Origin of the sequence: Pseudomonas chlororaphis subsp. piscium (assembly GCF_003850345.1) — a bacterium.
Lineage (GTDB): Bacteria > Pseudomonadota > Gammaproteobacteria > Pseudomonadales > Pseudomonadaceae > Aquipseudomonas > Aquipseudomonas piscium.
The window spans coordinates 6,790,081-6,846,603 of record NZ_CP027707.1 but is presented as its reverse complement, the minus strand read 5'-3'; the positions used below and the strand labels follow the sequence as shown (position 1 = coordinate 6,846,603).

The window sequence follows — 56,523 nt, the reverse complement described above, 5'->3', positions numbered from 1 at the left end:
CATGTCGCGGGCGCTGACCACGTCGATGCGGGTCACGCGATCCGGGGTCGGCAGGTGCACCGGGCCGGTGATCAGGGTCACCCGGGCGCCGGCTTCGACCGCGGCTTCGGCCAGGGCAAAGCCCATTTTCCCGGAACTGTGGTTGGTGATGTAGCGCACCGGGTCGATGTTTTCCTGGGTCGGGCCGGCGGTAATCAGCACGTGTTTGCCGGTCAGTGCCAGGTGCTGGAAGCAGTCGGCGGCGCACAGCGCCAGATCGTTGGCTTCGAGCATGCGGCCGAGGCCGACGTCGCCGCAGGCCTGGCTGCCGGACGCCGGACCGAAGACTTTCAGGCCGCGGCTTTGCAGCAACTGGGTGTTGGCCTGGGTGGCAGGGTCGCGCCACATGGCCTGGTTCATCGCCGGGGCGATGGCGACGGTGGCATCGGTGGCCAGGACCAGGGTGGTCAGCAGGTCGTCGGCGATGCCTTGGGCCAGGCGGGCGATCAGGTCGGCCGTGGCCGGGGCGATTAGCACCAGGTCGGCCCATTTGGCCAGTTCGATATGGCCCATGGCGGCTTCGGCCGCGGGGTCGAGCAGGTCCAGGTGGACCGGGTGCCCGGACAGGGCCTGCATGGTCAGTGGGGTGATGAATTCACTGCCGCCACGGGTCATGACCACCCGCACTTCCGCGCCGTGGTCGAGGAGTCGGCGAACCAGCTCGGCGCTCTTATAGGCAGCGATGCCGCCGCCGACGCCGAGAACGATGCGTTTCCGATACAGCCGCTGCATAGGCCTGCCTTTCAGTTCAATGATTGCTGCGTGTAACACCCCCTCCCCAGGGGAAAATCCACGCAAAAAGATGGGCTAAGATAGCACAGCGACCGCTATGGAACAGCGGCGCCCACACACATGGAGGTGCTATGAGCATTCGCGACTGGCCTGCGGCGGAGCGTCCGCGGGAGAAGCTTCTCGAGCAGGGCGCGCTGGCCCTTTCCGACGCCGAATTGCTGGCGATCTTCCTGCGCACCGGGGTCGCCGGAAAAAGCGCGGTCGACCTGGCGCGACACCTGTTGCATCAGTTCGGCAGCCTGCGTGGCCTGCTCGAGGCGGACCAATTGACCTTCAGCCGACAGCTGGGCCTGGGCCCGGCCAAGTTCGTGCAATTGCAGGCGGTGCTGGAAATGGCGCGGCGGCACCTGGCGGAAAAGCTCAGTCGCAATTCGGTGCTGGAAAGCCCGGTGGCGGTTCGCGACTACCTCAAGGCGATGCTGCGGCATGAACCGCATGAGGTCTTCGGTTGTCTGTTCCTTGACTCCAAGCACCGGGTGCTGGCGTTCGAGGCGCTGTTCCAGGGTTCGATCAACACCACCAGCGTCTATCCGCGGCAGGTGGTCAAGCGTGCCCTGGCGCACAACGCGGCGGCCTTGATCCTGTGCCACAACCATCCTTCGGGCGTGTCCGAGCCGAGCCAGGCGGATCGGGTGCTGACCCGCAGGCTCACGGAGGCACTGGACCTGGTGGATGTGCGCGTACTCGACCATTTCATTGTCGGCGAGGGCGAGCCACTGTCGATGGCCGAGTACGGCTGGATATAGCCCTCGGTCAGGGTTTGAGGCTGACCTTCGAGTAATCCTGGCGACCGAACGGGCTGACCTGATAACCCTGGACTTCCTTGCGCGTCAGGGCGAAGGCGGTCGGATGGGCTAGCGGCAGCCACAGGGCCTGCTGCTGGATCTGGGTTTGCGCCTGCTGGTAGAGCTTGCTGCGCACACCCTGCTCGGTGGTGGTCTTGCCGGCGGTGATCAGCTTGTCCAGGCCCGGGTCGCAGTAGCGGGCGAAGTTGGTCCCGGACTTCACCGCCGCGCAGGTGAACTGCGGGGTGAGGAAGTTATCCGGGTCGCCGTTGTCGCCGGCCCAGCCCATGAACAGCAGGTCGTGTTCACCGGCCTTGGCTCGACGGATCAGTTCGCCCCATTCGATCACGCGGATCTCCGCCTGGATCCCGACTTCCGCCAGGTCCGCTTGCAGTTGTTGCGCGCCCAGGCTCGGGTTGGGGTTCAGCAAGCTGCCGGAAGGGCGGGTCCAGATCGTGGTCTGGAAACCGTCTTTCAGGCCGGCCTTGGCCAGCAGTTGGCGCGCTTTTGCTGGGTCGTGAGCGTAGCCCGGCAGCTCCTTGGCGTAGCTCCAGGTGTTGGGCGGGAAGGGGCCGTTGGCGGGTTCCGCGGTGTTTTCGAAGACCGCTTTCAGGTAGTTGGCCTTGTCGAAGGCGAGGTTGATGGCCTGGCGCACTTCAGGTTTGTCCAGCGGCGGGTGCTGGCTGTTGATGGCGACGAACGCGGTCATGAAGGCCGCGGTTTTCTCGACCTTGAGCGCCGGCTCTTCAAGCGCGGCGGTCACGTCCAGCGGCTTGGGCGACAGGGCGATCTGGCATTCGTTGCGGCGCAGCTTCTGCAGGCGCACGTTGGCGTCCGGGGTGATGGCGAAGATCAGCGAGTCCACTGCCGGCTTGCCGGCAAAGTAGTCGGGGTTGGCCTTGTAGCGGATCGAGGCGTCTTTCTGGAAGCGGCCGAAAACGAAGGGCCCGGTGCCGATCGGCTGACTGTTGAGCTTGTCCTGGGTGCCGGCCTTGAGCAGTTGGTCGGCGTATTCGGCGGAGTAGATCGACGCAAACCCCATGCTCAGGGTGGCGAGGAAGGTCGAATCGGCATGGTCGAGGGTGAAGCGCAGGGTCAGCGGATCCAGAGCGTCGATCTTCTTGATCAGCGCCGGCAGCTGCAACGACTGGGCATGGGGATAACCGCTCTGCGCCACTTTATGCCAGGGGTTGGCCGGGTCGAGCATGCGGTCGAAGCTGAACTTCACGTCTTCGGCGGTCAGCTCGCGGCTCGGGTTGAAGTACGGGGTGCGGTGAAACTTCACTTTCGGGTGCAGCTTGAACACATAGGTCAGGCCGTCGGCTGAGACTTCCCAGCTGTCGGCCAGGCTCGGTACCACCTTGCCGCTGCTGGCGTCGAAGTCCACCAGGCGATTCATCAGCACGTCGGCCGAGGCGTTGGTGGTGGTCAGCGAGTTGTACTGCACCACGTCGAAACCTTCCGGGCTGGCCTCGGTGCACACGCTTAACGCAGCGGCGTGGGCCAGCGGGCTCAGAAGAAGAGGGGCGAACAGGAGCGGGAGGGCAGCGAGGCGCATGTTTGGCTTCCTTTGCAGATCGAAGGCCCATCTGCGAGTGCAGTCTGGAAAAGGCTTACCCTAGTGGCCTCGCTGGAAAATGACTATCCCCTTTTTTGGCCTGCGGGCTGGAAAGCTTTGCGCTTATTGCTGTGCCAAGCCTCTCTGCGGCCGGCTGCCATGGTCACATCAGGCATAAATTGACAGAGGCTTTTTCCATATAATTGACCTGGAGTGACCGTCACAGTGGTTGTTCATGCCGGTTTTGCCGCCTGATTCGCCCGCGGAAAATTTATTCTGCGACGAGCGGTCAGCCATGGCGCCAGCCTTTGGTGCAGGCATCCGGAGCCAGAAAACAGGGACTTTTCGAAATCCAAAGCACACCGGCTGTTGTTGCTACGGGGTCTTTCTGGTATAAAGCAGCGCTCTTTTCTAGGGGCCCGGTTCCTTCGCTTGTAGGTGTAGCCGGTAAGACCCTAAAGAAACGCGGCGCCTGGCGCCAAATGACTGAGAGATTAAGCGGCCAACCCATGCCGGGTTGGGCATGTGGTTTTAGAGGGCTGAGGCATGTCGAGAGTCTGTCAAGTTACCGGTAAGGGTCCGGTGACTGGGAATAACATTTCCCACGCAAACAACAAAACCCGTCGTCGTTTCCTGCCGAACCTGCAGCATCACCGCTTCTGGGTTGAGTCCGAGAAACGTTTTGTGCGTCTGCGCGTATCTGCCAAAGGCATGCGTATCATCGACAAGCGTGGCATTGATGTCGTGCTGGCCGAACTTCGTCGCGATGGCAAGGTTTAAGGGAGCTAATCATGCGTGAATTGATTCGTTTGATTTCGAGCGCCGGTACTGGTCACTTCTACACTACCGACAAGAACAAGCGCACTACTCCGGACAAAATCGAGATCAAGAAATATGATCCGGTTGTTCGTAAGCACGTGATCTACAAGGAAGGCAAAATCAAGTAATTGATTTTTCTTCTGACAAAAAAACCCGCCTTCAAGCGGGTTTTTTTGTGCCTGGGGTTCAGGCTTTCGGTTCGAAGATCACATAGATCTTGCGGCACGGCTCCAGCACCTCCCAGGTGCCCTTGAAGCCAGCGGGAATGACGAAGCGATCGCCGGCGCGCAAGGTCTTGGCATTGCCTTCGCCGTCACGCAGGACCGAAACCCCCTGCACGATCTCGCAGTACTCGTGCTCGGTGTAGCTCACCGTCCACTGGCCGACCGCGCCTTCCCAGACCCCGGCGTTCATCTGGCCGCACGGGCTGTTGTAGTGGTTGAAGACGGTTTGTTCAGGGTCGCCCTTGAGGACTTTTTCCTGGGCGGGGCGGTACCGCTCGGGCGCAGTGTTGGCCTGATTGAAGTCGACGATGTCCTGGATGTTCATGCTGGTATTCCCCCCTGATTGCGCTGCGAGTGGCTGGAAAGCCCAAAGTCTATGTTTATTAAAATGAACATAGCAATGGCGTTTGCCCGGCCCCTGTCAAATATATTGAAACTTCGGGTGCCGCTGGTTTAGGGTGGCGAATGCCATGGGCCGAAGCAGGCTGGCCGGGCAGAATTCCTGAAGGTGCCGGCATCGATCGCGTGGCGCCTGTATCCAACAAGAGGAGGACACTCGCATGACCACCCTGACTCGAGCCGATTGGGAACAACGCGCCCGCGAGCTGAAAATCGAAGGCCGCGCCTACATCAATGGTGAATACACCGCCGCCGTTTCCAACGAAACCTTCGAATGCATCAGCCCGGTCGATGGCCGTCTGCTGGCCAGTATTGCCAGCTGTGACGCCGCCGACGCGCAACGTGCCGTGGAAAACGCCCGCGCCACCTTCAACTCCGGCGTCTGGTCGCGCCTGGCGCCGACCAAGCGCAAAGCCACCATGATTCGTTTTGCCGGCCTGCTGAAGAAGCACGCCGAAGAGCTGGCCCTGCTTGAAACCCTGGACATGGGCAAGCCGATCAGCGACTCCCTGGGCATCGACGTTCCGGGCGCGGCGCAAGCGCTGAGCTGGAGCGGCGAAGCCATCGACAAGATCTACGACGAAGTTGCCGCCACTCCTCACGACCAGCTGGGCCTGGTGACTCGCGAGCCAGTGGGCGTGGTCGGCGCCATCGTGCCGTGGAACTTCCCGTTGATGATGGCCTGCTGGAAACTCGGTCCGGCGCTGTCCACCGGTAACTCGGTGATCCTCAAGCCGTCGGAAAAATCGCCGCTGACCGCTATCCGTATCGCTGCCCTGGCCGTCGAGGCCGGGATCCCGGCCGGCGTGCTCAACGTGCTGCCAGGTTATGGCCACACCGTGGGCAAGGCCCTGGCCCTGCACATGGACGTCGATACCCTGGTGTTCACCGGTTCGACCAAGATCGCCAAGCAACTGATGGTCTACTCCGGCGAGTCGAACATGAAGCGCGTCTGGCTGGAGGCGGGCGGCAAGAGCCCGAACATCGTGTTCGCCGATGCCCCGGACCTGCAGGCCGCGGCCGAATCCGCGGCCAGCGCCATTGCCTTCAACCAGGGCGAAGTCTGCACCGCCGGTTCGCGCCTGCTGGTGGAGCGCTCGATCAAGGATAAATTCCTGCCGCTGGTGATCGAGGCCCTCAAGGCCTGGAAACCGGGCAACCCGCTGGACCCGGCCACCAACGTCGGCGCGCTGGTGGATACCCAGCAGATGAACACCGTGCTGTCGTACATCGAGTCCGGCCATGCCGACGGCGCCAAACTGGTGGTGGGCGGCAAGCGCACCCTGCAGGAAACCGGCGGGACTTATGTTGAGCCGACCATCTTCGACGGCGTCAGCAACGCGATGAAGATTGCTCAGGAAGAGATCTTCGGCCCGGTGCTTTCGGTCATCGCCTTCGACACGGTGGAAGAAGCCATCCAGATCGCCAACGACACGCCTTATGGCCTGGCCGCGGCGGTATGGACGGCCAATATCTCCAAGGCCCACCTGACCGCCAAGGCGCTGCGTGCCGGCAGCGTCTGGATCAACCAGTATGACGGCGGCGACATGACCGCACCGTTCGGCGGCTTCAAGCAGTCGGGCAACGGTCGCGACAAGTCGCTGCACGCGTTCGACAAGTACACCGAGCTGAAGGCGACCTGGATCAAGCTGTAATTCAAGGGGCGCGGATATCGGGCGTCTGAACAGACGCCATCCCGCGCACCGTTACCCGATCCATATCGCAGCCGGACTTTCCGCAAGGGAGGTCCGGCTGCGTTGTCTCTGTCATGAAAAAAACCATCCACAGGAGCGTGGAAATGCGCTGGGCAACTTACTTCGCCGTTTTGGCGGCTGTCCTGAGTGTGGGCCTGGCCCTGGGCGTGAGCATGCCGCTGGTGTCGTTTCGCCTGGAGAGCTGGGGTTATGGACCCTTTGCAATCGGGGTGATGGCCTCGATGCCGGCGATTGGCGTCTTGCTCGGGGCGAAGGTTTCCAGCCGTCTGGCGGCGCGCTTCGGCACGGCGGGACTGATGCGCCTGTGCCTGTGGGGCGGGGCGATCTCCATTGGCCTGCTGGCGCTGTTGCCGAGTTATCCCCTGTGGCTGGTACTGCGGCTGATGATTGGTGTGGTGCTGACCATCGTCTTCATTCTCGGCGAAAGCTGGATCAACCAACTGGTTGTGGAGCAGTGGCGCGGTCGCCTGGTGGCGCTGTACGGCAGCAGCTACGCCCTGAGCCAGTTGGCTGGCCCGCTGCTGCTGGGAGCCTTGGGCACCGAGCATGACTACGGTTTCTGGGTGGGCGTCGTGCTGCTGGTGGTGTCGCCCCTACTGCTGATGGGCCGCAGCGGTGCGCCGAGCAGCGAGTCCTGCAGCGTGACCTTCGGCGATCTGTGGCGGTTCTGCCGTGGCCTGCCGGCCATTGGCTGGGCGGTGGCGCTGTTCGCCGCGTTTGAAGCGATGATCCTGACCCTGCTGCCGGTCTATTGCCTGCGCCAGGGGTTTACCGAGGACATCGCCCTGGCGATGGTCAGCACCGTGGTGGTGGGCGATGCCTTGTTGCAGCTGCCGATTGGCGCCTTGGCCGACCGCGTATCGCGGCGTGCCTTGTTTGCTGGCTGTGCGGTGATCCTGCTGCTGTCGAGCCTGGCCATTCCGTTGCTGCTCGACACCCTGCTGATCTGGCCGCTGTGGGTGCTGTTCGGCGCCAGCGCCGGCGGCCTGTTCACCTTGTCGTTGATTCTGATCGGCGAACGCTACCGTGACGATGCGCTGGTACGCGCCAATGCCCACGTCGCCCAGCTGTGGGGTATCGGTTGCCTGATCGGGCCGCTGGTGGCGGGGGCGGGCAGCCAGTGGATCAGCGGGCATGCCTTGCTGTTGCTGATGGCGGCCGGGGCCCTGGGGCTGATTGTGCTGTTGTTGCGTGAAGGCGCGTTTGGCGCGGCCCAGCCACAAACCTTGTAGGAGCGAGGCTTGCCCGCGATGAGGGACTGACAGGCAACATCCTGGTTGAATGTGATTCCGCTATCGCGAGCAAGCTCGCTCCTACAGGAGAAGGGGTCAGAGCATCCGTTCAAAGCCGATGGTATTGCTCATCCAGGCATTGAAGCGCCGCCACCAGCTGCCCGGCTCGCGGCTCAGGGTGTGCAGTTGCTGGTTGTCTTCGGTGACCCAGACCAGCTTGCCGTCCTGCAGCTTCGCTTCGTAGCTCAGGGCAGGCGCCATGCCTTGCAGCGCCAGGCTGCGAACGCGCTCGGCCAGCTCGGGGCTGTCCACCAGCACCCCGACTTCGGTGTTCCACAGCACCGAGCGCGGGTCGAAATTGAAGGAGCCGATAAAGGACTTCTGACGGTCGAAAATCATCGCCTTGCTGTGCAGGCTGGAGTCCGAGCCGCGATACGAGCCACTGTGAAACAGATGGGGGCCGCTGCCGCCGCCGTTACCGGGTTGGCGCCTGAGTTCGTAGAGTTTCACGCCGTGTTGCAGCAGCGCCTTGCGATAGGGCGCGTAGCCACCGTGGACCGCCGGTACGTCGGTGGCTTCCAGGGAGTTGGTCAGCAGGCTCACCGCAACCCCGGCGTCGGCGCGCCCGGTGAGGTAGACCAGGCCTGGTTGGCCGGGGACGAAGTAGGCCGAAACCATCATCAGCTCTTTGCTGACACCTTGCAGCTCTGGCGCCAGCTGGGTGGTCAGCAGCAGGCGCGGGTCGGGCTCGCCGTTGGACAGGACCTTGCTCGGGGCATCCCACAGCGCCTGGTTCCAGGCCCAGACCAGCTCTTTGCGCCAGGCGTTCATGCGTGGCTGGGTCCGATAGGTCTTGAGCTCCTGAAACAACGCATGGTTCTGTTGCTGCGCCTCGCCCAGCGATTGCTCCAGGCGCAGCCGGGTGTTGGCCAGTTCCCTGGCCGATGGCAGGCGTGACAGAAACTCGCCGATGGGTTTGCTCAGGGCACTGTTCCAGTACTGGTCGAAGCTGTGCCCGAGCTGTTCGGCCACCGGGCCGACGCCGAGGATGTCGATGTCGGTGAAGTTCAGGTTGGGTTCAGCATCGAAGTACTCGTCCCCCAGGTTGCGCCCGCCGACGATAGCCGCGCTGTTGTCCGCCAGCCACAGCTTGTTGTGCATCCGTCGATGTTGCCGCGACAGGTTGAACAGGCGCCCCATGGTACGGGTCACGCCGGTGCTGCGTCCCAGGTGCAGGGGGTTGAACAGGCGGATCTGTACCTGCGGATGGGCGGCGAGGGTGGCGATGATCTGGTCCAGGCCGTCGCTGGTGGTGTCGTCCAGCAGAATACGGATGCGCACGCCGCGGTCGGCGGCCTTGAGCAGTTCGTCCACCAGCATCCGGGTGCTGATGCCGTCATGGACGATGTAGTACTGCAGGTCGAGGCTGCTTTGGGCATTGCGGATCAGTTCGGCGCGGGCCATGAAGGCTTCGCTGCTGTCGGACAGCAGACGAAAGCCGGAGCGACCCTGGTAGGGGGCGGCCTGGGCCTGGATCGAGCGACCGAAGGCCGAGTCGGCGGCCGGCAGCGCCTGGCTGGGCTCACGAGGCACATTCAGGCTGACGCAGCCGCTCAGGCACAGTGCGATCAGCATAAGGGAAGCCAGGGCTTGTCTGGATCTCAAGTCAGCTCATCTCGAATCGCAGCGGTGGTCTAGCCGTGACGCCGGTTTCACAGGAAAAAGTCAGTCCGTTGCGCGCTCTTCAGCCAGCAGCTTGATGGCAGCGGCCCCCACTTTGCGCACGGCTTCCTCGATCTGTGGGGTTGGCTTGGCAGCGTAGTTCATCCGCAGGCAATTGCGGTACTTGCCCGAGGCCGAAAAGATGCTGCCCACCGCAATCTGTACGCCCTGGCCGAGCAGCGCACGGTTCAGGCGCAGGGTGTCGAAGCCTTCCGGCAGCTCGACCCACAGCATGAACCCGCCCTGTGGCCGGCTGGCGCGGGTACCGGTGGGGAAGTAGCGGCTGACCCAGTCGATCATCAGGTCGCGGTTGCGTTGGTACTGGGTGCGCATGCGCCGCAGGTGGGGCTCGAAATTGCCGCTCTTGAGGAATTCGGCGATGGCGATCTGCGGTTGCGGAGCGGTGGAGCCGGTGCTGATGTATTTCATGTGCAGCACCCGTTCCAGGTAGCGCCCGGGCGCGACCCAGCCGATGCGCAGCCCCGGCGCCAGGGTTTTGGAGAAGGAGCTGCAGAGCAGCACCCGGCCATCGTCGTCGAACGACTTGATGGTCCGCGGGCGTGGGTAGGTGTAGGACAGCTCGCCATACACATCGTCTTCGATGATCGCCACATCGAAGCGCTGGGCCAGGGTCAGCAGGGCCCGTTTGCGCGACTCCGGCATGATATAGCCCAGCGGATTGTTGCAGTTGGGGGTCAACTGTATGGCCTTGATCGGCCATTGCTCCAGGGCCAGTTCCAGGGCGTCGAGGCTGATGCCGGTGAGCGGGTCGGTGGGGATTTCCAGGGCCTTCATGCCCAGGCCCTTGAGGGTCTGCATGGCGCCGTGGAAGCTCGGCGAGTCGACGGCGACGATGTCCCCGGGCTCGCAGGTGGCACGGATGCTGGTGGACAGGGCTTCATGGCAGCCGGTGGTGATCACCAGGTCGTTGGCGCCGAGCTGGCAGCCGGAGTCGAGCATCAGCCGCGCCAGCTGTTCGCGCAGTTCATGCACGCCGTAGATGGTGTCGTAATACAGACCGGGCATGTCCTGGCGCCGGCTGATGCGGGCCAGCCCGCGCAGCAGGGGCTTGAGGGTCGGGCTGGTGACGTCGGGCATGCCGCGACCCAGCTGGACGATGTCCTTGCGCGGCACGCTGCGGATCAGTTCCAGCACCTGGTCCCACTGCGAAATCTCCACCGGCCGCTGCGCCGGCCGGCCCACCGCGGGCAATGCCGGCAGCTCGCGGCTGACCGGCACGAAGTAACCGGACTTGGGCTTGGGCGTCGCCAGGCCGCTGTCCTCCAGCACCCGATAAGCCTGCTGCACGGTACTCAGGCTGACCCCGTGTTCGACACTCAAGGCCCGTACCGACGGCAGCCGGTCGCCGGGGCGATAGAAGCCTTGTTCGATACGTGTGCCCAGCAGTTCGGCGAGATTGACGTACAGGGTCATGGCGCAGCCTCGGGGTGATTTAATCGGGTAACCAGTACAGATGGTGCAAAATTACAGGATTCAGCCCAGATAGGGGGAATTCTGTATGGGGATAATAGCGGATCTTTGAATCTGTAATGGTTTTTGGTTCCCGCGCATGATGTCTGCTCATAGCGACCCAAGTAAACAGGAGCAGCAAAAATGAATGGCTTGAGCGATGTGCGTCTGTCGTTACACAGTCAGGAACTGGCGGCTGGGCAGGAGCGGGCAGCAGGGGCGACGTCCGTCCACAATGCGCCGTCCGGCCTCGGTCTCTGGGGCTTGTACTGGCATCGACTGCGTACACGCAAGGCGCTGCTTGAGCTGACCCCCGAACAGTTGCGCGATATCGGCCTGAGTCGCGAACAGGCGCGGCAGGAAGGGCTCAAGCCGTTCTGGCGGCTTTGAACATTCGCTGACAGGTCGTTGCTGGCGCAACGACCACAAAAAGGCCGCATCCGACTTCACCGGATGCGGCCTTTTTCATGTCTGTCGCGTGGCGACTACAGCTATCAGACCAGCTCTTTCAACCGATGCCAGAGCATCCCCAGCACCAGCAGGGGCGAGCGCAGGTGCTTGCCGCCCGGGAAGGTGATGTGCGGGACCTGGGCGAACAGGTCGAATCCGCCGCTCTGCTGGCCACTGATGGCTTCGGCCAGCAGCTTGCCGGCCAGGTGCGTGGCATTCACGCCGTGGCCCGAATAGGCCTGGGCGTAATACACATTGGGCTGGTCCTTGAGCCGGCCGATCTGCGGCAGGCGGTTGGCGCCGATGCCGATCATGCCGCCCCATTGATAGTCGATCTTCACGGCCGCCAGCTGCGGGAACACCTGCAGCATCTTCGGCCGCATATAAGCAGCAATGTCCTGCGGGTCGCGGCCGGAATAATGGCAGGCGCCGCCGAACAGCAAGCGGCGGTCGGCCGAAAGGCGGTAGTAGTCCAGGGCCACCCGCTGGTCGCAGACCGCCATGTTCTGTGGCAACAGGGCATGGGCCAGCTCTTCGCTCAAGGGCTCGGTGGCGATGATGTAGCTGCCGGCTGGCAGCACCTTGCCACCCAGTTGCGGGTTGAGATCGTTGAGGTAGGCGTTGCACCCCAGCACCAGGCTGTTGGCGCGCACCGATCCCTGGGCGGTATGGACTTTGACCAGCGGCCCGTAATCGATACGGGTCACGGCCGAGTGTTCGAACAGGCGCACACCCAGTTGCTGCGCCACCGCGGCTTCGCCCAGGGCCAGGTTCAGCGGGTGCAGGTGCCCCGAGCCCATGTCGATCAGGCCGCCGACGTAACGGTCGGAACCCACCACGCTGTGCATCTCATGGGCTTGCAGCAGGCGGGTTTCATGGCGATAGCCCAGGTCGCGCAGCTCTTGGGCATCTTCGGCGAAACCTTCGAGGTCGCGCGGTTTGTTGGCCAGGTCGCAATAACCCCAGGTCAGGTCGCAAGGGATCTGGAAGCGTTCGATGCGCTGGCGGACGATTTCCACCGCTTCCAGGCCCATCAGTTTCATCTGGCGTACGCCGTCTTCGCCGATTATTGGGGCGAACTGCTCGAGGCCGTGACCCACCCCGCGAATCAGTTGCCCGCCGTTGCGCCCGCTGGCGCCCCAGCCGATCTTGCGCGCTTCCAGCAGAATGACGCTGAGCCCGCGCTCGGCCAGCTCGATCGCGGTGTTGAGCCCGGAGAAGCCGCCGCCGACCACGCAGACATCCGCCACCTGCTCGCCGGCCAGCGCCGGATATTCGGGCTGGGGCAGGCTGCTGGCGGCGTAGTAGGAGGCGGGGTGCGAATGGCCTGGCCCCGACGGCTGAACACGGGTGCTCATGTGGATCATCCTGATTCGTGTGTTTGGAAAATTTGACGGAGCATAAGCCGGACCTTTCCGGCGCGGCAACATTGGTCGGCCAGTGCTGTCTGGAACAGGGCTTTTAGGGCAAAATCGCCGCCTCTCCATACTCCCGGTAAGCGCTTCGATGAGCTGCAACAGCCAGAAAGTCCGCATGCTCCGACAGCAGATCCCCTCGTTCGAGTGCGTGCCCGGCTGTCATGACTGCTGCGGTCCGGTCACTACCTCGACCGAAGAGATGTCGCGCCTGCCGCGCAAGACCCGGGCCGAGCAGGACGCGGCGATGGAAGAGCTGAACTGTGTGCACCTGGGGCCCAACGGCTGCACGGTGTATGACGAGCGGCCGCTGATCTGTCGCCTGTTCGGGACCACGCCGAGCCTGCCATGCCCCAATGGCCGGCGCCCGGTGGAGCTGATCCACCCCCGGGTGGAGAAGCAGATCCATGAATACATGGCGAGCACCCGGCAGGTGCTGGTCTGATCCAAAGCCATCGCGGGCAAGCCTCGCTCCTACGGGGGTCGCCTAACCTGTAGGTGCGAGGCTTGCCCGCGATAGCGATTACCCTGACGACACAGGTCCCGGCCGGCTGCAATCAATCCGGAATCGGCAGGCTCAGGCTCTCTTTCACCTCTTCCATCACGATATAGCTCTTGGATTCGCGCACGTGGGGCAGTTTGAGCAGGATGTCGCCCAGCAGTTTGCGGTACGAGGCCATTTCGGAAATCCGCGCTTTCACCAGATAGTCGAAGTCCCCCGACACCAGGTGGCATTCCAGTACGTGCGGCAGTTTCAGCACCGCGCGCCGGAACTCCTCGAAGGTGTCGCCGGACTTGTAGTCCAGGCTGATTTCGACGAACACCAGCAGGCTACCCTTGAGGTGCTGCGGGTTGAGGCGGGCGTTGTAGCCCATGATGATGCCTTCGCGCTCCAGGCGGCGGACCCGCTCGGTGCACGGTGTGGTCGACAGCCCGACCTTTTCCCCCAGCTCGGTAAAGGAGATGCGTCCATCGGCCTGCAGGATGCGCAGGATATTGCGATCGATCTTGTCTAGCTCGCGCTTTGTCTGATGGTTGGTACGCATAGGGGATGCGCCTCCGTGAAAAGGGTTTTTGCCGAGAATTCTCGCCAAATATAGGCGTTTATATAGTGAAAAGCACTGGCCGTTGCTTTTTATACTGCGCGCATCTTCGCTCTGAATAACAAACGTCAGCGGTTATCCGCGATGAGGGATATGAAAATGCGCGTTCTGGTCTTGGGTAGCGGCGTGATCGGTACCACCAGTGCCTACTATCTGGCCCGTGCCGGTTTCGAAGTGACCGTTGTCGACCGTCAGCCGGCCGTTGCCATGGAAACCAGCTTCGCCAACGCCGGCCAGGTTTCGCCGGGTTATGCCTCGCCCTGGGCCGCGCCGGGCGTACCGCTCAAGGCCATCAAGTGGCTGCTGCAGCGCCATGCGCCGCTGGCGATCAAGGCCACCGCCGACATCGATCAATACCTGTGGATGGCGCAGATGCTGCGCAACTGCACCGCTGCCCGCTACGCGGTGAACAAGGAGCGCATGGTCCGCCTGTCCGAGTACAGCCGCGACTGCCTCGACGAACTGCGCTTGGAAACCGGCATCGCTTATGAAGGCCGCAGCCTGGGGACCACCCAGCTGTTCCGCACCCAGGCGCAACTGGATGGAGCGGCCAAGGATATCGCCGTGCTCAAGGAGTCCGGCGTGCCTTTCGAGCTGCTGGACCGTGAAGGCATCGCCCGCGTCGAACCGGCCCTGGCCAGCGTCACCGACATCCTGGCCGGCGCCCTGCGCCTGCCGAACGACCAGACCGGCGACTGCCAGATGTTCACCACGCGCCTGGCGCAAATGTGCTCCAAGCTGGGTGTGGAATTCCGCTTCGACCAGGACATCCAGCGCCTGGACTTCGCCGGCGACCGCATCAATGGCGTCTGGATCGACGGCAAGCTGGAAACCGCCGACCGCTACGTGCTGGCCCTCGGCAGCTACTCGCCGCAACTGCTCAAGCCGCTGGGCATCAAGGCTCCGGTGTATCCGCTCAAGGGTTACTCGCTGACCGTGCCGATCACCAACCCGGCCATGGCCCCGACTTCGACCATCCTCGACGAAACCTACAAGGTGGCGATCACCCGTTTCGACAACCGTATTCGCGTTGGCGGCATGGCTGAAATCGCCGGTTTTGACCTCTCGCTGAACCCACGCCGGCGCGAAACGCTGGAGATGATCGTCAACGATCTTTATCCTCAGGGCGGTGATCTGTCCCAGGCCAGTTTCTGGACCGGCCTGCGTCCTACCACCCCGGACGGCACGCCGATCGTCGGCGCCACGCCCATGCGCAACCTGTTCTTGAACACGGGGCATGGCACGCTTGGCTGGACCATGGCCTGTGGTTCCGGTCGTCTGCTGGCTGACCTGATGGCGAAGAAAAAGCCGCAGATCAGCGCCGAAGGTCTCGATATTTCTCGTTACGGTAATCCTCAGGAGCCTGCAAAACATGTCAATCCAGCGCCAGCTCACCAATGAGCGCATGAGCCAGATCGTCGTTCACAACGGCACCGTGTATCTGGCCGGGCAAGTCGGCGACGACATGAACGCCGGGATTGAGCAGCAGACCCGTGAAACCCTCGCCAATATCGAGCGTTTGCTGGATCTGGCCGGTACCGACAAGTCGCGCCTGTTGTCGGTGACCATCTACCTGAAGGACATCGATGCGCACTTCGCCGGGATGAACAGCGTATGGGACCAGTGGATGCCAAAAGGCGTCGCGCCAGCCCGCGCAACCGTCGAAGCCAAGCTTTGCGAGCCGGAAATCCTGGTCGAGCTGTCCGTCGTGGCCGCTCTGCCTTAAGCAAGATCCCTCTCCCGGCGCTACCGATAGTTAACCCTGTCGGCCGGCGCCGGTTTTTTCTTCCCACATGACCGCCTAGAAGTCTGCCGCCATGCGTCCTGCCCGTGCCCTGATCGATCTTCAAGCCCTGCGTCACAACTACCAACTGGCCCGCGAAGCGTCGCCGGGCGCCCGTGCGCTCGCGGTGATCAAGGCCGATGCCTATGGCCATGGCGCGGTGCGCTGCGCCCAGGCGCTGGAAGCCGAGGCCGATGGCTTTGCCGTGGCCTGCATCGAAGAGGCCCTGGAGCTGCGGGCGGCGGGGATTCGCGCGCCGATATTGCTGCTCGAAGGTTTTTTCGAGGCCGACGAGCTGGACCTGATCGTCGAGCATGATTTCTGGTGCGTGGTGCATTCGTTGTGGCAGCTGGAAGCCATCGAGCAAGCCACCGTCGCCAAGCCGCTGACGGTATGGCTCAAGCTGGATTCGGGCATGCACCGCGTCGGCCTGCATCCCAAGGATTATCAGCCGGCCTATCAACGGCTGCTGGCCAGCGGCAAGGTGGCGAAGATCGTGCTGATGAGCCACTTTGCCCGCGCCGACGAGCTCAGTTGCAGTCGCAGCGACGAGCAGGTCGCGGTGTTCGAGGCGGCGCGCCAGGGCTTGTCCGCCGAGATCAGCCTGCGCAACTCGCCAGCCGTGCTCGGTTGGCCGCACATCCCCAGCGACTGGGTGCGCCCCGGCATCATGTTGTATGGCTCTACCCCGTTCGAAGAGCCGCATCCGCTGGCCGCGCGCCTGCAACCGGTGATGACCCTGGAGTCGAAGGTGATCTGCGTGCGCGAACTGCCGGCCGGCGAGCCGGTGGGGTATGGCGCCAAATTCGTCACGCCGCGGCCGATGCGTATCGGCGTGGTGGCCATGGGGTACGCCGACGGTTATCCGCGGCATGCGCCGACCGGTGCGCCGGTGCTGGTGGCGGGGCAGCGGACCCAGCTGCTCGGCCGGGTATCCATGGACATGCTGTGCATCGACCTGACCGACGTGCCAGAGGCCGGGCTGGGTTCTACCGTCGAGCTGTGGGGCAAGAACATTCTCGCCAGCGAGCTGGCGGCCGCCGCCGATACCATCCCTTACCAGCTGTTCTGCAACCTGCGCCGGGTGCCACGCGTCTATTCCGGGGACTGAGCAGCGCCGCGCACTGCCGAAAGTCGCCTTGCCTCCTGGGATTGGGGCCCAAGTGTTGTAAATACTGAACGCTATCGCCATGATAACGCTCAACTAGAACAACGCCTGATCCCTAGGAGGCTGCCGCATTGGACGTCGGTGAACGACTGCAATCCATCCGTAAACTCAAAGGCCTTTCCCAGCGTGAACTCGCCAAGCGCGCGGGCGTCACCAACAGCACCATTTCGATGATCGAGAAGAATAGCGTCAGCCCCTCGATCAGTTCGCTGAGAAAGGTTCTTGGCGGTATTCCCATGTCGATGGTCGAGTTTTTCTCGGAAGAAATCCTCCAGGAAAAACCCACCCAGATCGTCTACAAAGCCAACGAGTTGATCGATATTTCCGATGGCGCGGTGACCATGAAACTGGTGGGCCGGGCGCATCCGAGCCGGGCGATCGCTTTTCTCAACGAGATCTATCCACCGGGCGCCGATACCGGGGAAGAGATGCTCACCCATGAAGGCGAGGAAACCGGGATTCTCGTGGAAGGACGCCTGGAGCTGGTGGTGGGCCTTGAGACATTCGTGCTCGAAGCCGGTGACAGCTACTATTTCGAAAGCACCAAGCCACACCGTTTCCGTAATCCTTTCGATGCACCCGCGCGACTAATCAGCGCAGCCACGCCCGCGAACTTCTAATAGAAGAGGCGTCCTGCAAGGATTGCAGCGGTGCCCGAAGCAGCATTTCGCCTCTCTCTAATCCCCCTTTGAATCTAGGGTTGTTTCAGAGTGGCGGGCTAACCGCTATACTTGCGCCCGCCCGCGAAACCGTGGCCGTGGGCGTGACTAGCCACCATTGAGGGTGTACGCGTGAACCTAATTATGAAAATGCTGGCTGCACCAGCAACCGTATTGGCCCTCTGGGCTGTCAGCGCTCAAGCTGCGACCAACGACGACATTGCCAAGCGCCTCGAGCCGGTTGGCCAGGTCTGCGTCCAAGGTCAGGAATGCAAGGGCATGGAAGTCGCTGTTGCCGCCGGTGGCGGTGGTGCGAAGACTCCAGACGAAGTGATTGCCAAGCATTGCAATGCTTGCCACGGCTCCGGCCTGCTGGGTGCGCCGAAAATCGGCGACGCCGCAGCCTGGAAAGACCGTGCGGATCACCAGGGCGGTCTCGACGGTCTGCTGGCCAAGGCCATCACTGGCTTGAACGCAATGCCGCCTAAAGGCACCTGCGCCGACTGCTCCGATGACGAGCTCAAAGGCGCGATCCAGAAAATGTCCGGTTTGAAATAAGCCCGCATCTTCCGCAAAAAAGCCGCTTACGAGCGGCTTTTTTCATGCCTGCGATTCGACCGGGACTGTTCATTGCAGCAAAGACCCGGCAATCTCGGTCCAACCTCAATTCATGGAAGGTTCTGGAGGATCGGATGGTGCAGTCATGTTCTATCGAGCTGGCGGTCGATGAGGTCCTGGCACGCTTGCCGGCGCATATTCACATGGGCATGCCCCTGGGGCTGGGCAAACCCAACCGCTTCGCCAATGCCCTGTATCGTCGGGTCGCGCAGCTGCCCGAGCGTCAGTTGACCATTTACACCGCCCTGAGCCTGGGCCGCCCGCCATTGGGCGATGGCCTGCAACGGCGCTTCCTCGAACCCTTTATCGAACAGGTCTTCGGCGACTACCCCGAGCTGGAATTCCTTGCCGACCTGCACCGCAACCAGGTGCCGGCCAATATCCATATCGAACAGTTCTTCATGCAGCCCGGCAGCCTGCTCAACAGCGCGACGGCGCAGCAGGATTACGTCTGCAGCAACTACAGCCACGCCGCGCGCGACATCAATGCCGCCGGCCTGAACCTGGTCGCCCAACTGGTGGCCCGGGACCCGCAACAGGCCGACCGCCTGAGCCTGAGTTGCAACCCGGACATCACCCTCGACCTGTTGCCGATGATCGCCGAGCGCCGCGCCGCCGGTGAAACCATTCTGCTGCTGGGCCAGGTGCATCGCGACCTGCCCTACATGCCGGGGGACGCCGAGCTCGACGCCGCCACCTTCGACCTGCTGATCGACGAAGAGGAGGGCAGCACGCTGTTTTCCACGCCGAACATGCCGGTGGGTTTCCAGGATCACTTTATCGGTTTGCACGCCAGCACCCTGGTGCGCGATGGCGGCACCTTGCAGATTGGCATCGGCTCCATGGGCGATGCACTGACAGCGGCATTGCTGGCGCGCCAGGCGGACAACGACGGCTATCGGGCGCTGCTGGCGGACCTGGAGATCCAGTGCTGGAAGCCGCTGATCGAGCGCGAAGGCGGGGTGGAGCCTTTCGCCAAGGGCCTTTATGGCTGCAGCGAGATGTTCGTCAACGGCCTGCTGGCCCTGGCCGATGCCGGCATCGTACGGCGCAAGGTCTATCCCTCGGTGGCCCTGCAGCAGCAGGCCAACGCCGGGACGCTGGATGAAGACCAGGCGCTGGGCGGGGTGTCGGTGCATGGCGGCTTTTTCCTCGGGCCGCGCAGCTTCTACCAGCGCCTCAGGGATCTGCCCAAGAGCAAGCTCGGCGAGTTCAACATGACCGCCATCAGCTACATCAACGAGCTGTACGGCAACGAAGAACTCAAGCGCCTGCAGCGCCTGGATGCGCGCTTTATCAACAGCTCGATCATAGTCACCCTGCTCGGCGCCGGGGTGGCGGATCAGCTGGAAGACGGCCGGGTGCTCAGTGGCGTCGGCGGGCAATACAACTTCGTTGCCCAGGGCCATGCGCTGCGAGGCGCGCGCTCGATCCTGATTCTGCGCAGCTGGCGCGAATCCGCGGGCCTGGTCAGCTCCAACATTGTCTGGGAGTACGGCCATTGCACCATCCCGCGGCACCTGCGGGACATCGTGGTCACCGAGTACGGCATCGCCGATCTGCGCGGCAAGACCGATGCGAAGGTGATCGAGGCGCTGCTCAATATCAGCGACTCGCGGTTCCAGCCGGGCCTGATCGAACAGGCGCAGAAGGCCGGCAAGTTGCCCAAGGATTTCCACCTCGATTCGCGTTTCAGCGACAACCACCCGCAACGCCTGCTAGCGATCCAGGCGCAGCATCGGCATCTGTTCCCGGAGTATCCGTTGGGCAGCGACTTCAGCGCGGAGGAGCGGGATTTGCTGCGGGCGCTGAACTGGCTGAAGAGCAAGTTCAAGCTCAGCGAGATTCTCGAATTGGGCAAGGCGGCGCTGGACGCTCCACCGCCCGAGGCCTTCCCGGCGCATCTGCAGCGGATGCAACTGGTGAAGCCCGATGGTTGGCGCGAGGAGATCTATCAGCGTTTACTGCTGGCCGCATTACGCGAGACGGCGCAGGCATAAGGTAGACGCCTGGCAGCGTCATCGCGGGCAAGCCTCGCTCCTACAGATGCGGGTGGCGTCTGTAGGTGCGAGGCTTGCTTGCGCTTGAAGAGGCGAAGCCTCTTTAGATAAAGGTCACCACGCCACCGGCCAGGGACTTGACCCGGGCCAGGGATTCCACGCGATAGCCTTGCGCGTCCAGTTCGGCGCGGCCGCCCTGGAACGACTTCTCGATCACGATGCCCAGGCCGGCCACGGTAGCGCCCGCTTGCTTGATGATCGAGATCAGTGCCTGGGACGCCTTACCGTTGGCCAGGAAGTCATCGATGATCAGCACGCGGTCGCTGCTGGTCAGGTGACGCGGGGAAATCGCCACGGTGCTTTCGGTCTGCTTGGTGAACGAGTACACGGTCGCCGACAGCAGGTTCTCGGTCAGGGTCAGGGACTGGTGCTTGCGCGCGAAGATCACCGGTACGCCCAGGTTCAGGCCGGTCATGATCGCCGGAGCGATGCCCGAGGCTTCGATGGTGACGATCTTGGTGATGCCCGAATCCTTGAACAGCGTGGCGAATTCGTCGCCGATCAGCTTCATCAAGGTCGGGTCGATCTGGTGGTTCAGAAAGGCGTCGACTTTCAGGACCTGGTCGGAAAGCACTATGCCTTCTTCGCGAATTTTCTTGTGCAGTGCTTCCATGAAGCTTTCCTCTGTTGGCGCCTTGGGCGCCTGAGCTCTGATAAAAGGTGTTCGGTTAAAAATGCTGCGGCTAAAAAGTGTTCGATTCTAGCGTTTTAACATCGCCCGTATATCCGCCAGCGCGTTATTGCCGCGAACAGCTTTGACTTCGGTCGGGGTGTCGTCGTTGCCTTCCCACGCCAGGTCGTCCGGCGGCAGTTCGTCGAGGAAGCGGCTGGGGGCGCAGTCGATGACTTCACCGTACTGCTTGCGCTTGGCGGCGAAGGTGAAGGCCAGGGTCTGGCGCGCGCGGGTGATGCCCACGTAGGCCAGGCGGCGTTCTTCCTCGATGGTATCGGCTTCGATACTGGAGCGGTGGGGGAGGATTTCCTCCTCCATGCCCATGATGAATACATAGGGGAATTCCAGGCCCTTGGACGCATGCAGGGTCATCATCTGCACGCCCTCGGCGCCGTCTTCCTCTTCCTGCTGACGCTCCAGCATGTCGCGCAACACCAGCTTGCCGATGGCGTCTTCGACGGTCATTTCGCCGTCTTCGTCTTTTTCCAGGGTGTTCTTCAGCGCCTCGATCAGGAACCACACGTTACCCATGCGGTAGTCGGCGGCCTTGTCGCTGGAGCTGTTGGTGCGCAGCCAGTTCTCGTAGTCGATGTCCATGACCATGCTGCGCAGGGCGGAGATCGGGTCTTCGCCGGCGCACTGCTCGCGCACCTTGTCCATGAAGCGCTTGAAGCGCGCCAGGCGGTCGGTGAAGCGGCTGTCCAGGTGTTCGCCCAGGCCGATTTCGTCGGTGGCGGCGTACATCGAGATCTTGCGTTCGGTGGCGTAGTTGCCGAGCTTTTCCAGGGTGGTGGAGCCGATTTCCCGGCGCGGCACGTTGATCACCCGCAGGAAGGCGTTGTCGTCGTCCGGGTTCACGATCAGGCGGAAGTAGGCCATCAGGTCCTTCACTTCCTGGCGGCCGAAGAAGCTGTTGCCGCCGGACAGGCGATAGGGAATCTGGTGATGCTGCAGCTTCAGCTCGATCAGCTTGGCCTGGTAGTTACCGCGATAGAGGATCGCGAAATCGCTGTAGGGCCGGTCGGTGCGCAGGTGCAGGCTGAGGATTTCCATGGCCACCCGCTCGGCCTCGGCGTCCTCGTTGCGGCAGCGGATCACGCGGATCTCGTCGCCGTGGCCCATCTCGCTCCACAGCTGTTTCTCGAACTCGTGGGGGTTGTTGGAGATCAGCACGTTGGCGCAGCGCAGGATGCGGCTGGTGGAGCGGTAGTTCTGCTCGAGCATCACCACCTTCAAGGACGGGTAGTCCTCCTTGAGCAGCATCAGGTTTTCCGGGCGGGCGCCGCGCCAGGCGTAGATCGACTGGTCGTCGTCGCCCACCACGGTGAACTGGTTGCGCTTGCCGATAAGCATTTTCACCAGCAGGTACTGGCTGGCGTTGGTGTCCTGGTATTCGTCCACCAGCAGGTAGCGCACCTTGTTCTGCCACTTCTCCAGGATGTCAGCGTGCTCCTCGAACAGCTTCACCGGCAGCAGGATCAGGTCGTCGAAGTCCACCGCGTTGAACGCCTTGAGCGTGCGCTGGTAGTGGGTGTAGACGATGGCCGCGGTCTGTTCCTTGGGATTGCGCGAGTTTTCCAGGGCCTGGGCCGGCAGGATCAGGTCGTTCTTCCAGGCGCCGATCATGTTCTTGATCTCGTCGACGCCGTCGTCGCCCGAGTATTCCTTTTGCATGATGTCGGTCATCAGGGCCTTGACGTCGGTCTCGTCGAAGATCGAGAAGCCCGGCTTGTAGCCCAGCCGCACATGCTCCTTGCGGATGATGTTCAGCCCCAGGTTGTGGAAGGTCGACACGGTCAGGCCGCGGCCCTCGCCACTGCGCAGCAGGGTGCCGACCCGTTCCTTCATCTCCCGCGCGGCCTTGTTGGTGAAGGTCATGGCGACGATGTACTGCGCGCGAATGCCGCAGTTCTGGATCAGGTGGGCGATCTTGCGCGTGATTACACTGGTCTTGCCGGAGCCAGCACCGGCGAGCACCAAAAGAGGGCCGCCGACATAGTTCACGGCTTCTTGCTGCCGGGGATTGAGTCGGGACATGACGAAAAAAGGGGTCTGTAACGAAATGGGCGGGCATTTTAACAGGATGAACGGATTCTGCTGCTCTCTCCGACTTGTGACGCAGCACGCTATCTAAATTTGCCGGTTTTGATACTTTCCCTCAGGATGCGCGCTGAATATGCGTCTAATGTTCGAGTTAGAGCGGTACAAGAAATTGCGTTTGATAATCAATATCATTTGTCATTGTTTATCTACGCGTCATAATGCCCGCCGCCAACTTCTATTACAGAGTCTAGGGAGCTAGCTTGTCTAAGCCTGTCGAACCCTTGCGCTTGCTGCTGCTGGCCGAAGAGCCGGCGTGGGCAGCGTTGTTGCGCGAGTGTCTCGCTCCGTTGGGAGACTCGGTGGTGCTGATCAGTGCGCCGACCTGGGAATCTGTCAGCCGTCTGTTCGACGAAGATCGCTCTGCGATTCTGTTAACCGTTCCCCAACTGCAACCGGCACCCGGTCGTTGCAGCCTGCCCACGGTATTGCTGCTGGAGCAGGAGCCGCTGAATACGCCAGCCGGCGCCAGCGACTGGCTGGTGAATAAAAATCTCAGCGCCGATACAGTGCGCCGTTGCCTGCGCCATGTGCGCGAGCGCGGGGTGCTGGAAAGCACCCTGTTGCGCCTGGCCGAGCAGGACCCTTTGACCGGCATCGCCAACCGCCAAGGTTTCCAGACCCTGCTGGCGGCGCGCCTGGCGGAAAACGAAGGGCGCGGACTGGCGCTGGGGCACCTGGACCTGGACAACTTCCGGCATGCCAACGATGCGTTGGGCCACCAGGCCGGCGACCGGTTGATCCTGCAAGTGGTCTCGCGGCTCAAGAGCCAGCTTGAGGCCGGGGACCAGCTGGCGCGCCTGGGTAGCGACGAATTCGCCCTGCTGATCGATACCCGCCGGGCGCCGCAACGCGCCGAGTGGATGGCCGAACGCATCGCCGAAGTCATGGCCGAGCCGTACTGGATCGACGGTGAAAGCCTGTTGATCGGCTGCAGCCTGGGCATCGCCCACGCCAGGGCGAATGCCGGCGCCGACCCGCTGATGTGGCACGCGCACATCGCCATGCAGCAGGCCAAAAGTACCCAGGGCTGTACCTTTCATATCTTCAACGAACGCATCAACCGCAATGCCCGCAGCCTCGCCGACCTGGAAAGCGAACTGCGCCGGGCCTTGCGCCGCGACGAGCTGGAGCTGCACTACCAGCCGCGCCTGAACCTGCATGACGGGCAGATCGTCGGCCTCGAAGCCCTGGTGCGCTGGCGCCATGGCGAGCGCGGGTTGTTGCCGCCGAGCGAGTTCGTGCCGCTGGCCGAGCAGAGCGGCCTGATCGTGCCGCTGGGCTACTGGGTGATTTCCCGGGCGCTGCGCGACATGCAGGCCCTGCGCGAACGCGGCCTGGCGCCGCTGCACATGGCGGTCAACCTGTCGTTCCGCCAGTTCCAGGACAGCCAGCTGCTGTCGACCCTCAGCCGGCTGATTGCCGAGCGTGGTGTCGAGGCGCAATGGCTGGAGTTCGAGCTGACCGAAACCGCGGTGATGCGCCGCAGCGACCTGGTCAAGCAGACCATGGATGCGCTGGGCAGGCTGGGGGTGCGGTTTTCCCTGGACGACTTCGGCACCGGGTTCTCGTCTTTCGTGCACCTCAACAGCCTGCCGATTGCCCTGCTCAAGATCGACAAGAGCTTCGTCGGCGGCATGGAGCAGCGCGAAGAGAACCGCAAGCTGGTGCACGCCATGATCAACCTGGCCCACAACCTCCATCTCGAGGTGGTGGCCGAAGGCGTGGAAACCCCCGAACAGTTGGCGTTGCTGCGCAGCTTCGGTTGCGATCAGGCGCAGGGCTACCTGATCAGCAAGCCGCTGCCGCTGGCGGAACTGGTGGAATACCTGACGTTTGGCAGAAGCCAGCAGGCCCTGGCCGGCGAGGTCATCTGACGGCACCCCGCCATAGCTGCAGGCGCAATCGGGCTCCTGCAGCTACAGCGAATCCTGGGCGGTCTGGAAGTTATCCCGTGGCGCGGGTTCCGCGCCTTCCCGGCGAATCATCCGTTGCATCTTCCATTCGAAGGCCAGGGTCAGGCTGATGGCGGCGCACGCCAGCCCTGATGCCAGGCCCCACCACACGCCGGTCGCCCCCCAGCCCAGGGTGAAGGCCATCAACCAGGCCGCCGGTGCACCGATCAGCCAATAGCAGCCCAGGCCCACGAGGAAGGTGGTCTTGGCGTCCTTGAGCCCGCGAATCGCACCCATGGCGATGGTCTGCGTGCCGTCGAACAGCTCGAACCAGGCCGCGACCGCCAGCAAGCTGACCGCGAGGTTGATCACATCGCGAAAGGCCGGGTCGTTATGGTCGAGGAACAGCCCGATCAACTGGTTCGGCAGCAGCCAGAACACCATGGCGAAGCCCAGCATGGCCGCGCCGCCAAAGGCGATCCCGACTCGCCCGGCCATACGCGCGTGCAACAGCTGCCCGGCGCCGTAGTGCTGGCCGATGCGCATGGTGATCGCGTAGGAGATCCCGGCCGGCACCATGAAGGCCACGGAGACGATCTGCAGGGCGATCTGGTGCGCCGCCAGCTGAGTGCTGCCCATGGTGCCCATGCACAGTGCGGCGAAGGCGAACAGCCCGACTTCCACCGCATAGGTGCCGCCGATGGGCAGGCCCAGGCGCCAGAGTTCCCGCAGGTAGTGGCGATTGGGCCGCGCCAGGCCCTGGCGCAGCGGGTAGGCGGCGTAGGCCGGGTGGCGCTTGATGTGCCAGGCCAGCGCCAGGGCCATGCAGTTGGCGACGATCGCGGTGACCAGGCCGATCCCCACCAGCCCCAGTTTCGGCAGGCCGAACATGCCGGTGATCAAGGCGTAATTGAGCAGGAAGTTGGCCAGGGTGCCGGCCAAGCTGATGACCATCACCGGCGTGGCGCGGCCGATGGCGCTGGTGAAGCCGCGCAGGGCCATGAAGCTCAGGTAGCCGGGCAGGGCGAACGGCAGGATCAGCAGGAACTGGCCGGCGGACTGCACGTTGGTTTCGGTCTGGCCGAACAGCAGCAATACCGGCTTGAGGTTCCACAGCAGCAGGCCGGCGACCAGCGCCATCAGCCACGCCAGCCAGAGCCCGGCCTGGGTCAGGCGGGTGGCGCCTTCGATGTCGCCGGCGCCCTGGCGAATCGCGACCAGGGTACCGACCGCCGCGATCACGCCGATGCAGAAGATCGACACGAACGAATAGGTGGCTGCGCCGAGACCGCCGCCGGCCAGGGCTTCCGGGCTGAGGCGGGCCATCATCAGGGTGTCGGTCAGCACCATCAGCATGTGCGCCAACTGTGAGGCGATCAGCGGCCCGGCCAGCCGCAGGATGGCCCAGAGTTCGGTGCGTGCTGGATGCTGCATGGTCATCGGTCTCGATACGGGGGAGGGAGTTAAGAGGGTTGATTCTCGGCGCTCGCGGCGAGTTGCACAAAGGGATAAAAACGATTGGTAGCATGATTAAAACTCATGCCTGGCGGATTCTGGTAACTTGGCGCCATTGCGCCTGTGGAGTGCTGCCATGCCCCGTCGTCTTCCGCCCCTGTATGCCTTGCGCGCCTTCGAAGCCGCGGCGCGACACAGCTCGTTCACCCGCGCGGCCGAGGAACTGTCGATCACCCAGAGCGCGGTCAGCCGGCATATCCGCACCCTGGAAGACCACTTCGCCTGCCGGCTGTTCCAGCGCAGCGGGCGCAACCTGCAACTGACCGAAGCTGCGCGCCTGCTGCTGCCAGGCATCCGCGAAGGTTTTACCGCCCTCGAGCGCGCCTGCAATACCTTGCGCGCTGAAGACGACATCCTGCGCATGAAGGCGCCCTCGACCCTGACCATGCGCTGGCTGCTGGCGCGCCTGAGTCGGTTCCGCCATCTGCAGCCGGGCAACGAGGTGCAACTGACCAGCGCCTGGATGGACGTCGATTCGGTGGACTTCAACCAGGAGCCCTTCGACTGCGCGGTGCTGCTGAGCAACGGCCACTTTCCGCCGGACTGGGAGGCCAGCTACCTGTTTCCGGAATTGCTGATCCCGGTGGGCGCGCCCAACCTGCTCAACGACCAGCCGTGGGATGTGGCACGACTGGCTGCCACCGAGCTGCTGCACCCGACCCCGGATCGCCGCGACTGGCGCAACTGGCTGGAGCGCATGGGCCTGTCCGAGCAGGTCTCGCTCAAGGGCGGGCAGGTGTTCGACACTCTGGAGTTGGGCATGATCGCCGCGGCCCGGGGCTACGGGGTTTCCATGGGCGATCTGCTGATGGTGGCCGAGGATGTGGCCCAGGGGCGCCTGAGCCTGCCCTGGCCGACGGCGGTGGCCAGTGGCGAGAATTACTACCTGGTCTGGCCCAAGACCCGGCCTGGAGGCGAACGTTTGCGCCGCCTCAGCGACTTTCTCCAGAACGAGGTCCGGGCCATGCAATTGCCTGATGTAGAGCGTCTCGGCTGAAACGATGAAGACCCCATGACAAGGGGCCTGCGCGATACCCGTCCGATGCACTCAAGTATTGATCGGTGCCGCCGAATCCTTGGAAGTGGAACCTTCGTTCTGATCGGTTCCGACATCTCATTCTTTTAGAACCATTGCCGAGCGTGTGACGAGATCAGGACGATCCGGTCTCTCGGCCAGGAGCTGTCATGCCTCAACCTCGTGCCCGGATCGCCTCGCAGCTTGGTCTCGCACTCGCCGTGGTACTGGCGATCGTGATCAGCGGCAGTACCGTCTTCGCCCTGCGCTCGCTGGACGCCGCCAACCTCGCCACCCGGGAAGAACACCTGGCCAGTGAGGCACGGCTGCTGGCCGACCAGCTCAATACCTTCCACAGCACCCTGCGCGAAAGTACCCAACGCCTGAGCGGGCTGTTCGAAAAGCGTTTCAGCAGCGGCCTGAGCCTGCACCCGGACCAGCCGGTGACCGTGGCCGGTACCCAGACCCCGGGCCTGCACCTGGGTGACGTGGTGCTGAACAACAACTTCGAGGAAGTCGACGAGTTCAAGCAGATGACCGCCGGCGTGGCGACGGTGTTCGTGCGCAGCGGCGACGATTTCATCCGCATCAGCACCTCGCTGAGCAAGCAGGATGGCAGCCGCGCCATCGGCACCCTGCTGGACCACGCGCACCCGGCCTACCAGAAACTCATGGCGGGGCAGAGCTATGTCGGCCGCGCGCTGCTCTTCGAGCGGCTGTACATGACCCAGTACACGCCGGTGCGGGACAGCGCCGGCCAGGTGATCGCGGTGCTGTTCGTCGGCTTCGACTACACCGACGCGCAGAACGCCCAGTTCGACAACCTCAAGCGCTTCCGCATCGGCCAGACCGGTTCCCTGGCGTTGCTCGACGAGCAGCATAAATGGCTGGTCCCGCCGGCTGGCGTGCAGGCCCTGGAGCAGTCGGCAACGACCATTACTGAACTGGCCAAGCAGCCGGGCAAGGGCCGCTTCTGGAGCGACAAGAGCGAGGACTTCTACAGCGTCGCCGTCCCCTTCGAAGGCGGGCCCTGGTCGGTGGTGGCGAACATGCCGAAAGCCGAAATCCGTGCGGTGACCTGGAGCGTCGGTACGCGCCTGGTCATCGGCAGCCTGTTGGCGATGCTGCTGGCGGTGGGCGCCACGGTCTGGCTGCTGCGCAGCAAGCTCGCGCCCCTGGGCGACCTGGTGCGCCAGGCCGACGCCTTGGGCAAGGGCGATCTGAGCGCGCGCCTGAATGTCTCCAGCCAGGATGAAATCGGCCAGCTGGCGAGCAGCTTCAACCAGATGGGCCAGGCCCTGTCGACCATGGTCGAGCACATCCGCAAGGCCGCCGAGGAGGTCAATGGCCGGGCCCAGGCGCTGTCCGGGCTGTCGGGCGGGGCGTACGAGGGCATGGAGCAGCAGTCGGGCGAGATCAGCAGCATGGCCGGGGCGGTGGAGGAGTTCAGCGCCACCTCGCTGAACATCGCCGACAACATGGGCAACACCGAACGCCTGGCCCAGGAAAATGCCCAGCAGACCCGGATCGGCCGCACCTCGATGGAAGAAGCTTCGGCTTCGCTGGAGCAGATCGCCGGCGCCTTGAACAGCACCGCCACCGTGATCAATACCCTGGGCCAGCGCTCCGAGGAAATCGGCGGCATCGTCGGGGTGATCACCGCGATTGCCGACCAGACCAACCTGCTGGCGCTCAACGCCGCCATCGAAGCCGCGCGTGCCGGTGAGCAGGGCCGCGGCTTTGCCGTGGTCGCCGATGAAGTGCGCAACCTGGCCTCGCGGACCCGCGAAGCCACCGACGAAATCTCGGGGATGATCAACAGCATCCAGCAGGAAACCGGCAACGCCATCGCCACCATGGAGCAGGGCAATGTGTTGATGCAGGAAGGTCTGTCGCGCAACGCCAATGTCGCCTCGGCCCTGGCCCGCATCGACGAGCAGAGCCGCTCGGCCGGCCAGCAGTTCGCCGCGATCACTACCGCGACCCAGGAGCAGAGCAGCACCGCGACCCTGCTCAGCAGCAACCTGCAAAGCATCGCCCTGGCCAACAGCGAACAGCGCGAAGTGGTGTCGAACCTGGCGATCACCGCCAAGGAACTGGAGAAGCTGGCGGCGGATCTGCGCCAGGAAGTCGATCGCTTCCGCTGACAGCATCGCGGGCAAGCCTCGCTCCTACAGGGCTGTGTCGTTCACGATATTTATGAACGACGCCGATCTGTAGGAGCGAGCGGGCGGCGATCCGACTTGCCCGCGATAACGTCAGACCGACCCCCTCATTCCTCAGCCTTCTCCCCCAACCCCGGATCCACCCGCTTGCCGATATCCCGCAGGCGCGCCAGCTGGTCGACCATGGTCGGCGCTTCATCCAGGCTGCTGACAAAGGTCCACAGGTAGGTCATCACCGCGTACACATGCCCGGCCTTGACCCCTTCGGTCAGGGCCAGTTGGCTGATGGCGATCACGAACAGCAGCGCGGCCGCCGAGCCGAGCAGCAGATAGGCCGCCGCCTCGCGGTCCGACAGCCAGATCCGCAGCCGCGACAGTAGCCGGTAGTGCCGTTGCAGGGACGTGGCGCCGACCTTGGCCACCAGGCCGATTTCCTTTTCCAGCCGGTCGTTCAGGCGCTCATGCAGCTCCTGATTGCGCCGGGCAAAACGCGGCAGCAGGGTGATGCACAGCAGCAAGGCCACCAGGCAGGCCAGGCCGACCCAGGGTTCGATCACCAACAGCATCACCGCCGCACCGACAATCGAGACCAGCGCGGTGGCGATGGTCGGTACGTGCTTCTCGAAGAAGTCGACGAACTCCCGGGCCAGCACCACCCGCGCCGCGGCGGTGGAGGTGCTCTGGTTCTGCAGGCGCTGGTTGAGGATCACCGGCACCGCCAGGTCGGCGTAGATCCGCGTGAAGGTACGGGTATCCACCGCCCGCCGCGCGGCCCCGACCACCCAGAACGCCAGCACCACCAGGGCATAGACCAGGGCGCTGCCGGCGTCGCCGCGAATGATCGAGTCCACGGCGAACCCGGCAAACAGCGGGTAGGCCAGCAGCAACGCGTTCTCCAGCGCCACCAGCGATAAGGTGCAGAACAGCTTGCCAGGGTAAGCGCGGGCGATGGCTTTTAGGGTCTGGCTGGCGGATTGCTGGCCGATTTTTTTGCTTTCATCGATCAGGACTTGCGGGGTAACGGCTGACATGAGTGCACCGGATGGAAGATAAACGCTATTATTGAGCGACTGCTCAATAGTATTTGAGCGACCGCTCAAAACGCAAGCACCGTCGATCCACCGGCGCCCTGAGGTAATGCCCGCATGTCCCGTACCGACCGCAAAGACCAGATCATTGCCGCTGCTCTGGAGCTGTTTCTCAGCAAGGGCTTCGCCGCTGTCTCCACCCGCGACCTGGCGGACCACGCCGGCCTGTCCCGTAGCCACATCTATCACTACTTCAGCGATTGGAATGAATTGCGTCGCGAAGCTTTCGTGCGTTTTGCCACCGAGCAACTGGACGCCGTAGGCGCGCCCCTGGTTGGCTTGCCGCCGCTTGCGGCCCTGCATGGATTCCTGCGCGATTGCCTGCCGGTTTCCGCCGAAGACAGCTGGGCGCTGTGGCTCGATGCCTGGGATGAAGCCATGCACGACACCGCGCTGGCCGAGGCCTACCAGAAGGTGGATGAGCAGTGGCAGGCCATGCTCGCCAGCATCATCGAAGCCGGCGTGCAGACCCAGGTGTTCCAGTGCGCATCACCCGCACGCGCAGCCCGGCAGATCTTCGCCCAGATCATGGGTTATGCCGATGGCCTGTTGCTGCGGCCCTCGGCCGAGGCCGCCGCAGCGGCGATGGATGAGGTGATGGAAGTGGTCGAGCTGTTGCTGGGATTTAAGCCAGAAGTGGTTTAGTTGCACTTGGTGCTGCTGGAGACTTCCTTGCTGGCCATCTTCAGTGCCTTGCCCAACCCGGCGGCGTCGCTGCTGCTGTAGACCCGGCCACCGGTGTTCTCGGCGATGCAGCGCGACGGGCCGCCTACCCCGATGTTCACCACGTTGACTCGCAAGCGTGGCTGCTGGGCGGCGATTTTCCGGGACACCGCGCAGACGTCCTTCTGACAGCCGTCCTCACCGTCAACGAACATGACGATCACCGCGTCGTTCTTGCGCCCGTCGACCGTGCTCGCGGCCTTGGCCAGGCTGTCCGCCAACGGTGTGCCGTCGTTGGCGCCGAGCCCGCGAATACCATTGATCAACCGTGGCCGGTCGGCGGCCCTGAATACACCATGGTCAATCTGGCTGGCGCAGCCATTGAAGGTGATCAGGCGGGTGTCGATCTTCGGATCCAGCCCCTTGATCATGCTGGTCAGCGATTCGGTGGCTACCGACAGGCGACTCGGTGGGGTGAAGATCCGTTCGGCGCGTACCGGATCGAGGTACTGGTTGAACTGGTTGCCAAAGAACCATTCTTCATCGGCCTGTACCGATTTGATGTTCATGTTCATCGAGCCCGAGGTATCCAGTACCACCACGAATTGCGGCGGTATGGCATCCGGTGCCTGCTTGCGGCAGGCGTAGTTGTCCAGGGTTGGCGCCGGTGCGGGTTTAGGCGGTGGCGGTGGTGGTGCAGGCTCCCGGACCGGCTCTGGTACGGGCTCAGGAGCCGGTTCCGGAACGGCCTCGGGCACGACAGGCTCGGCTACTGGCTTCGGCGCTGTGATGGGGGGCTCGACGGCGGCAGGTGCCACTGGTTGCGGTACCACGGGATGACTTTGCGGGCACAGGAACCAATAGGCGGCCCATAGCAGAAGCAGCAACAGCAGCAAGGCCAGCAGTGCGGCGATGATTTTCCACCAGTTGCGGCTTGGCGGTACCACCACCGGCGGTACCACGACTGGCGGCGGTACTGGTTTGGGGGGACGCAGGCCCCAGCGAATCACCAGGGGTTCACCGTTGAGGCTGTAGAGGTCTTGCAGCTCAGGCGGGCCGATCAGCGTACGCAGGCTGGCGCCTTCGGGCTGATTACGGTTCTGCAGCTCGTCTGCGAGCCGACCCAGGGCGTCCTGGCGCTGCTGGTAGAGGTCTAGCAAGCGCCGTTGCTGATCCTCGTTCAATTCAGCGTAGGGCGTAGGCTGGCCACCCAGTTCGGTCCACCATTCCAGTACGTCACCGCTGCCTTTGCGGGGGATGGCATAGAGGCTGGCGACCGTGGGCGGGAAGTGTTTCTGGATCAGCGCGACCTTGGCCGACAGAGCATCAACCTTGTCGACGGTGAACTGACCATCCCTGATGACCCGTTGCATGCAGACGATTCCTGAAAATGGCGCAGGCATCCCGAAAGATGCCTGCAAGGTTGGGGAGAGAGCAGGTTATTCGTAACCCAGGCTGAACTGCAGTTGGTTGACCTTTTTCTGCAAGGCCTTGAGCTCTTCCTGCTTGGCCGCCAGGGCTGCCGGGGTGTTGCTGGCGGTCTTGGCCTGAGCGGTCTTGAGTTGCTGTTCGAGCCCGGCGATCTGCCGCTGTACCTGACTCTCGTTGCCATGACGGGCCTTGAGCGACTTGAGCAACTGCCCCAGGGACTGATTCAGCGAGGCCTGGGCCTGTTGCTGGCTGGCCAGGTCCTGGCGGGTGCTGGTCTGTTGGGCGGCGATGTTGTCGTACACCTGGCGGAACATGGCGTTTTCCTGACGGGATGCGGTCAGAACCTGTTCCTTCTGCTTGACCTGTTCGCTGTAACCGCCGGAGTAGTCGCAGTTCATCTTGGTCAGCATGCTGGCGTCACGGTTGGTCGCATCGCAGTCGCCCGGTTTGCTGGCGCAACCGGCCAGTGCCAATACGACAGCGAGCGCCGCCCAGTGTTTTACAGTGGTCATGGTGATGGTCTCAACCCAGGGTGATTGCCGAACGCTGGCTGTACAGCGCGTCCACTTCCTTCTGCAGAGAAGCGACTTTTTCGTTCATCTTCAGAATGCTCATATCCACTTGCTTGATTTCCGCACCGGCACCCTGGGAGCGTTCCAGGTTGGCCACCTTGGTGTACTCGGTCACCTTGTTGCGCATGTTGCCCAGGTCCTTGCGCAGGCGGACGATGTTCTGGTCGATCTCGGCGATTTGCGTCTGTGCCTTGGCTTTGTCCAGTTTCTTGCTGGCCATGTCCTGCTTGATCTGGGCGATGCGTGCCTGGTCATCCTTGATCACTTGCTGGGCGGTCGCGGTGCGAGTGATGACGTTCTGGGTGTCCTGCTCGACGTCGGCGTTCATCTTTTGCAGGCGGGTGGTGGTGTCGGCATATTCGCTGCGACGCTGGTCCAGGTAGTAGTTGGCGCCCATGGCCACACCGCATGCGGTGATACCCGCGGCAATCGCACAGACCGCCTTGTTGTTGCTGTTGGACAAGGCGCAGCCGAGGATGCCGACGCCAGCGCCAACGGCGCAGGCCTGGTAGCCGGATTTGCTGAAGAACTGGGCGTCATTGCCCTGAGTCAGGCGCGGGTCGGCACCGTCGCCGCCGAGCATGGAGCTGCCGGTGCTGGCGCAGCCGGTCAGCAGCAGGCTGCCGGTGAGGATGAAAGCGATCTGTAGCTTGAAGCGAGTCCAAAGGCTGCGCGACATGGTGGTGCTCCTGGTTGGCGGTGTTGGCGTTTTTTCTAGCGATGTTGGCATTTCTTATTGGGTTACGGACTTGCAGCTTTTCAGCCAGGCCTCGGTGTCGATCTTCTGTTTTTGCAGGAACGCTTTCTGGTTGGCCCAGTGGGTACGCAGGTACGGCTTGAGATCCTGCAGTTGCTTGTTACGCGAGATGATTTCTTCCATCACCGGTACTTGCGGCTCGATCAAGGGCTGGCCGTACAGGGAAGCGGATTCCACCAGGCTGCTGGCGTAGTAGCGGCTGAGTTTGTGCAGGCGGTCCTTCTGTTCGTCGAGCTTGCCCTTGCGCATGTCGCAGGTGGCGTCTTTCTCGGCCGATTCACAGTTGAGGGCATAGTTCTTCTGCAGGAAGTCCACGTATTGGCCATCGTCGAGCATCTTGGTGCACAGGAAGGCGCCGAGGTTGAGGCTGGCGCGGATCGCCTGGTCGCGGGTTTCTTCCTGCTGCTGGTTGCTGGCGCGCAACTGGTTTTCCAGAGCCTGGAGCTTTTCCTTGAGGGCTTTGTCTTCGACGCCGGAGGCCAGGGTGCCCAAGGCCTGGGCGGTGCCGGGTGTCGATGGCGCGTTGGGGGTGGCGCCGGTGCCGAGTTTCTTCCAGCTGCTTTCGATGCTGGCCACGCGATCGCGAGAGGTCAGGGTCGGCGACACCAGGGCCAGGCGCAGCCCGGTGGTCTTGTTCTTCACCTGGCCGTCGCTGTTGTAGTACGGCTCTTCCTTGCGTAGCGAGGTGCGCAGGTCTGCCTGGGACGTCAGGTAGTTGCCGCCGCGCACCACATAACCGCCGGCCTGGCCGTGCTGGCGATCGAGCTTGTTCAGGCGGAACGGCTCGAAGATCATTTCATCGGCATTGCCAAGCATGTCGTGCAGGCCCAGCGGGTTGGGTTTCTGCAGACCGGATAGCTGCAGCTTGCCGTTGGACGATTGCGCACCGGCAAACCACTCGTAGGCATTCAGGCCTTCGGGCATCGGGTAGCGGGTGTCCCGGAATTCGGCGGTGCCGACTTCGATGCCGCCACGAGCGGCAAACTCCCATTCCACTTCGGTTGGCAGCCGCAGGAAACCCAGGGCGCCGTCTTCCTTGGGCAACTTGTCGGCGGCATTCTTGCGCAGCCACAGGTTGTATTTGTCCGCTGCCTCGACGGCCTGGACCCAGCTGACCGCCACCTGTGGCAGGCGCAGCTTGGTCGAGGCGGTCGGGCATGTTTCTTCGGTCAGTGCGGCATATTGCAACTGGCTCATTTCGTACTTGGCCAGCAGGTAGTAGCGCGACTTGTCGGATTTGGCACCGGTGAAGCTACCGGCGATGAAGGTCGGGCGGGTCTGTTCGACGTAGCCGTACTCCGAGCCGTCCTGGCCAATGTTGGTCGGATAGTCGTCCAGCGGTCCGGCCACCGGGATGAACACCTTGCGAAACACCATCGAGCCTTCGCAGGGCATCGGCAGGATCACGTCGTTGTCCTGGGGCATCGGGTTGTAGAACTTTTCTTCCCAGCCCGCAGCCGAGGCGTCGAGTACATAGCCCAGGCTCAGGGGCAACAACAGCCAGCCGAAACGTTTATAGCTCACGCAGACTCTCCGCAGGTTGGATGCTGATGGCTCGCATGGCGCCGATAAGGGCAACCAGAGCAGCGACCAGAAAGGTAATGAGCAACGCCGCCAGGCCATGCCAGACGGTGATGTGACAAATGAAAGTGCCGGTGGCCTGGCTGCTGCCGAGCAAGACATCGAACAGTTGGCTGCCGACAAAGTAGAACCCCAGGCCGCCGAGGTAGCCGGCCAGGCTCAAGAACAGTGCCTGTAACACTACAAAACCGGCCACCGCCGGGCGGTTGAAGCCCAGCAGGCGCAGGACTGCAAGGCTTTTGCGCTTACGGTCGATGTTGGCCAGGAAGGCGCCGACCATCGAGGCGACGCAGCCGATCAGCGCCGCCAGGGCGATGACCCCGAAGATCAGCCCCAGCACATGGTTGATGGCCTTGACGTTATCGATGTCGGCCAGGCGGCTGGAGGTTTCGATGTGCTGCTGGTTCAGCCAGCGCTCCAGCGGGGCTACCTGGTCGATGTCGCGGGCATACAGGCGGGCCCGCGCGTACAGCGGTTGCAGATTGCCCACGGGCTTGCCGGTATCGACGCCGAACTCGCTGACCTGATAGCCGTCGCGAAAGTGCTCCAGGCTCAGCAGCAGGGGCGGCGCGACAAATCCTGCGGCGCGGCCGAAGCGTGCACCGTCGAGGATCGCGATTACCGTCAGGGCTACCTCACCGCGCTCCCGGTTGCCGTCCAGCCGCCTCTCGGCGCGTAAGCGTACGCTGTCGCCGACCTTGGCCTGCAGGCGTTGCGCGGCTCGTGCACTGAGGATCAATTGATGACCGCTGGGGTTGACCCCAGGCAGGTTCAGCTGTGGGTCGCCGGCGTCGGTGGGAATGATTTCCGCGCTTTCGACGAAGCGTTGCATGCCGATGAACAGGTCGGCCTGGGTGTTGAGCGAACGGGTCTGTCCCAGGGCAAAGCCGGTCTCGGGCTGCTGGCGCAGACGTTCGATCCAGGCACTGTCGTAGTTGCCGCTGCTGAGCATCTTCACTTCAAGGTTGCGCGGGTCTCGCAGCAATTCGTCCTGCAATTGGCTGACCACTCCGTGCTTGAGGCCGAACAGCAGCAACAACGGAGCAATCACCGCCACCAGCGAAGCGGCGATACACAGCGACACCTTGCGGTCGTGCCAGAGGTCTTCCATGGCCAGCTTGCCGAGCAGGCGCAGGCGATCAATCCATTGGTTCAAACAGTGTCTCTCCCTGACGACTGGTCGCGCCCAGGCGCGGCAAGCCAAAGTCCTTGAGCAAGGCCCAGTCGTGGGACACCACCAGCGCACTCAGGCCCAGGCTCGACACCAGACTCAGCAACAGTTCGAACAAGCGCCTGGCGCTGTGTGGGTCAAGCGCCGCAGTGGGTTCGTCGGCAAGCAACAGCAATGGCTCATGGGCGATGGCCCGAACACAGGCCACCCGCTGGCGTTCGCCAATGGACAGTGCCTGGGGGCGCTTGTCCAGCAGCGCCTCCAGACGCAGGGCAGCGATGGCCCGGTCGACGTGCTCGCTGTGCAGTGGCATGCCGAGCAGGCGGCGGGGCAGGCGGATGTTGTCGCGCACGCTGAGGAACGGCAGCAAGCCACCGCTTTGCAGGATGAACCCCAGATGCTTGGAGCGCACCGCCGCCAGGGCTGGCTGGTCGTCGTCGGCGAGCAACCGGCCAATATCCAGCGGCGTTGCAGCCGGCGAACCGGGTGGCGTCAGCGTAAGACGTTGCAGTTCCACCGGCCGTAGCAGCAACCCGATAGCCTCCAGCAAGGTGCTTTTGCCGCACCCGCTTTCGCCGGTGATGGCCAGGACCTGACCGGTACCGATCTGCAGTTCCGGCAGGCGCACCTGATGAGCCTGTGCGCCTTCTCCCCGGCGCACCAGCAGGTTTTTGATATCCAGCATGGGCGTCTCGTTAAGGCATCATTTCCAGGGGCACCGGGTACACGTTATCCCGGGCATCGCTGTCCTTGGCCAGAGCCACCCAACGGTCTACGTCAGCGTTATAGCGCTGGTAGTGACGCAGTTTGGTGTTCAGCGTACGGATGAATTTTTCCTGGGCCAGGCCATCCCAGCTCTTCCAGGTTTCCTCATCCAGGTTCAAGACTTCGCTTTGGTACGGCAGGTCTTCCAGGTATTCGCCGAGCACGCCCATGTCGGCGAGTTTGGCGTTGCCGTTCTGCTTCAGCTGATTGGGGTCGGCGCCCATGGTGGCGGCCACCGAACGCAAGCGCTCGAACATTTCGGTCGGTGAAATCAGGCCTTCGTTGGCGGCGTCGAGAATCTTCTTCATCACGTCGCTGAGATCGCTGAGCTGGGCCTTGGTCAGCAGCACCCGTACATCGGTGGTGGGGATGTTCTGCTTGATCAGGTCACGGTCGGTAATCCACGCCTTGAACACCGGCGGTGCCTTGCTGTTGGTCTTCTCACCGAGGTAGGCCAGCTGCATGGCATGGCCGATCAGCGCTGCGTCTTCGAGCATCTTCTTCTCGGCCGGGTCCTGCTTGGCGTTGAGGGCGCTGCCGATGGCGTCTTCACCCATGTATGCCGCCTTCACCTGGGAGGTGATGGCAGTGGCCAGGGCATCGACCTTGCGGCCGAAGGCCTGAACGTCACCGGCGTCGACCGGGTAGTACAGCGAGGTGTTGGTGCCCGGGTAGGTCGAGAGGTTCTGATACTGCCCCTCGGCCTTGCTGTGGTCTTTGAGTCCGGCGGGTGTCTTCAGGTGCAAGGTGTAGATGGCCACGCCAGGCTTGGCTGCTTCGAGGCGCACCTGGGTGGCGCTGAGCCCGGTGTTCGACAGCTTCTCGTCACCTTCGATGGCCCCTGCGTCGGTAATCAGCACCACATAGCGCGCGCCGAACTGGCTCCAGTCGACTTTGTCGATACTGTGCATGACGCCGGCATAGGCGTCTTCGTCGAAGCTGCTGCTGGAGACCTTGGCCTGTTTCAGGTCGGCGACCTTGGCCAGGAAGTCGGCGCTGTCTTTGACCTGATTGGGGTCCGCATACATCTTGCTCACGTATTCCAGGCCCGGTACGGCCTTGGTGCTGGAGCGGAAGGCGACCAGGCCGAACTTGACCTGCTTGCCCAGGTTCTGCGACTCGATCTGCTGGTAGACCTTGCGGATCGCTTCACGGGTACGGTCGATGTAGGGGTCCATGGAAATGGTCGAGTCGATGACGAACACCACCGCGGCGCTGAACTCCTTCAGCTGGCTGCTGGCATTGACGTCGCCGCCGGCCCCGCCATTGGCGCCTGCGCCGCTGCCACCCTTGGCGTTCTTGTCATCGTCCTTGCTGACCGACGCGACGTTCAGCAGGCGGGTGCGGAAGCCACTTTCGGTCATCACTTCTTCGCCACTGAGAATCGGCAGCAGGTAGAACTGCTTTTGCAGATCGACGAAGTATTCAGGTTCTTCGGCCAGTACCCCGGGGGCCTGGGCGCCTTGCTTGAGCTTGGCGCGCAGCGGCGCGACCTTGCTCACCGGGTCCGGCGCATCGAGGATGCTTTCGACGGTGGTGCGGTCCTTGAAGAACAGCAGGCGATCACGGTTGGCCGGGTTGGTGAATGCCAGGGTCAGCTGCATTTTCCAGTCGGTGGTGCAGTTGGCCGGCAGCCAGCCGACGGTCTTGCCGTAGCTGTCAGGGCCGACCTTCAGCCATTCGGCATTGCCGGCCTGGGCGCGTTCATACACATAGAAACGCGAGAAAGTCGGTTGGGCCTCGCCTGCCGCACCGCCCGCCGCTGGGCTGAGATGGCAGCCAGGTGTGGTCAGCACGCGCTGGAACAGGGTCTTCTTGCCCTCCTGGATCAGCGGTTTGTCATCGGCCTGGGACACTGGGCTGATGCCCAGGGCCAGCAATGCGGCGGCGCCGAACAGGGCACGGTTGAGGGAGGCGCGACTCACTTCTGCAACTCCTCGAAGCGCTGCTTGGCTTCTGCGTTGTCCGGTTCGTGGCTGAGGATGGTTTCGTACCAGTAAGCGGCAGTGGCCTTGTCGGGCTCTGCGAAGCAGCTGCTGGCCTTGTGGTACTTGGGGTCGTATTCGTGGGCATAGGCGCTGGCGATCTGCAGATCGCCGGCCTGGGCGCGGTTGGCGTACAAGCGCTGGGCCACGCCGCAATGGTTGTTGGTCTTGGCCAGATTGATGATTTCCAGCAGTTGGGCGCTGGCTGGCGCGGCCTTGATGCAGGCCTGGACGAACGTCAGCTCGGGTTGGCCGTTCATGCTTTCCAGGGTGCAGGCACCGGCTTCGGCGGCGGGTGCCGGCGCCTCGGCCTTTTGCATCCAGAACCAGGCCGCGGCGGCGACAAGCAGTACCAGGATCAGGAGCAGCGGCCAGATCCAGCGGTTCTTTTTCACCGGTACCGGTGGCTGCACCAGGGGTTCTGTTTCGTTGATGGCGAAGCGTGAGTCGTCCGGTGCCGGCTCGGGTTCCGGCAGCGTCAGTTCCGGCAGCTGCGGGATTTCCGGGCTATCGGCAGCTGTCGGGGAGGCCAGATGACCCGCGTCGTACGTCGAACGGGTCTGACCTCCTGCTGTGGACGGCAACAGGCCGGCTCCCGGACGAACCACGCCCTTGTCGCTGAACCCCGGCCCTTGTTCGCGCAGTTCGATCTGGAAGTTCGAATTGGCGCTGCCTTCCAGCAATGGGTCGACCACCTCCATGCCCACCTGGGTTTGCAGGGTTTCGCCGCTGGCATCCAGATCGAATCGGGAGATCTGGAACCAGTACGGGTTGTTGCTCCACTTCTGCCCATTCTGCAGGTAGTAGGCATCCTGGTTGCGCTGGATCGAAAACTCCAGGTTCTCCGGAGAGCCTTGCCATTTTTTTACCGTCAGGCGGGCCTGGCCGGGTGCATTGGGCTCTAACGCGAGCAGGTCGACTCGAATGGGCATTGCTTATCTCGCTGTGAAGGCTGTGAGCACGCGGCCCAGCTTTTCGTTCTGTTCGGGGGTGATTTCGCGACCGGCGCCATGGCCGGCGTTATCCAGCGTGATGTAGGCCAGGCCCGAGAGCCAGTCGCCCAGAAACAGCTGCGCCTGGTTTGCCGGTTGGGCCGGTAACACGGGAACTTGGCCCGGGCCTACGTCGGTATAGAAGGAGAACAACGGAGCCTTGGCGCCCGCGCGGCTGTTGGGCCGCTCGGTAACGGGCTTCTGGATATAGCCGAACCACGACACGAAATCGCGCAGTACGCGCTGCACTTCCAGCACCTGACGCTCCACCAGCTGGTCGCGGCGCGCACCGCTCTGGGCGCGCTTGAGCACGGCACGGCTCAGCTGGCCAGGCAGGTCCTGGCGATGTCCGGCGGTCACCAGCTCATCGACTGTCGCTTCGATCACGGCCTTTTCCAGGCCCAGCAGATTCAGCAGGCTCTGGCGGGTCGGCAGTTCGCGCAGGTGAGCGATCCAGGCGGTAAAGGCGGCCTTGGCGAAACGGTGCTCGTTGCTTTGTGCTTCCGGTGCTTTGATGTCGGCCGAAACATGGGCCGGACTACTGTCCAGGTCGTCGCCGAAGTCAGCGAAGTCGAAACCGCCATCGTCACCGTACAGGCTCGGGCTCGATGCCGGTGTTGCCGGTTCGTCGCTGGCTTGCACCTCGTCGCTTTCGTATACACCGCTGAGGTAGAGGTCGCGGATTTCCTCACTGGGCACGTCGAGATGATTGATCAACTCGCCGAGCACGGCCGGACGACGGCCCAACTGGGTCAGAATCATCTGCGCCTGGGCTTTCTTGGCTGCCGCGGCGCCGTCGCCATCGGCGTGGTACCAGGTGCTCAACCCATGGACGGTCAGGCTTTCGATGCATTCGCTCAGTTGCTCGCGGATGCGTTGCAACTTGAACTCAGTGTTGGCCACACCGCTGAAGCTGCTGCTGAAGTGACTGATACCGCCGTCGTCTTCCTTGAGCATGGCTTGCCACGCTTTGCCTGGCGCTTTGATGTGTTTGCACACCAGTTCGTTGCTGGCGAAGCTCTGGCCCAGTTCGTTGAGACGGTCCTGATAGTCCGGGTTGATTCCGGTTTCCGCCCCTGAGCTGTCTTGCTTGATGAAGGCCGCGTCCATGCGCGGTTTGCGCACCAGGAAAGTGTTCTGGAACGGCGCGCCCGCCCAGTCGTTCATCCACGGCAGGCTGCCGAAACGTTCGAGCATGGTCAGTTTGATCATGCCGTCCCAGCTTTCGTCATACTGCGCCGGGGTCAGCTTGAGTGAGGTGCTGACCCGCAGGTCGAGCATGGTCAGCGCCCAGATCAGGCCGGTTTCGCGTTTGGCGCGTGTGGCGGCATCGCCACCCTGGGTTTTTTCGATCCAGCGGGTCAGCACTGGGCCGACATCGTTGACGTCGCTCTGCTTGGTCGAGCCGGTGCAGACCACCAGGGCGTTCATTTCCTGATTGTCGGTATAGCGTTCGAACAGGTAGGCAACCTTGCCCCGCAGGATCAGTTGCGAGACGGAATTGTCCTTGGTGCTGGAGTCCGGGTCGCTGGAATTGGCGATTTCATGGAGCTTCTTGCGTCCGCGGTAGCCTGGGAAGTCCAGCAGATCGACGTGGTCGACGATCTCGTCGCTGGGGGCCTCGATCAGGCGGAAAATCATCTCTGCGGTCAATGCCGCGAGCTGCGCCACCGGGATGCCCTGGCTGTTGTGCAGGCGTCCGTCAATCTGTGGGCGGACCTCGATCGGCAAATCCTGTGGAGTGGCAAAACGTTCGAGAATGTCGACGTTCATGATGCTATCGCGCTGGCTATAGGCATCGTTCTCGAAACGCACCAGCGCATGCAGTGGAGCAAATACGGTTTCGGGCAGGCCGAGCTTGTGCAGGGCCCCGGCCAGTTGTTGATAGGCACGGACCAGTTCGCGTTGCTCGCCCCAGAGAATCGAGAACAGCTCGGCGCGTTCCTGGAAGTTCAGGCGCGGCGCCAGTTGCAGCGCCTTCGGCCAGTACAGATGCTCGAGCTTTTTCACCGAGTTGCGGAAGTTGTCCCGCAGGTAATCCCACAACGACACCAGGTCGTCGGCGCTGACGCCCGGTTGCAGGGGCCCCGTTTCCCGGCCCTCGAACGGCTTGAGTACGCGCTGAATGCGTTCTTCGTCGATTTCGTAGGAGATGCGCTCCAGGTCGAAGTCCTTGAACCAGGAGTTGGCAAGGATCTTCGCCAGTTCGATTTCATTGAACAGCTTGAGCTCGACCGGAAACTGCGGGTCCTCGCTGGGCTTGGCCCGGCGGCTGAAACGCGTGACCAGGCCGGTGGCTTCCTTGCCGCCACCCACCGGGTTGATGTGTTCGATGAAATCCAGGCGTTTGCTGCCGAGTTCGGTTTCCAGCTTGCCGTTCTGGCCTGCGGCCAAGGCCGAGATCAGGTAGGACTTGCCCGCCTGGGACAGGCCGAAAAAGCCGATGGTCATCGGTGTGCAAGCGACGCGTCCGAGGCTATGGGCCAGATTGCGCGCGCGATGCAAACGCAGGTTCAGATTGTCGGCTTCGCCGTCCAGCCGCGGGGCATTGCCACGGGTCTGGCTGATCCATTCCAGTGCCTGACCGGCACCTTCATAAACCGCGGCCCAACTGGTCGAGAGCTGAGTTTGTTCGGGGGTCAGGTCGTTCATTTGCGTTTCACACTTCCACTGTCGAGCCAGTACTTGGTCTCGCTCAGGCTGGCGTCAAGCAGGGTATTGAGTTCCAGCTTGAGGTCGCTGCGCGGGTTGAAGCTGACATTGTTGCTGTTGGATTCGATGCCACTCACCGAGAGCCGGTCGCTGACCAGCCCGTGTTTGCGCGTGTGCTTGTCCGGAGCTTTGACTTCAAATCGCACCTTGAGCAGCGGTGCGTCGCCGTTCTCACCCACGGCACGGGAGAATTTGTCGCGGCCGGCGGGGGTGAAACTCAGGGTGTAGAGCGGTGACGCAGCCCAGCGATCGGTAGCCAGTTGGCGGAAGCCCAGGCGCAGGTCGCCGCGCATTTCCAGCTGCGGCGTATCGGCCTCATCGCCTGTACCGATCACAGGCAACTTGATCTTGTTGTCTTCGGACTGGATGTCGCGGTACAGCACGTCGGCATCCTTGATCACGTTGTTCTGGTCGATGATGCCGATGTGCTTGACCGTCGAGTACGGCTTGAGCGCCGAAGAACGGAAGTAGAAGTTCGGCATGCTGTGGCTGGCACACAACAGGCAGAGCATGGCTCCGACCGAAGCGGTGCTTTTCGGGTCGTCGATGCGCCCGTTCTTGTGGAATGGATACCAGCCGCCAGTGCGGTAGTTTTGTAGCGCCAGGATGCGTCCCGGCGGCAGCGGCAGGACCTTGCGAATGAAGGCCTGGACGCCGGGCAGGCGCGAAGGCCGACCCGTCAGCAACAGCACATCGCAGGGGTAATGGGCGACCACTTCACAGAGCGCACCGAGGATCTTGGTGATATTGATCTGGTCGTTGAGGAAGGCCGCGTGCAGCCGTTGCAGGTCGAAGCTGATCGGCGAGTCATACAGGTCGAAGCCGCTTTGCCCGCCCACTTCTCGACGCACTGCGCTGTTCACGTAGTCGAGCACAGTCTGGCTGATGGCGTTGTCGCCCAGCACGTCGCGATACCGATGGTTGGCTACTTCCGCCTGGTCCTGTGGATCATAGTGTTCATAGGCCTTGAGCAGTGCCAGGCCCAGTGGGACGAAGACCTGCAGGTTCAGTTGCTGGCGCAGGATTTCGTCCTGCACGCTGACGGTCTCGCCGCCGCACAGCCGGGACATCAGTGAGTCCGGGGCCCTGACGCCGGCGCTGTGCAGCGCTTTCTCGAAGCTGGGCAGGACAAAATCCTGGATCACGTCAAGCAGGATGTCGTCGCCGGCAACCTTGAAACCGTCGCGGAAACGCTGCTCAGGCACGATATGCACGTTACTGCCGCTGCCCATGTTGCCGGCGCGGTCGAGGCGGTAATCGGTGATCACCAGGTCGGTGGTGCCGCCGCCGATGTCGATGGTGCCCAGGGTGATGCGTTCGCGGTCACGCTTGTCCGGGCGTGCGATGGTGTCGAAGAACTCTTCCGGGTGGCCGGCGAAGTTTTCGTTGACCTCGGTGTACAGATAGACCAATTGGCCGCAGGACGCCTCATCCCATTCCACACGGATGCTCGGGATCGGTGTGCGGGCCTTATGGTTTTCGTCCTGGTGCGGGTCTTCTTCGCCGGCGTGCCAGCCGAGGCTTTTCCACACCAGGCCAATGGCCTGGAGCATGCGCTCGTTGAGGATGCTGCGTTCGGCCTGGGGCATGCCCGGGGGCACGGTCAGGGTCACGCTGTTGAGCTGGCGCGGTACCCGGGTGTGCCCCTGGCGCGAACGCTGGGCCGGGCTGTTGATTTGCGACAAGGCCTGGGCCAGTACCTCGGCCAGCATGAAGGTCATCAGCGAGCTGCGCGAATAGCGCGGCATGAACACCGGCAGGCGGTCGTCCTCATCGAGGGTGTAGAGGGCTTCGCCGGTTTCGTTGATCAGGTGCGAGAACGGCGCTGCGGTGGCGTAAGGCTCGTTGTCGGTCTTGACGTAGGAGCAGTTGAAACGCCAGCCGTGGCCGTAGGCGCTCTCGTCCCACAGATAGCGTTTCGGGCTGGAGAGCCCGGTGGAGCCTTCGGTACCGCGGCGACGGCTGGCCAGGCGTCCGGCCTCGCTACCGACGCGTGCGACAGTTGCCCATTGGAAGGCATCATGGCGGCCGCTCTTGACCGAGCAGTGGTCCTTGCCGAAGTACGCCTGGGAGAACTCCACGCGACTTTCAAATGGCTGGTTGTAGGTGTGTTCGGGGGCGATCAGGTCGCGCAGTTCCAGTACATAGTTCTGCTTGAGCCCAGAACCAGCCTGGCCATGGTTCTCGATCAGGATGCCGCAGGTGCGCGAGTTACCGACGTCCAGCACCAGATCCACCGGAATCGGCTTGACCAGGCTGTTGCTGTCGTTGGCGACCACCTTGAGCTCGGGGATCTCTACCTTTGGTGGTTTGTCGGACTGCTGTGCCGCCGTGGGTCTGCCTAGCAGGCTGAGCACATTCAGGTAGTGGGCCAGGTGGTGGTTGGCGCGGATGTCGATGTCCAGTTCTTCGCGGGAGCGATGGTTATTGCCCTCGTTGAACACCTCCAGCAGCCATTCGTTGACCCACGGCTGGGCCAGGAACCAGCGCAGCTCCTGGGCCTTGCTGGCGAGTTTGAAGGACACGCCGGAGCTGATGTCTTCTTCGTTCGGGGCCAGATAGGCGGTGCCTTCGCGCTTGGGCATGACCCGGCTGTCGAAGGCCATGGTCAGACGGTGGGTGTTGCCGTCGATATCCGGGGCCGGCAGTTTGACCAGGCGCATCCGCGACCAGTTGCTCGGGCCTTCGTCGAAACGATGTGGCGGCATGAAACGAAAGAATGGAATCGGTAACCAGACGCCATCAAGCAACTCGAGGCTGCTTTTCATGTCGATACTGAACACCGGCTTGGTCTTTTCGATCTTTTCCGGTTCGGGTTCGTAGAAGTAAAAGTCTTTCTCTTCGTTGTACAGCAGGCGACAAACCAGCCCACTGATCATCGGCGCGAACTCTCCAGCCGGCTCCTTGCGCGGATCGAGGCGCAGGGCGAAGTCCATGAACTGGATGCCGGTGTCACTGACGAGGGTGACGGTATCTTCGAATTGGGTGACTTCAGGCAACATGTCAGGGTTTTCCAGTTTTATTCGCCCGTCTGGCGCATGGACAAGGGGAACTTCTCATTTCCATAACCGCCGGTGCAGTCCGCGACACTGGTCGCGCCCTGCCGACAATCGACCTTTGGCATGTCATAGGTGCTGCCGTCGCCGCACACGGCCTGGCCCTGGCTGTTGATCGCCAGGCTGCCTTTATTCATGGCCGCAGTGACCGGGCCGGTGCAGGTCACGCCATTGGCCCGGCGCACAGTGACTTCGCCCTTGCCGTCCTTGAACTGGTATTCCAGACGCAGTGGCTTACCCGTCCGACGATCCTGGATGCCAGCGCCTGCGCGGTACTGACCGTTGAGAAAGTCAGCCACGCCATCGGCGCTGTTGGCTGGAATGCTCAGTGCCGGACCCGCAGGGGTAGCGGCTGCCGGGGTTTGCGGTGGGGTTGCCGGGGGTGTCGGCTCTGCGGCGGGAGGTGTCTGTGCCGGGTCGTTTGCGGTTTCCGCATTTGGCGTGACGGACGGATCGACCTTCACGTCGGCCGCTGCGGTCGTTTCGTTTGCACCACCGACCACTGGTGTTTCAGTGACCAGGGCGCCGCCACTGCCGATTACGGCGGTGCCGGGGGTGACGATACCGTTCACCGTAGGTAGGGCGGTGGGCTCCAAGGGCGTCTCGGCCACAGGTTCTTCATGCTGGGTGCCCACTGGCAACGTGACCATCGGTACACCCGGGATGCAGCCGCGCAGACCCAGCAGGAGCAGAAGCAAAAGCAGCAGGAGCAATGGCAGCAGCCACCACCAGCGACGCCACCAAGGACGAGCTATGACCGGTGCGGCAGCCACTGGAGCGGCCACGGGTGGGACAAGAGGGGTGCTGGGGGCCGCCGGAGCGACGGCTTGCAGGCAGTGCAACGGGTCGCGATTGCGCTCGGCGTCGGCGTGCTCGAATCCCCAGAAAGTCAGTACTGGTTTGCCGTTCACCAGGTAGACGAAATTTTCGTCGGGGAAATGAATGACGCGCTTGAGCAGTTTCCCGAAAACCGCCTTGTCGCCTTGCTGCTCGGCTGGGTCGTTGCCGAGGAAGCGTTGGCTCAGTTCTTCAAGTGCGGTCTTGAGGGCTCCAAGCTGCGCGCGTGCGGGGATGCGCTCCTCTTCGGTCGCGCTGCTCCAGGGAATGACATCGCCGGCCATACCGCTGTACCAGTCGATCTGGTTGCCCAGCTCGTCGCTTTGCGGGATGGCCAAGTGGTCGACCATGTCGGGATTCTTGCGACGAATGGCTTCGCGCAGTTGCAGGGCCGCCCGATAGACCGGTTGACCTGTTTCGCCCAGGGCAGTGAATGATCCGCTTTTGCCGCTGCGTAATAGTGCCCCGCGCATCCAAACTCCATGTGCTCATTCGCGCAAAAGGACAGACAAAATGCCTGTACTTGCTCCCTAAATTAGCTGGCGACCTTAATGTCATAATGATGTCGTCGTCAATGTGACATTGGTGGCAGCGGTGGCGAGTGTGTCATGGGATGACAAGCATGTGCACTGATTTGACGGAGAAGCTGGCCAGCCGTGGTCTTACGTCTGGTTAGGGAGTTGATTTATACGCTTGCTGAAACGATTCATCAGCGCTATAAAAATCCCACAACTCCAATAAAGGCATACCCCTATGACACCGCTCAGACTGCTGGTCGCTCTTTCCGCGTTCACCGCTGCTTCCCACGCCATGGCCTGGGACTATGTCCTGCTCGATACCGACAAGGCCGCCCAGGACTTCCATATCACCAGCGCGCAGTTGGGGGTGAAAACCGCCAAGCCCTTTTCCGTGACCTTGCGCACCCTGCATGGCGGGCGGCAGGAGGGGGTGAGCATCGTCGATATCGACAATGGTGCGATGAAGCTCTCGGTGGTACCGACCCGTGGCATGAACGTGTTGCAGGCTTCCGTCGGCGCGGTGCGCATGGGTTGGGATTCGCCGGTCAAGGAGGTGGTCAACCCGGCATTCATCGAGCTCAGCGGCCGTGGCGGCCTGGGCTGGCTGGAAGGCTTCAACGAGTTGGTGACCCGCTGCGGCTACGAGTGGGTCGGGCATCCGGGCATGGATAATGGCGAGTTGCTGACCTTGCACGGTCGGGCGGCGAACATCCCGGCGAACAAGGTCACCCTGCATATCGACGAAAAGCCGCCGTACGCCATCAGCCTGCGGGGCGAACTCAAGGAGCAGGCGTTCAAGAAGGTCGATTTCTCGGTGGCCACCGAACTGGTGACCGAACCGGGCAGCGTCAGTTTCACCCTCAACGACACCCTGACCAACAACGGCGACTATCCGAAGGAGTACCAGGCGCTGTATCACAGCAACTTCAGCACACCGTTCCTCGAAGAGGGCGCGAAGTTCGCCGCACCGGTGAAGCAAGTATCGCCGTTCAATGACAAGGCCAAGGCCGACCTCGCGGATTGGCAGACCTACCGCGGCCCGACCCGGGATTACGACGAGACCGTCTACAACCTGGTGCCTTACGCCGATGCCCAGGGCGATACCCTGACGGTGTTGCACAACAAGGCCGGCAGCCTCGGCGTGGCGGTGGGCTTCAATACCGGGCAGTTGCCGGTGTTCTCCCTGTGGAAAAACACCGACACCCAGGGCCAGGGCTACGTGACCGGCCTGGAGCCGGGCACCAGTTTCTCCTACAACCGTCGCTACCAGCGCCCGCTGGGCCTGGTGCCGACCATCGAGGCCAGGCAGAGCAAACAGTTCCAGATCCGCTACAGCCTGCTGGCCGACAAGGCGGCTGTGGATAAATCCCTGGCCGAGATCAGCCAGATCCAGAACGGCCGGCAGACCGAAGTACGGCCGACGCCGCTGGTGGACCTGAGCAAGGAGTGATCCTCCTCAGCTCGCGGCCGGCCGGTATTGCAACGCTTCGGCCAGGTGCTCGCGGCTGATCTGCTCGACCTGCTCGAGGTCCGCCAGGGTGCGGGCGACCTTGAGCAGGCGGTGGGCGGCGCGCAGGGACAGGGTCAGGCGCTCGCAGGCGGTTTCCAGCCAGTGCTCGTCGGTTGTGGATAACTGGCAATGCCGGCGCAGGCCTGGCAGATCGAGAAAGGCATTGGCGCAACCCTGGCGTCGTTGTTGCCGCTCCCGGGCGCGGGCCACCAGGGCCGCGGCTTGCACGGTGTTATCCCCAGCCTGGGGCTTGGGGTTGAGGGCTGTGCTTTCCCGGGCCACGGTCAGGTGCAGGTCGATACGGTCGAGCAGCGGCCCGGAGAGCTTGTTGCGATAACGCTGGATCTGCTCCGGGGTGCATCGGCAACGGCCACTGGGCTCGCCAAGATATCCACAGGGGCAGGGGTTCATCGCCGCCACCAGCTGAAAACGCGCGGGAAAATGCACCCGGTCGCGGGCCCGGGCAATGACGATCTGCCCGGACTCCAGCGGTTCGCGCAGCACCTCTAAGACCTTGCGATCGAACTCCGGCAGCTCATCAAGGAACAGCACACCGTGATGGGCGAGTGTTATTTCCCCAGGCTGCGGTTTCGAGCCACCGCCCACCAGGGCTGGCCCTGACGCAGAGTGATGAGGCTGGCGAAACGGCCGCTGCGGCCAGTGGCTCAGGGGAATGTGGCTGGTGACCGACTGGATGGCGGCCACTTCCAGGGCTTCCTGCTCTTCCAGCGGCGGCAGCAGGCCGGGCAGGCGGCTGGCCAGCAAGGTCTTGCCGGTGCCTGGCGGGCCGCTGAACAGCAGGTTGTGCGCACCGGCCGCGGCCACCAGCAGCGCGCGTTTGGCGGCCAGTTGGCCCTGCACTTCATTCAGGTCGGGGTAGGGCCGGTTCTGGTAGAGCAGGCCGTCCGAGGCATAGGGCTCGATCGGGGTGTGGCCGTTGAGGTGGGCGACGGCTTCCAGCAAATGCTCGACTGCGATCACTTTCAGTCCCGAGGCCAGGCAGGCTTCCTCGGCATTGGCGCGCGGCACCATCAGCGTGCGGCCGGCCTGACGCGCGGCCAGGGCCGCTGGCAGCACGCCGCGCACCGGGCGAACCGCGCCGGAAAGCGCCAGCTCGCCCAGGCATTCGACATTCTCCAGGGCCAGGGTCGGCACCTGCACGCTGGCGGCGAGAATGCCCAGGGCGATTGCCAGGTCGAAGCGCCCACCGTCCTTGGGCAGGTCGGCCGGGGCGAGGTTGAGGGTGATGCGCCGGGCTGGAAAATCGAAGCCGGCATTGAGAATGGCGCTGCGCACCCGGTCCTTGCTTTCCTTGACCGCCGCTTCGGGCAGGCCCACCAGGGTCAGGGCCGGCAGGCCGTTGGCCAGATGGACTTCGACCGACACGGCCGGCGCTTGCACGCCGGTCTGGGCACGGCTGTGGACGATGGCCAGAGACATGACTCGTTCCTTGAGGCTGGGAAACCGCGTCCTGCGGTTGTGCAAGCCTAGCCCCGACCGGGGCTGTGCCGCGCCAGCAAATAGACTCAGGATGTTGCGGCGGGCGGCTCAGCCGCGCCAGTCGTGGGACCAGCCCGGTTGGGCGATGCGCTGTTCGTACAGGGCGATGTCCGACTGATTGTCGACTTCCACCCAGCCACCGCGAATGGCCACGGTGGCGATGGCGGTGCCGGCCTGGAGCAGGGCACGCAGCAGGCTGGTCATGTCCAGTTTGTCGATCTGCGGGTCGCTCATGCCGGACAGCAGTGTCCGGACCTGGCTCCAGCCTGCGGGAGTGAATTTCAGCAGGCCCATGTACTGGCCCTCGATTTCCTCGCGGCTGGCGACCCTTTCACCGATACCCAGCAGTTGGCCGGCCTGTTGGTGGAAGCTTTCGGCGTCGCTGAGGGGATCATCGGAGCGCGCCGACCACAGGTCCCACCAGTCGAGGTCGTAGGTGATGCTCAGGGGCGCCTGGGAGGCCATCAGGTCACGGACGATGTCCGGGCGGTAGACGATATCGCCGTAGCACACCAGGGTCGGTTCGCTGGACAGCAGGGCATCGGCGCGCATCAGGCTGCGCACCATGTTGCTGCTGGCCCAATGCGGGTTGTACAGCCGGCTCTGGCCATAGCCTTCAAGGGCTTCGCTGCAATAACCACTGACCAGATGCACCTCGTCGACCCCGGCGTTTTCCAGGGCGTGCAGCTGCCATTCGAGCAGCGGCTTGCCAGCCAGGCGGGCCAGGGGCTTGGGTTGCGCGGCAGTCAGGTGTTTCAGGCGGGAGCCGCGGCCGGCGGCGAGAATTACGGCTTTCATGTCAGGTCACTCAAAGAGCCATTGGCACAGTTGTCGATCAGCTTCGTCCAGCGCTGCTTCGCGCTCGGGATGCCACATGATGCCGGCCACCTTGAGGCTGGCATGCACCAGGGCCTCGCAGGTCCCGGCAGCATCCACGGCCCAGGGGCGCAGGGCGGCGGGCGGCGGGTCGAGCAACTGTTTGCCGTGGAAGGAATTGACCGCGCGCGAAGCGGCCTGGCCCTGTAGCCAGGGCAGCTCGTCGGCGGCCAGCAAGGTGATGAGGTGGCGTTGCGCGACGTGCACGTCGCGGTCGGCATCGGCCAACCGGCCGCCGAAAAAGCTGTGGATCAGTTGCAACCCGCGGCAGACCCCCAGCACCGGCAACCGCTCGGCCACGCAGTGGGCCAGCAGCGCCTGTTCGCTCTGGTCGCGCAACGGATCGCCGCCGAGGTCGTCGCCACCGCTGAAGATCACGCCTTGCACGCCCTGGTCACGGGCATAGGCCACGGTGTCCTCGCCCAGGTTGGGCAGCAGCATCCATTGGTTGCCGCAGCCGAGCTCGGCGAAAAAGCGGTACCAGTCCCTGGCCAGGCCATCGCGCGGTTCGTGGTAGGCCTGCGGGTTGCAGGTTCTCAGGGTGATACCGAGGCGTTTCATGGCTGCACCGGGTTCAGGGTCTTGTCGCGACAATTGAGGGCGATGCGCGGGCTGCGCAGGATCCGGTTGAACAACTGCTCGCCGCAGCCGATGGCCGCCGGAATGCCGAACTCGGCGCAGCGGATGGCCATGTGCGAGTTGGCCCCGCCGTATTGGGTGACCAGCCCGGCGATGCCGCGGGTGAAGACCCAGTCGTAGCCGGGGTCGGCATTTTCGATGCAGACGATCTTGCCCTTGAGCGGCGCCGAAGCCGGGGTGTCCTGGCGCAATTCCATGCCGATGGCTTCGACGTTCTGCCGGGTGATGAAGTTGGGCAGGCTGCGATGCAGCGGCGCGACGAACACATCGTCGACCGCGCTGATCAGGTGCCCGAGCTTCAGCGAGATGCCCTGTTCATAACTGCGTCGCGCCTGGCTGGCCGACTCCAGCAGGACCCGGTCGGTGTCGTCCATCAGCGGCGTGGTGAGGCTGTCGAGCAGCGGGTGGATATCGAGAAAGGACAGGTCTTCCCTGGCCAGGCCGACGTCGGCGCCCCAGCTCACCAGCAGTTGCAGGGCATCGGACAGGTCCCGGGTGAACACCAGCTTGGCGTATTCCCGGGCCTGGATGGCCTGGCTGGCGTAGTCCAGCAAGTGTTCGGTCGACAGCGGCCAGCCTTGTTCGTCGATCAATTGCTGCAGGGCCTGGCGTTCTTCGGGGTGCAGCTGGAATGCCGCCTGCGGGCTTTCGCCATGACCCAGTTCGACGGTCGCGGCGGCGAACAGGTCGTGGCGTTCGTCATAACGCAGTGAGGTGATGTCGTAGGTGCCAGGGCGCAGATGGCCGAACTTGGCGACGAAGGCCGGCAGTGTCCGGGCGTCGGCGCAGACCTGGGCGTATTCGCGGGTCAGCTCGGTGGTGACGGTGTGGATCGACTGCTTCCAGGCCAGCAAGCGCTCGGTGCTCAGGGCGCCACGGCGGCAGGCCGAGCGCAGCAGGGCTTCGGCGATGAATGCATGCCGGGCGAGCATGGCGAACGGCAGTGTGCCTTGCTCGCGACAGTCCAGCAGCAGGCGGTGGATGCTGTCGAGGTCGGCCGGCAGGGCATCGAGACGGCGGCTTTGCTGCTGGCGCTCGTGGGCGCGCACCTGATCCAGCAAGGGCGGCAGCGCACCGGCTCCGTCACCGCTCAGCGCCCGCAGCGTCAGTTGGTCGAGGGCCGAGCGATAGGCCTGTTGCTCGGCGGCGCTGAGGCTGTCGCCATAACGTTCGGCGAAGTCGGCATCGAAAGTGAAGTCCAGGCAGGTCTGGACGACTTCGAACTCGACCTTGTCGTGCCATTGCGGGTGGGCCTGCAGGCGCTGTAGCCAGGCGTTGACCAGCTTTGTACACAACCCCGGCTCCAGGCCCTCCGGCAGGAATGAGTTGAAGCTGCAGCGCACATCGATATACGGGTGATGGCCGAGCATCACCATCAGGGCCTGGTGCCGGGGGTGGTGATAACCCATCAGGGCGCGGGCTTCGCGCCAGGTCGAATCCGTCACCAGGCGCCGATACAGCGAGGCTGCCAGCGGGCGTGGGGTGGTGCCGATGATTTCCGCCGGATTCCAGTCGGGCATCACCCCCAGCAGGGTGCTGTCACCGTACAGGCCGGCCTGGGGCGCCAGGCGTTTGCCCAGGAAGCGCTGGATGTGCTCGAGCTGGCGCGCCACCCGCCGTTCGGTGACCGGGTGCCAGGTGTTGCACAGCGTGATGCGCCGTACCTGCAACACATACACCTGCTGGTGGCGGTCGACGGCGAATTCGATGTCCAGCGGCACGTTACCGCAGAGCATTTCCAGCTCCCGGCAGGCATCGATCACCGCCTGCAGGCGTGGGGATCGCAGTTGGGCGCTCTCGGTGTCGCGGTAGACCAGCACGGTTTTCTGGATGCCCTGGCCGCCGGTAATGGTATCGGTCAGGCCGCTCTCATCGTCGTAGTTCACCACGTAATAAGGGGCGCCATGCTCCAGGTCGTGGGTCATCACCACGCCGCTCATCTGGATCGAGGTCAGCATCGGCTGGATCAGGATCTGGTTGTCCTCGCAGCGGTGCTCGGCAAAGGACGCGATCACCTGTTCGATGGCCGCATTCAAGGCCCGTGGATCCGTGGCGCTGACGTTCAGGCAACTGGTGAACAGGCCGGCCATCGAGCTGTTGAAGCTGTCTTCGTTCTGCGCGCTGCTGCGCACGATCACGCAACCGCCATGCTCCATCCTGGCGATGTTCAGCAGCACGTCCGCGGGGGCATCAAGCCACTGCCGCGCGGTGAAGAAATACAGCGGCAGGATCTGTGAGCGAGTGACCCGTGGTTGCAGGCGCTCCAGGGTTTCGGATTTGGTCCCGAAACGAACGATGTTTTCGGCGGCCCGGTTCATGGTGTGTCCTCGTGCTTGTCCACCGCCAGCAGGGCCAGGTGTTTGAGCAGCGGGTGAATGATGAAGTAGGGCGGCTTTTCGGCCTCGGCCGGCAGGGGCCGCAGGGCTTGTGCGCCTTCGCGTCGCCAGCGGCTGAGGACGTCCACCAGCAGGTCGGCGCGGATCGCATTGTCATACAGGTAGTCGACGTCCATGCCTGGCGGTGGCAGGGGATAGGCCTTGCGCGCGAGCACCGGGCCGGTGTCGATCTGCTCATCGAGCAGCAGGGCGCTGGCGGCGCATTCGCGCTGTTCGATGATCTGGTAGTACAGGGTGGTGCTGCCGCGATAGTCCGGCAGCCAGCCGGAGTGGATATGCAGCACCGGGTAGCGACTCAGCAGGGCCGCCGGCACCAGTTGCCCGCCGTAGCCGGAGTAGACCAGCAGGTCCGGCGCCTGGCGGGCGATGAGTGCGAGCAGTTGCGGGTCGTCGAGAGTTTGGGCGGGACATATCTCGTGGGGCCAGTCCAGGGCGGCCAGGCAGGTGTCGATGTCCTGGCTCAGGTCCGGGCAGAACAGCCCCGCGAGTGGCTGTACCTGCAACTCGCGGGTGGTTTGCAGCGCGCCGCCGCCCTGGCCGTAGACAATCACCGCTTCAGGTTCGATACCGGCGGCCGCCAAGCCTTGCAGGTAGGCGACCGAGCGCGCGGTGCGGGCGCAGAGGATCAGCAGGCGGGCGCGGCTCATAAGCCGGCCTCCCGGGCGACTGTGGCCAGCACCTGTTGTTCCTGGGTCAGCAGCCAGGCCAGGTAGGCACCCTGGTCTGGGTCGAGGCGGCCCTGCTGCGACACCAGGGTATCCGTCAGCTTGAGCAGGCCACTGAGGTAATAGGCCGCGCCGCTCGCCTGCCAGCCGTGCAGCATGCACTCGGCCAGCAACAGGTAAGGCGGTACGGACCCATAGCTGCCATGGGGCAGCGGACGGTGCGGAGCCGCGGCTTCGTAGCCGGTATACAGGCGTTTGCTCACTTCGAACTTCTTCAGCAGGCGCGCTAGCCAGTAGGTTGCCAGCGGGCCGGAGACGCCAGTGCCTGCGCGCATCTCCAGGCACAGATGGTTCAGCAGTGTCGTGCTGTCTTCGGCATGCGCCGGGCCTTGCGGATGCAGCGCGGGCAAGGCCGGCGCCGACAGGTGGGCACATGCGGCCAGGCGCGAGGCGCGCCAGGCATCGACGAAAGCTTCGCCCTGGAAGCTGCTGTAGCGGTAGGTCTGCGGGTTTTCCAGCAGGTCCCCGTCGCTGTAGACGTAGTTCAGCATGATGGTGGATATCCACAGAGCTGGCGAATGCGTTCCACGTAGCCCGGGATATCGTCGGGCTCGTGACGGTTGTGCAGCACCAGGTCCGGGCGTTGCGGCGGCGGATACTCGATGTCCACGCCCACCACGTTGCGCTGTTCGCCCCGCAGGGCGGACTGATACAGCCCCTTGTTGTCCCGGCTGATCAGGGTACTCAGCGGCACATCGACGAACACTTCCCGGTAGCTGGAGAAACGCTGGCGATTGTCGTCGCTGATGTCCTGGAACATCGACAGGATGCAGCAGACCACGTCGATGCCCTGGCTATCGAGCCAGCCGCACAGGGCCTGGATCCGTTCGGCGTTGACCCGGCGTCCGGCGACGCTATAGGCATCCGCCCGCTGATCATGGCGAAACAGCGCGCGAATCTCGTCGCCGTCGACGAACACGGTCTGCGGCCGTTGCGCTTTCAGGCTGGCATACAGGGCCCGGCCAATCGTGGTTTTGCCCGCTCCTGACATGCCGACCAGCCAGATCACCATGGTTTCACCCCTGCTTGAGTATGTTTTCGATGTTGCGCAGCGCCAGTACCGCCAGCTCCGCCGAGAAACCATAGCTGGGGGCGAAGTAATGGCGACGCAGGCGCTGACGGACCGCAGCCTGCTGTTGCCAGAGGCTCTCGTCCCCCAGCAGGTCGGCCAGTTGCCAGCGCGCCTCGGGGTCGAGGTTGAGGATGTCGTTGCGCAGCAGCACATCGGGCGATTCCTCGCCGGTCAGCGCATCCTGTTCGGCATCCGGCACGTTCAACAGCAGCAGGTTCTTGTCCAGGTACAGGGCGCCGAACGCGGTTCCGCCGTAGTCCGATACCACATAGTCGGCGCAGCGGAACAGGGTGAGGTTGTCGT

The 56,523-nt window shown here is 63.3% G+C and carries 48 protein-coding genes (2 of these 48 cut by a window edge); 18 read left to right on the top strand and 30 right to left on the bottom strand.

Annotated elements, in window-relative coordinates; translation table 11 throughout:
* Nucleotides 1-771, bottom strand: the 5' portion of a protein-coding gene (gene coaBC, locus C4K38_RS31210) for a bifunctional phosphopantothenoylcysteine decarboxylase/phosphopantothenate--cysteine ligase CoaBC (protein ID WP_007921117.1). It extends 438 nt beyond the left edge of the window; the window shows 771 of its 1,209 coding nt (coding positions 1-771); the start codon lies at nucleotides 769-771; its stop codon lies off the left edge, out of view.
* 131 nt (nucleotides 772-902) lie between these two features.
* Here coaBC and radC point away from each other — a divergent pair, with 131 nt between their 5' ends.
* Nucleotides 903-1,577 carry a RadC family protein gene (gene radC, locus C4K38_RS31205; protein ID WP_053281427.1) on the top strand — a complete coding sequence of 225 codons (675 nt, stop codon included), beginning with the start codon at nucleotides 903-905 and terminating at the stop codon, nucleotides 1,575-1,577.
* A gap of 7 nt (nucleotides 1,578-1,584) precedes the next feature.
* Here the strand turns inward: radC and C4K38_RS31200 are convergent, their stop codons facing one another.
* A complete protein-coding gene (locus C4K38_RS31200; protein WP_053281426.1) occupies nucleotides 1,585-3,174 on the bottom strand; it encodes an ABC transporter substrate-binding protein in 1,590 nt (529 codons plus the stop codon).
* A 546-nt stretch (nucleotides 3,175-3,720) separates the two neighbouring features.
* Here C4K38_RS31200 and rpmB point away from each other — a divergent pair.
* Complete coding sequence (gene rpmB / locus C4K38_RS31195) at nucleotides 3,721-3,954, top strand: 50S ribosomal protein L28 (RefSeq protein WP_007921114.1); 234 nt, start codon at nucleotides 3,721-3,723, stop codon at nucleotides 3,952-3,954.
* An 11-nt stretch (nucleotides 3,955-3,965) separates the two neighbouring features.
* Nucleotides 3,966-4,121: a 50S ribosomal protein L33 gene (gene rpmG, locus C4K38_RS31190; protein WP_003177274.1), complete on the top strand. Its 156-nt coding sequence runs from the start codon at nucleotides 3,966-3,968 to the stop codon at nucleotides 4,119-4,121.
* Between the two features lie 58 nt (nucleotides 4,122-4,179).
* Here rpmG and C4K38_RS31185 read toward each other — a convergent pair whose 3' ends face one another.
* Entirely contained in the window at nucleotides 4,180-4,542 is a 363-nt protein-coding gene (locus C4K38_RS31185) for a cupin domain-containing protein (protein ID WP_053281425.1), read from the bottom strand.
* Nucleotides 4,543-4,777: 235 nt separating this feature from the next.
* Here C4K38_RS31185 and C4K38_RS31180 point away from each other — a divergent pair, with 235 nt between their 5' ends.
* Both C4K38_RS31180 and C4K38_RS31175 read left to right on the top strand, forming a co-directional pair.
* Nucleotides 4,778-6,271 carry an aldehyde dehydrogenase gene (locus tag C4K38_RS31180; protein WP_053281424.1) on the top strand — a complete coding sequence of 498 codons (1,494 nt, stop codon included), beginning with the start codon at nucleotides 4,778-4,780 and terminating at the stop codon, nucleotides 6,269-6,271.
* Nucleotides 6,272-6,414: 143 nt separating this feature from the next.
* The gene (locus tag C4K38_RS31175) at nucleotides 6,415-7,563 is read left to right on the top strand and encodes an MFS transporter (protein ID WP_053281423.1); all 1,149 of its coding nucleotides are present in this window, start codon (nucleotides 6,415-6,417) and stop codon (nucleotides 7,561-7,563) included.
* 96 nt (nucleotides 7,564-7,659) lie between these two features.
* Here the strand turns inward: C4K38_RS31175 and C4K38_RS31170 are convergent, their stop codons facing one another.
* Both C4K38_RS31170 and C4K38_RS31165 read right to left on the bottom strand, forming a co-directional pair.
* Entirely contained in the window at nucleotides 7,660-9,228 is a 1,569-nt protein-coding gene (locus C4K38_RS31170) for a phospholipase D family protein (protein WP_124345327.1), read from the bottom strand.
* Nucleotides 9,229-9,288: 60 nt separating this feature from the next.
* Nucleotides 9,289-10,719 carry an aminotransferase-like domain-containing protein gene (locus tag C4K38_RS31165; protein WP_025807021.1) on the bottom strand — a complete coding sequence of 477 codons (1,431 nt, stop codon included), beginning with the start codon at nucleotides 10,717-10,719 and terminating at the stop codon, nucleotides 9,289-9,291.
* Between the two features lie 180 nt (nucleotides 10,720-10,899).
* On the opposite strand from C4K38_RS31165, the gene C4K38_RS31160 reads away from it, so the two are divergent.
* Nucleotides 10,900-11,145 (top strand): DUF1127 domain-containing protein, encoded by a 246-nt coding sequence (locus C4K38_RS31160; RefSeq protein WP_025807022.1) that lies wholly within the window; start codon nucleotides 10,900-10,902, stop codon nucleotides 11,143-11,145.
* 104 nt (nucleotides 11,146-11,249) lie between these two features.
* Here the strand turns inward: C4K38_RS31160 and C4K38_RS31155 are convergent, their stop codons facing one another.
* Nucleotides 11,250-12,563: an NAD(P)/FAD-dependent oxidoreductase gene (locus C4K38_RS31155; RefSeq protein WP_053281421.1), complete on the bottom strand. Its 1,314-nt coding sequence runs from the start codon at nucleotides 12,561-12,563 to the stop codon at nucleotides 11,250-11,252.
* Between the two features lie 148 nt (nucleotides 12,564-12,711).
* Here C4K38_RS31155 and C4K38_RS31150 point away from each other — a divergent pair, with 148 nt between their 5' ends.
* Nucleotides 12,712-13,065: a YkgJ family cysteine cluster protein gene (locus C4K38_RS31150; protein ID WP_009051553.1), complete on the top strand. Its 354-nt coding sequence runs from the start codon at nucleotides 12,712-12,714 to the stop codon at nucleotides 13,063-13,065.
* A gap of 112 nt (nucleotides 13,066-13,177) precedes the next feature.
* Here the strand turns inward: C4K38_RS31150 and C4K38_RS31145 are convergent, their stop codons facing one another.
* Complete coding sequence (locus tag C4K38_RS31145) at nucleotides 13,178-13,666, bottom strand: Lrp/AsnC ligand binding domain-containing protein (protein ID WP_007932443.1); 489 nt, start codon at nucleotides 13,664-13,666, stop codon at nucleotides 13,178-13,180.
* A gap of 156 nt (nucleotides 13,667-13,822) precedes the next feature.
* Between C4K38_RS31145 and dadA the strand changes: the two genes are divergently transcribed.
* From dadA to C4K38_RS31115, 6 genes are all read left to right on the top strand, one after another.
* Nucleotides 13,823-15,124 (top strand): D-amino acid dehydrogenase, encoded by a 1,302-nt coding sequence (gene dadA / locus C4K38_RS31140; RefSeq protein WP_053281447.1) that lies wholly within the window; start codon nucleotides 13,823-13,825, stop codon nucleotides 15,122-15,124.
* Complete coding sequence (locus tag C4K38_RS31135) at nucleotides 15,096-15,449, top strand: RidA family protein (RefSeq protein ID WP_025807025.1); 354 nt, start codon at nucleotides 15,096-15,098, stop codon at nucleotides 15,447-15,449. The genes dadA and C4K38_RS31135 overlap by 29 nt, the downstream gene beginning before the upstream one ends.
* A gap of 91 nt (nucleotides 15,450-15,540) precedes the next feature.
* Nucleotides 15,541-16,617: an alanine racemase gene (gene alr / locus C4K38_RS31130; RefSeq protein WP_053281420.1), complete on the top strand. Its 1,077-nt coding sequence runs from the start codon at nucleotides 15,541-15,543 to the stop codon at nucleotides 16,615-16,617.
* 128 nt (nucleotides 16,618-16,745) lie between these two features.
* Entirely contained in the window at nucleotides 16,746-17,294 is a 549-nt protein-coding gene (locus C4K38_RS31125) for a cupin domain-containing protein (RefSeq protein WP_007932420.1), read from the top strand.
* A gap of 183 nt (nucleotides 17,295-17,477) precedes the next feature.
* Nucleotides 17,478-17,891: a c-type cytochrome gene (locus C4K38_RS31120; protein WP_053281419.1), complete on the top strand. Its 414-nt coding sequence runs from the start codon at nucleotides 17,478-17,480 to the stop codon at nucleotides 17,889-17,891.
* 134 nt (nucleotides 17,892-18,025) lie between these two features.
* Nucleotides 18,026-19,951 (top strand): acetyl-CoA hydrolase/transferase C-terminal domain-containing protein, encoded by a 1,926-nt coding sequence (locus C4K38_RS31115; protein WP_053281418.1) that lies wholly within the window; start codon nucleotides 18,026-18,028, stop codon nucleotides 19,949-19,951.
* Nucleotides 19,952-20,054: 103 nt separating this feature from the next.
* Here the strand turns inward: C4K38_RS31115 and C4K38_RS31110 are convergent, their stop codons facing one another.
* Both C4K38_RS31110 and rep read right to left on the bottom strand, forming a co-directional pair.
* Nucleotides 20,055-20,624 carry a xanthine phosphoribosyltransferase gene (locus C4K38_RS31110; RefSeq protein WP_053281417.1) on the bottom strand — a complete coding sequence of 190 codons (570 nt, stop codon included), beginning with the start codon at nucleotides 20,622-20,624 and terminating at the stop codon, nucleotides 20,055-20,057.
* Nucleotides 20,625-20,711: 87 nt separating this feature from the next.
* Nucleotides 20,712-22,721, bottom strand: a complete 2,010-nt coding sequence (gene rep / locus C4K38_RS31105) for a DNA helicase Rep (protein WP_025807029.1) — start codon at nucleotides 22,719-22,721, stop codon at nucleotides 20,712-20,714.
* 266 nt (nucleotides 22,722-22,987) lie between these two features.
* On the opposite strand from rep, the gene C4K38_RS31100 reads away from it, so the two are divergent.
* A complete protein-coding gene (locus tag C4K38_RS31100; protein WP_053281416.1) occupies nucleotides 22,988-24,661 on the top strand; it encodes a putative bifunctional diguanylate cyclase/phosphodiesterase in 1,674 nt (557 codons plus the stop codon).
* Between the two features lie 42 nt (nucleotides 24,662-24,703).
* Here the strand turns inward: C4K38_RS31100 and C4K38_RS31095 are convergent, their stop codons facing one another.
* A complete protein-coding gene (locus tag C4K38_RS31095) occupies nucleotides 24,704-26,113 on the bottom strand; it encodes a NorM family multidrug efflux MATE transporter (protein ID WP_172833165.1) in 1,410 nt (469 codons plus the stop codon).
* 157 nt (nucleotides 26,114-26,270) lie between these two features.
* On the opposite strand from C4K38_RS31095, the gene C4K38_RS31090 reads away from it, so the two are divergent.
* Complete coding sequence (locus C4K38_RS31090) at nucleotides 26,271-27,191, top strand: LysR substrate-binding domain-containing protein (protein WP_009051546.1); 921 nt, start codon at nucleotides 26,271-26,273, stop codon at nucleotides 27,189-27,191.
* 188 nt (nucleotides 27,192-27,379) lie between these two features.
* Complete coding sequence (locus C4K38_RS31080; RefSeq protein ID WP_053281414.1) at nucleotides 27,380-29,356, top strand: methyl-accepting chemotaxis protein; 1,977 nt, start codon at nucleotides 27,380-27,382, stop codon at nucleotides 29,354-29,356.
* Between the two features lie 125 nt (nucleotides 29,357-29,481).
* Here C4K38_RS31080 and C4K38_RS31075 read toward each other — a convergent pair whose 3' ends face one another.
* Nucleotides 29,482-30,405 (bottom strand): ABC transporter six-transmembrane domain-containing protein, encoded by a 924-nt coding sequence (locus C4K38_RS31075; RefSeq protein ID WP_172833166.1) that lies wholly within the window; start codon nucleotides 30,403-30,405, stop codon nucleotides 29,482-29,484.
* 114 nt (nucleotides 30,406-30,519) lie between these two features.
* Between C4K38_RS31075 and C4K38_RS31070 the strand changes: the two genes are divergently transcribed.
* On the top strand, nucleotides 30,520-31,107 hold the full coding sequence (locus C4K38_RS31070) for a TetR/AcrR family transcriptional regulator (protein WP_053281445.1): 588 nt from the start codon (nucleotides 30,520-30,522) through the stop codon (nucleotides 31,105-31,107).
* On the opposite strand, the gene C4K38_RS31065 is transcribed toward C4K38_RS31070, so the two are convergent.
* The 11 genes from C4K38_RS31065 to C4K38_RS31015 all read right to left on the bottom strand — a co-directional run bounded on the left by C4K38_RS31065 (nucleotide 31,104) and on the right by C4K38_RS31015 (nucleotide 47,457).
* Nucleotides 31,104-32,498 (bottom strand): VWA domain-containing protein, encoded by a 1,395-nt coding sequence (locus C4K38_RS31065; protein ID WP_053281413.1) that lies wholly within the window; start codon nucleotides 32,496-32,498, stop codon nucleotides 31,104-31,106. The two genes, C4K38_RS31070 and C4K38_RS31065, sit on opposite strands and share 4 nt — an antisense overlap.
* Nucleotides 32,499-32,564: 66 nt before the next feature.
* Nucleotides 32,565-33,068 (bottom strand): hypothetical protein, encoded by a 504-nt coding sequence (locus C4K38_RS31060; protein ID WP_053281412.1) that lies wholly within the window; start codon nucleotides 33,066-33,068, stop codon nucleotides 32,565-32,567.
* Nucleotides 33,069-33,078: 10 nt separating this feature from the next.
* A complete protein-coding gene (locus C4K38_RS31055; RefSeq protein WP_053281411.1) occupies nucleotides 33,079-33,807 on the bottom strand; it encodes an OmpA family protein in 729 nt (242 codons plus the stop codon).
* Between the two features lie 54 nt (nucleotides 33,808-33,861).
* A complete protein-coding gene (locus C4K38_RS31050; protein ID WP_053281410.1) occupies nucleotides 33,862-35,409 on the bottom strand; it encodes an SUMF1/EgtB/PvdO family nonheme iron enzyme in 1,548 nt (515 codons plus the stop codon).
* On the bottom strand, nucleotides 35,399-36,622 hold the full coding sequence (locus C4K38_RS31045) for an ABC transporter permease (protein WP_124345325.1): 1,224 nt from the start codon (nucleotides 36,620-36,622) through the stop codon (nucleotides 35,399-35,401). The genes C4K38_RS31050 and C4K38_RS31045 overlap by 11 nt, the downstream gene beginning before the upstream one ends.
* The gene (locus tag C4K38_RS31040; protein ID WP_053281409.1) at nucleotides 36,606-37,322 is read right to left on the bottom strand and encodes an ABC transporter ATP-binding protein; all 717 of its coding nucleotides are present in this window, start codon (nucleotides 37,320-37,322) and stop codon (nucleotides 36,606-36,608) included. Before C4K38_RS31040 ends, C4K38_RS31045 begins: the two co-directional genes overlap by 17 nt.
* A gap of 10 nt (nucleotides 37,323-37,332) precedes the next feature.
* Nucleotides 37,333-39,300, bottom strand: a complete 1,968-nt coding sequence (locus C4K38_RS31035) for a vWA domain-containing protein (protein ID WP_414860368.1) — start codon at nucleotides 39,298-39,300, stop codon at nucleotides 37,333-37,335.
* A 23-nt stretch (nucleotides 39,301-39,323) separates the two neighbouring features.
* Nucleotides 39,324-40,319, bottom strand: coding sequence for a hypothetical protein (locus C4K38_RS31030; RefSeq protein ID WP_053281407.1), 996 nt, complete (start codon nucleotides 40,317-40,319; stop codon nucleotides 39,324-39,326).
* A 3-nt stretch (nucleotides 40,320-40,322) separates the two neighbouring features.
* Nucleotides 40,323-43,031 carry a putative virulence factor gene (locus C4K38_RS31025; RefSeq protein WP_053281406.1) on the bottom strand — a complete coding sequence of 903 codons (2,709 nt, stop codon included), beginning with the start codon at nucleotides 43,029-43,031 and terminating at the stop codon, nucleotides 40,323-40,325.
* On the bottom strand, nucleotides 43,028-46,093 hold the full coding sequence (locus tag C4K38_RS31020) for a virulence factor SrfB (protein WP_053281405.1): 3,066 nt from the start codon (nucleotides 46,091-46,093) through the stop codon (nucleotides 43,028-43,030). Before C4K38_RS31020 ends, C4K38_RS31025 begins: the two co-directional genes overlap by 4 nt.
* 17 nt (nucleotides 46,094-46,110) lie before the next feature.
* Nucleotides 46,111-47,457, bottom strand: coding sequence for an SrfA family protein (locus C4K38_RS31015; protein ID WP_053281404.1), 1,347 nt, complete (start codon nucleotides 47,455-47,457; stop codon nucleotides 46,111-46,113).
* Nucleotides 47,458-47,737: 280 nt separating this feature from the next.
* Here C4K38_RS31015 and C4K38_RS31010 point away from each other — a divergent pair, with 280 nt between their 5' ends.
* Nucleotides 47,738-48,952: an aldose 1-epimerase family protein gene (locus C4K38_RS31010; RefSeq protein WP_053281403.1), complete on the top strand. Its 1,215-nt coding sequence runs from the start codon at nucleotides 47,738-47,740 to the stop codon at nucleotides 48,950-48,952.
* Nucleotides 48,953-48,958: 6 nt separating this feature from the next.
* Here C4K38_RS31010 and C4K38_RS31005 read toward each other — a convergent pair whose 3' ends face one another.
* The 8 genes from C4K38_RS31005 to C4K38_RS30970 all read right to left on the bottom strand — a co-directional run.
* Complete coding sequence (locus C4K38_RS31005) at nucleotides 48,959-50,452, bottom strand: YifB family Mg chelatase-like AAA ATPase (protein WP_053281402.1); 1,494 nt, start codon at nucleotides 50,450-50,452, stop codon at nucleotides 48,959-48,961.
* Nucleotides 50,453-50,560: 108 nt separating this feature from the next.
* The gene (locus tag C4K38_RS31000) at nucleotides 50,561-51,310 is read right to left on the bottom strand and encodes a phosphocholine cytidylyltransferase family protein (protein WP_053281401.1); all 750 of its coding nucleotides are present in this window, start codon (nucleotides 51,308-51,310) and stop codon (nucleotides 50,561-50,563) included.
* Nucleotides 51,311-51,316: 6 nt separating this feature from the next.
* Nucleotides 51,317-51,949 carry a gamma-glutamyl-gamma-aminobutyrate hydrolase family protein gene (locus tag C4K38_RS30995; protein ID WP_053281400.1) on the bottom strand — a complete coding sequence of 211 codons (633 nt, stop codon included), beginning with the start codon at nucleotides 51,947-51,949 and terminating at the stop codon, nucleotides 51,317-51,319.
* Entirely contained in the window at nucleotides 51,946-54,345 is a 2,400-nt protein-coding gene (locus C4K38_RS30990; RefSeq protein WP_053281399.1) for a PEP/pyruvate-binding domain-containing protein, read from the bottom strand. Before C4K38_RS30990 ends, C4K38_RS30995 begins: the two co-directional genes overlap by 4 nt.
* On the bottom strand, nucleotides 54,342-55,070 hold the full coding sequence (locus C4K38_RS30985) for a formyltransferase family protein (protein ID WP_053281398.1): 729 nt from the start codon (nucleotides 55,068-55,070) through the stop codon (nucleotides 54,342-54,344). The genes C4K38_RS30990 and C4K38_RS30985 overlap by 4 nt, the downstream gene beginning before the upstream one ends.
* Nucleotides 55,067-55,639: a hypothetical protein gene (locus C4K38_RS30980; protein ID WP_053281397.1), complete on the bottom strand. Its 573-nt coding sequence runs from the start codon at nucleotides 55,637-55,639 to the stop codon at nucleotides 55,067-55,069. The genes C4K38_RS30985 and C4K38_RS30980 overlap by 4 nt, the downstream gene beginning before the upstream one ends.
* Nucleotides 55,633-56,160 carry an adenylyl-sulfate kinase gene (locus tag C4K38_RS30975; protein WP_025807043.1) on the bottom strand — a complete coding sequence of 176 codons (528 nt, stop codon included), beginning with the start codon at nucleotides 56,158-56,160 and terminating at the stop codon, nucleotides 55,633-55,635. The genes C4K38_RS30980 and C4K38_RS30975 overlap by 7 nt, the downstream gene beginning before the upstream one ends.
* A gap of 4 nt (nucleotides 56,161-56,164) precedes the next feature.
* A protein-coding gene (locus C4K38_RS30970) for a CDP-glycerol glycerophosphotransferase family protein (RefSeq protein ID WP_053281396.1) crosses the window boundary here: on the bottom strand, nucleotides 56,165-56,523 show its 3' end. 703 nt of this gene lie beyond the right edge of the window; only the last 359 of its 1,062 coding nucleotides appear in the window; its start codon lies off the right edge, out of view — the gene reads right to left on this strand; the stop codon is at nucleotides 56,165-56,167.

What these genes read in the sequence shown, in the direction of transcription:
- radC (WP_053281427.1), top strand. Translation starts at nt 903, where the DNA reads ATGAGCATTCGCGACTGGCCTGCGGCGGAGCGTCCGCGGGAGAAGCTT.
- C4K38_RS31200 (WP_053281426.1), bottom strand. Translation starts at nt 3,174, where the DNA reads ATGCGCCTCGCTGCCCTCCCGCTCCTGTTCGCCCCTCTTCTTCTGAGC.
- rpmB (WP_007921114.1), top strand. Translation starts at nt 3,721, where the DNA reads ATGTCGAGAGTCTGTCAAGTTACCGGTAAGGGTCCGGTGACTGGGAAT.
- rpmG (WP_003177274.1), top strand. Translation starts at nt 3,966, where the DNA reads ATGCGTGAATTGATTCGTTTGATTTCGAGCGCCGGTACTGGTCACTTC.
- C4K38_RS31185 (WP_053281425.1), bottom strand. Translation starts at nt 4,542, where the DNA reads ATGAACATCCAGGACATCGTCGACTTCAATCAGGCCAACACTGCGCCC.
- C4K38_RS31180 (WP_053281424.1), top strand. Translation starts at nt 4,778, where the DNA reads ATGACCACCCTGACTCGAGCCGATTGGGAACAACGCGCCCGCGAGCTG.
- C4K38_RS31175 (WP_053281423.1), top strand. Translation starts at nt 6,415, where the DNA reads ATGCGCTGGGCAACTTACTTCGCCGTTTTGGCGGCTGTCCTGAGTGTG.
- C4K38_RS31165 (WP_025807021.1), bottom strand. Translation starts at nt 10,719, where the DNA reads ATGACCCTGTACGTCAATCTCGCCGAACTGCTGGGCACACGTATCGAA.
- C4K38_RS31160 (WP_025807022.1), top strand. Translation starts at nt 10,900, where the DNA reads ATGAATGGCTTGAGCGATGTGCGTCTGTCGTTACACAGTCAGGAACTG.
- C4K38_RS31155 (WP_053281421.1), bottom strand. Translation starts at nt 12,563, where the DNA reads ATGAGCACCCGTGTTCAGCCGTCGGGGCCAGGCCATTCGCACCCCGCC.
- C4K38_RS31150 (WP_009051553.1), top strand. Translation starts at nt 12,712, where the DNA reads ATGAGCTGCAACAGCCAGAAAGTCCGCATGCTCCGACAGCAGATCCCC.
- C4K38_RS31145 (WP_007932443.1), bottom strand. Translation starts at nt 13,666, where the DNA reads ATGCGTACCAACCATCAGACAAAGCGCGAGCTAGACAAGATCGATCGC.
- dadA (WP_053281447.1), top strand. Translation starts at nt 13,823, where the DNA reads ATGCGCGTTCTGGTCTTGGGTAGCGGCGTGATCGGTACCACCAGTGCC.
- C4K38_RS31135 (WP_025807025.1), top strand. Translation starts at nt 15,096, where the DNA reads ATGTCAATCCAGCGCCAGCTCACCAATGAGCGCATGAGCCAGATCGTC.
- alr (WP_053281420.1), top strand. Translation starts at nt 15,541, where the DNA reads ATGCGTCCTGCCCGTGCCCTGATCGATCTTCAAGCCCTGCGTCACAAC.
- C4K38_RS31120 (WP_053281419.1), top strand. Translation starts at nt 17,478, where the DNA reads ATGAAAATGCTGGCTGCACCAGCAACCGTATTGGCCCTCTGGGCTGTC.
- C4K38_RS31115 (WP_053281418.1), top strand. Translation starts at nt 18,026, where the DNA reads ATGGTGCAGTCATGTTCTATCGAGCTGGCGGTCGATGAGGTCCTGGCA.
- C4K38_RS31110 (WP_053281417.1), bottom strand. Translation starts at nt 20,624, where the DNA reads ATGGAAGCACTGCACAAGAAAATTCGCGAAGAAGGCATAGTGCTTTCC.
- rep (WP_025807029.1), bottom strand. Translation starts at nt 22,721, where the DNA reads ATGTCCCGACTCAATCCCCGGCAGCAAGAAGCCGTGAACTATGTCGGC.
- C4K38_RS31095 (WP_172833165.1), bottom strand. Translation starts at nt 26,113, where the DNA reads ATGCAGCATCCAGCACGCACCGAACTCTGGGCCATCCTGCGGCTGGCC.
- C4K38_RS31090 (WP_009051546.1), top strand. Translation starts at nt 26,271, where the DNA reads ATGCCCCGTCGTCTTCCGCCCCTGTATGCCTTGCGCGCCTTCGAAGCC.
- C4K38_RS31080 (WP_053281414.1), top strand. Translation starts at nt 27,380, where the DNA reads ATGCCTCAACCTCGTGCCCGGATCGCCTCGCAGCTTGGTCTCGCACTC.
- C4K38_RS31075 (WP_172833166.1), bottom strand. Translation starts at nt 30,405, where the DNA reads ATGTCAGCCGTTACCCCGCAAGTCCTGATCGATGAAAGCAAAAAAATC.
- C4K38_RS31070 (WP_053281445.1), top strand. Translation starts at nt 30,520, where the DNA reads ATGTCCCGTACCGACCGCAAAGACCAGATCATTGCCGCTGCTCTGGAG.
- C4K38_RS31065 (WP_053281413.1), bottom strand. Translation starts at nt 32,498, where the DNA reads ATGCAACGGGTCATCAGGGATGGTCAGTTCACCGTCGACAAGGTTGAT.
- C4K38_RS31060 (WP_053281412.1), bottom strand. Translation starts at nt 33,068, where the DNA reads ATGACCACTGTAAAACACTGGGCGGCGCTCGCTGTCGTATTGGCACTG.
- C4K38_RS31055 (WP_053281411.1), bottom strand. Translation starts at nt 33,807, where the DNA reads ATGTCGCGCAGCCTTTGGACTCGCTTCAAGCTACAGATCGCTTTCATC.
- C4K38_RS31040 (WP_053281409.1), bottom strand. Translation starts at nt 37,322, where the DNA reads ATGCTGGATATCAAAAACCTGCTGGTGCGCCGGGGAGAAGGCGCACAG.
- C4K38_RS31030 (WP_053281407.1), bottom strand. Translation starts at nt 40,319, where the DNA reads ATGCCCATTCGAGTCGACCTGCTCGCGTTAGAGCCCAATGCACCCGGC.
- C4K38_RS31025 (WP_053281406.1), bottom strand. Translation starts at nt 43,031, where the DNA reads ATGAACGACCTGACCCCCGAACAAACTCAGCTCTCGACCAGTTGGGCC.
- C4K38_RS31020 (WP_053281405.1), bottom strand. Translation starts at nt 46,093, where the DNA reads ATGTTGCCTGAAGTCACCCAATTCGAAGATACCGTCACCCTCGTCAGT.
- C4K38_RS31015 (WP_053281404.1), bottom strand. Translation starts at nt 47,457, where the DNA reads ATGCGCGGGGCACTATTACGCAGCGGCAAAAGCGGATCATTCACTGCC.
- C4K38_RS31010 (WP_053281403.1), top strand. Translation starts at nt 47,738, where the DNA reads ATGACACCGCTCAGACTGCTGGTCGCTCTTTCCGCGTTCACCGCTGCT.
- C4K38_RS31005 (WP_053281402.1), bottom strand. Translation starts at nt 50,452, where the DNA reads ATGTCTCTGGCCATCGTCCACAGCCGTGCCCAGACCGGCGTGCAAGCG.
- C4K38_RS31000 (WP_053281401.1), bottom strand. Translation starts at nt 51,310, where the DNA reads ATGAAAGCCGTAATTCTCGCCGCCGGCCGCGGCTCCCGCCTGAAACAC.
- C4K38_RS30995 (WP_053281400.1), bottom strand. Translation starts at nt 51,949, where the DNA reads ATGAAACGCCTCGGTATCACCCTGAGAACCTGCAACCCGCAGGCCTAC.
- C4K38_RS30990 (WP_053281399.1), bottom strand. Translation starts at nt 54,345, where the DNA reads ATGAACCGGGCCGCCGAAAACATCGTTCGTTTCGGGACCAAATCCGAA.
- C4K38_RS30985 (WP_053281398.1), bottom strand. Translation starts at nt 55,070, where the DNA reads ATGAGCCGCGCCCGCCTGCTGATCCTCTGCGCCCGCACCGCGCGCTCG.
- C4K38_RS30980 (WP_053281397.1), bottom strand. Translation starts at nt 55,639, where the DNA reads ATGCTGAACTACGTCTACAGCGACGGGGACCTGCTGGAAAACCCGCAG.
- C4K38_RS30975 (WP_025807043.1), bottom strand. Translation starts at nt 56,160, where the DNA reads ATGGTGATCTGGCTGGTCGGCATGTCAGGAGCGGGCAAAACCACGATT.